Genomic DNA, 56,863 nt, shown 5'->3' on the forward strand with positions numbered 1-56,863 from the left:
AGATACTCATTTGAGTATCTTTTTTGTTTCTCTAGGAAATTATAAACGAAACGGAGCCAGAGGATAGCTAAAGCAATTTGGTCTGCATCTAGCTTCATTGCCTAGCCCTTGTGAAAAATAACCCTTGCCTCTAAAAGTAAAAAGCACTTTTTGAGTCAAATGAACATTTTTCTTCAGGGCTGATCAAGGCACTTCCGCTTTTGTTCCTTCATCTTTCCTAATAGATAAAATTTTTATAATCCTCTCGTAAATAACCTTCCTTGTCACAAAATAGCCATAATAAAATAAAAAGTGATTTGAATACGGATAAACAAAGTATTTTTCATAAGAATATAATGCTCCATTCTTTGTATTTTTTAGAGAAAAAGAAATAAAGAAAGAATATGATATTCATCTTACTTGAAAATATAGAAAAATCAGACTATATTAAAGGTAACTTTATCTTAAAAATCCCCCTGAAAGTGAAGAAAATTAGGATAGAGGTTTGGGATATAATTAATATGGGAAAATTAATAAAACGTCAACGTTGCGGTTAATAAGTAGTTTCATGTATAATTATAGTCAAATATAGTCAAAGTCAGAAGGGGGAGGCTTGGTGAGAAATATTTCGGATATAATTGAAAACTACTTAAAAGAAGTACTAGAAATGAGCGAGAAGTCATTAGTCGAAATAAAAAGAAGTGAAGTAGCTGATAAGTTTGCTTGTGTTCCCTCACAAATTAATTATGTCATTAATACGAGGTTTACAATAGAAAAAGGTTATATTGTAGAAAGCAAACGAGGCGGCGGCGGTTTTATTCGAATAATGAAAGTTCAATCCTATGATTACGCTCATTTAATTGACCAATTACTATCCCTTATACAAAGTCGTATACCTCAAAGTAGTGCAGAGGATGTTATTTATCGTCTTGTGGAAGAAAAAGTTATTAACAATAGAGAAGCTAAAATTATGCTTAGTGTAATTGACCGATCTGTTTTGTATCTTGAATTGCCATATAGAGACGAATTACGTGCAAGAATATTAAAAGCAATGATAACTACATTAAAATATAAATAAAACTCAGTAGTGTGAGGTGAAAATATGATTTGTTCAGAGTGTAATAAAAGACCTGCAACACTTCATTTTTCCAAAAGCATTAATGGAACAAAAACAGAATCACATCTTTGTGAGCAGTGTGCATCTGAAAAAGGTGAATTATTTATGATTAATGGTTCATCAGGTTTATCGATTAATAGCTTATTATCCAATTTATTAAATATTGAACCTAGCTTTCAGCAAATTAGACAAAATCCTTATAAAAAGGAGGAAGTATTACAATGTCAAAGATGTTCGATGACATTTCCTCAGTTTATAAAAATAGGCAGATTCGGCTGCCCGAATTGTTATGAAACATTTAAAGAGCAATTGCAGCCTGTTTTAAAAAGACTGCATGGTGGAAATATTGAACATAAAGGGAAAGTACCTGAAAGAATAGGCGGCCATATTTTAATAAAAAAAGACATTGGAAAATTAAAAGAAGAGCTGCAAGAATTGATTGATAAGGAAGAGTTTGAAAAGGCAGCAGAAATACGTGATGAAATTAGATATAAAAAAGAACAATTATCGGCGTTTAATGAGGGAGGAGAATAGGGATGTCTTTGGAGAAATTTATCAATAAGGCAAGAACATCCTGGATGTGTTCAGAAGGTCCTGATTCTGACATTGTATTAACCTCTCGTATTCGTTTAGCTAGAAATATAAAAAAAATAAAATTTCCAATATTGTTTTCTAATGAGGAAGCTGCTGAAGTCATCCAGACAATAAGGACGCAATTACATGATCAGGAATCATTATGTATAGGTGATTTAGAATTACTTCCCATGGATGATCTTCAAGCTCTGGAGAAAAGGGTGCTGGTTGAAAAGCATTTGATCAGTCCCCAGCTTGCAGAAGAAGCAGCACATGGTGCATGTGTACTTTCAGATAACGAAGAAATAAGTATTATGCTAAATGAAGAAGATCATATTCGCATTCAGTGCATCAAGCCAGGATTACAGCTGTTTGAAGCATTAGCAATGGCAGATAAGATTGATGATTGGTTAGAACAACAAATTGATTATGCCTATCATCTAGAAATGGGTTATTTAACAAGTTGTCCTACGAATATAGGAACAGGGTTAAGAGCTTCTGTTATGTTACATCTGCCAGGAATGGTACTAACTCAGCAAATGAAACGTATTATTCCTGCTATTAATCATTTAGGTTTAGTAGTGAGAGGAATTTATGGGGAAGGCAGCGAAGCACAAGGAAATATCTTTCAAATTTCGAATCAAGTTACATTAGGAAAATCAGAAAAAGATATTGTGGAAGAATTAAAAAGTGTTGTGCATCAGCTGATTGAACAGGAAAAGCAAGCAAGAGAGGCATTAGCTGAAACTTCCAACATACAATTAGAAGACAGAGTATATCGATCATATGGAACACTTTGTCATAGTCGAATCATCGAGACAAAAGAAGCTGCAAAATGTCTATCCGATGTTCGTTTAGGAATAGATATGGGCTATATAAAGAATATTTCTAAAAATATTTTAAATGAGCTTTTAATATTAACACAACCTGGATTTTTACAGTTATATGCTGGTGGTCAAATGAATCCTAATGATCGTGACATTCGTCGCGCATCTTTAATAAGGGAAAGACTAATGATGGAATCAAAATAATGAGTATAGGGAGGATGAAAGCATGATGTTTGGACGTTTTACTGAAAGAGCCCAAAAGGTATTAGCACTTTCACAAGAAGAGGCAATTCGTTTAGGTCATAATAATATTGGAACAGAACATATTCTACTTGGATTAGTACGTGAAGGTGAAGGAATAGCAGCAAAAGCCCTACAGGCATTAGGGTTAGGACCAGAAAAAATACAAGAAGAAGTAGAAAATCTGATAGGTCGTGGACAGGATGCTTCTCAAACTATTCACTATACACCACGAGCAAAAAAAGTAATTGAATTATCGATGGACGAAGCTAGAAAGTTAGGACATTCATACGTAGGGACAGAACATATATTATTAGGCCTTATCCGAGAAGGAGAAGGCGTAGCAGCAAGGGTATTAAACAATCTTGGTGTCAGCCTTAACAAAGCCCGTCAACAAGTATTACAGCTTTTAGGAAGCAGTGAATCCAGCAATCATCAAGGTGGTTCTGCAGCAAGTGCAAACACGCCAACATTAGATAGTTTAGCAAGAGATTTAACCGCAATTGCTAGAGAAGGAAGTCTTGATCCAGTGATTGGCAGAAGCAAAGAAATCCAACGTGTCATTGAAGTTTTAAGCAGACGAACAAAAAATAACCCTGTCTTAATTGGGGAGCCTGGTGTTGGTAAAACAGCTATTGCAGAGGGGTTAGCTCAACAAATTGTTCAAAATGAAGTACCTGAAATCTTACGAGATAAAAGAGTAATGACACTGGATATGGGAACGGTTGTTGCAGGAACAAAATATCGAGGTGAATTTGAAGATCGTCTGAAAAAAGTAATGGATGAAATTCGCCAAGCTGGCAACATTATTCTGTTTATTGATGAGCTGCATACTTTAATTGGTGCAGGTGGTGCTGAAGGAGCAATTGATGCTTCTAATATATTAAAACCATCTCTAGCAAGAGGAGAACTTCAATGTATTGGAGCGACAACTTTGGATGAGTATCGTAAATATATTGAAAAAGATGCTGCGTTGGAAAGACGTTTTCAGCCAATTACAGTAGATGAACCAACTGCTGATGAATCAGTTCAAATATTAAAAGGGCTGCGGGATCGATATGAAGCACATCACCGTGTATCGATTACAGATGAAGCAATAGATGCAGCAGTAAAATTATCCGATCGTTATATATCTGATCGATTTTTACCAGATAAAGCAATTGATTTAATTGATGAAGCTGGTTCAAAAGTACGTTTACGATCATATACTACTCCGCCAAACTTAAAAGAATTAGAAGTGAAGCTGGAAGGAGTTCGGAAAGAAAAAGATGCCTCTGTGCAAAGTCAAGAATTTGAAAAGGCAGCATCATTACGTGATACAGAGCAAAGATTACGAGAACAATTAGAAGAAACGAAGAAGAATTGGAAAGAAAAGCAAGGCCAAGAAAATACAGAAGTAACAGTTGAAGATATTGCAAGTGTTGTATCTAGCTGGACAGGAATCCCTGTTTCTAAATTAGCTCAAACAGAAACAGATAAATTGCTTAATATGGAAGGTATCCTTCATAATCGAGTAATTGGGCAGGAAGAAGCAGTAAAAGCTATTTCAAAAGCAGTTAGACGTGCGAGAGCAGGTTTAAAAGATCCGAAACGACCAATTGGCTCCTTTATTTTCTTAGGTCCTACAGGGGTAGGTAAAACAGAGCTTGCTCGTGCCCTAGCTGAGTCGATGTTCGGCGATGAAGATGCAATGATTCGTATTGATATGTCCGAGTATATGGAGAAGCATTCAACTTCTCGACTTGTTGGTTCTCCTCCGGGATATGTAGGCTATGAGGAAGGCGGTCAGCTTACTGAGAAAGTTAGAAGAAAACCATATTCGGTTGTATTATTAGATGAAATTGAAAAAGCGCATCCTGATGTTTTTAATATTTTATTACAAGTTTTAGAGGATGGTCGATTAACAGATTCTAAAGGAAGAACCGTTGACTTCCGCAATACTGTTTTAATTATGACATCCAATGTTGGAGCATCTGCTCTAAAACGCAATAAATATGTTGGATTTAATATTCAAGATGGAGATCAAGATTATAAAGATATGAAAGGCAAAGTAATGGATGAGCTGAAAAGAGCATTTCGTCCGGAATTTTTAAACCGCATTGATGAAATTATTGTATTCCATTCACTTGAGAAAAAACATTTACAAGAAATAGTGTCTTTAATGGCAGACCAATTAGTAAAAAGATTACAAGAACAAGATATATATTTAACGATAACAGAGGCAGCAAAAGAAAAAATTGCAGATGAAGGCTACGATCCTGAGTACGGCGCTAGACCACTGCGTCGAGCAATCCAAAAACATATTGAAGACCGCTTATCAGAAGAATTGTTAAAAGGAACAGTTTTAACAGGTCAACATATTGATTTGGATGTACAAAATGGTGAATTTACCGTAAAAGTAAAAGAAACAAACTCAACTCCAAATTTACAAAAGTAGTTGTATGTTAGACTAAGCGGCACACGTATATTTTTAAATGCGTGTGCTATTTTTCTGTTTTTTTGATGGTGGAAACGAGGGGTGAGTCTTCTTGTAGGTTTGTATGAGAAACAAAGAAAAAAATAACATGATAAGATAGAAATAAAACATATATTAACGTGCAATAATGAACGCTTAAGGTAGGGAGGAAATGAAGTATGGCAAAACGTAAAACAAAATTTCTTTGCCAGGAATGTGGATATGAATCTGCGAAATGGATGGGGAGATGTCCAGGTTGTGGAAATTGGAATACAATGGTGGAAGAAGTAGAAAAAAGCACTCCTCAACGAAAAGGAGCTTTTGCTCATTCACAAGGGAGTACGCTAGCGGCAAAGCCCATTCCGATTACAAATATTGAAACAGTTAATGAACCAAGAACATTAACTGATTTGGCAGAGCTCAACCGTGTATTAGGTGGAGGTATAGTACAGGGTTCTCTTGTGCTTATTGGAGGCGACCCTGGTATAGGGAAATCCACCCTTCTTTTACAAGTGTCATCTCAACTAGCAAAAAATAAACATAACGTATTATATGTGTCAGGAGAGGAATCTCAAAAACAGACTAAATTAAGGGCAGATAGGTTAGGAGTAACAACAGAGCACCTCCTTGTATATTCGGAGACAAATCTGGAGGAGATAAGCAGAACGATAGAAAATTCAAATGTTCAATTTGTTGTTATTGACTCCATTCAAACCATTTACCACCCAGAAGTAACATCGGCCCCTGGCAGTGTATCACAAGTAAGGGAATGTACTGCAGAACTAATGCGAATCGGAAAAACAAAGGGGATTGCTATCTTTATCGTTGGACATGTTACAAAAGAAGGGTCTATTGCAGGGCCAAGACTGTTAGAACATATGGTAGATACAGTTTTATACTTTGAGGGAGAACGACATCATACTTACCGAATTCTGCGGGCAGTTAAAAACCGTTTTGGTTCTACGAATGAAATGGGAATCTTTGAAATGAAGGAATTCGGATTAGAAGAAGTGGAAAATCCTTCGGAAATATTTTTGGAAGAGCGTTCACAAGGTGCAGCTGGCTCAACAGTAGTTGCATCGATGGAAGGTACTCGCCCTGTTTTAGTGGAGATACAAGCGCTAATCTCGCCAACTAGCTTTGGAAATCCTCGGAGAATGGCCACAGGGATTGATCATAATAGGGTACCACTATTAATGGCTGTTTTAGAAAAAAGAGTCGGCATGCTATTGCAGAACCAAGATGCTTATTTAAAAGTAGCAGGAGGGGTGAAATTAGATGAGCCGGCAATTGACTTAGCTATTGCGGTAAGCATCGCTTCGAGTTTTAGAGATAAACCTACAAGGGCTACGGATTGTATTATTGGTGAAGTTGGCTTAACAGGGGAAGTTAGAAGAGTGTCAAGAATTGAACAAAGGGTACAAGAAGCAGCTAAATTAGGGTTCGAGCGGGTAATTCTTCCGGCTAATAATGTAAGTGGGTTAAAGGCTCCTAGAGGCGTAGAAATAATAGGAGTAGCTTCTGTCAGTGAAGCATTAAAAGCTGCATTAGACTAAAAATAAGGTGTTTTTCACTATTTTTCTAAAAATACATTCATACAGTTTTATAAAAAGACTGTATTCGTATAGAATGTTGCTTTTAAACTCGCAGCCAGAATACACTTCGTCCGTTTAGCGAGCGTCGAGCCTCCTCGTCGCATACGCTCCTGTGGCGCCAGAGTCTTTCTCGCATTCCCACAGGAGTCTACGTGTATTCAGTCTGCTCAGTACTTCTTCTCCCATTTTTTTACGTATAAAACAACTAACTTTGAGAAAACAGTCTATAAACATCAAAAGGTGGATTTCCAAAAAAATCAATTGATGTTAAGGGAATGGTGTGATAAAATGTACTGTTTAATTATTTGACATTTTATAACTATTAGTGCTACTCTTAACATATTCTTTAAGAAGAATAGGGTAAAAATTCAAGAATATAACTTTTTCATTACAAATAAGAAATTCTCAGTAATTTAAGGTTTTAAATCTGAGAATTTGTTTATAATGTGAAGGAGGAGGTGAAAGTATTGTTAAAGCGCATTATACAAGCTTGTTTCTTAATTATTGGAGGGACGCTTGGAATCATTTTTATTCCAGACTTATTAGATGTAATGACCATTGATTCTCATTTAATAAATAATCCGTATGTTTCTGCAATACTTGGTGCCATTATTTTTTATTTTATTACTTTTTGGGCGGTTGATTATGTAATTAATTTTGTAAAAATAGTGGAGGAAGCTCTTGTAAAGGCTCCAATCACAGATATTATATTTGGAAGTGTAGGATTAGCCTTTGGTTTAACATTAGCTTTTTTAATAGGCTATGCATTAACAGCGATAAAGGTACCAATTATTAATACGATAGCTCCTATACTCTTAACATTACTTTTTGGATATTTAGGATTTCAAGTCGGTTTTAAAAAGCGAGATGAATTATTGACTCTGTTTACTGCTAAAAGGAAAAAGGCAAGTGAAGAGGAAGTTGTTAATCAGGAAAAAGGCAATCTGAAAATACTTGATACAAGTGTTATTATTGATGGAAGAATAGCTGATATATGCCAAACAGGCTTCTTAGAAGGTACGATTGTAATACCTCAATTTGTTTTAGGAGAATTACAGCATATTGCTGATTCCTCCGATGCTTTAAAACGAAACAGAGGAAGAAGAGGCCTCGACATACTTAATAGAATTCAAAAGGAATTAGCAATTAAAGTAGAAATATATGAAGGTGATTTTGAAGAAATTGTAGAAGTCGATAGTAAGCTTGTTAAACTTGCTAAATTAACAAATGGTGTTGTGGTGACAAACGATTTTAATTTAAATAAAGTTTGTGAGTTGCAAAAAGTCTCCGTATTAAACATTAATGATTTAGCAAACGCTGTTAAACCGGTAGTACTTCCGGGAGAAGAAATGAAAATCCAAATCATTAAAGATGGAAAAGAGCACAATCAAGGTATTGCCTATTTAGATGATGGAACGATGATAGTAGTAGAAGAGGGGCGAAACTACATTGGGAAACATATCGATGTGTTGGTTACCAGTGTATTGCAAACCTCTGCAGGCAGAATGATATTTGCAAAACCGAAGTTATTAGAAAAAGCACTGTAATAGAATAGGAGTTTTTTTATGACTTATGAAGTCATTATACCAGCAGCTGGACAAGGAAAAAGAATGGGAGCAGGAAAAAATAAACTGTTTCTTGAAGTGGATGGTAAACCGATATTTATCCATACATTAAACGTTTTTGAAAAGGATGCTGACTGTAAAGGAATACGGCTAGTAACAAATCCTCAAGATAAAACAGAGATGAAGGAATTAATAAAAAAAAATAACATAACAAAAGTTTCTGCTTTTATTGACGGTGGAAAAGAAAGGCAGTACAGCATTTATAACGCAGTAAAAGATTTAATTAATGATAGCGTTATACTTGTCCATGATGCTGCAAGACCTTTTATTAATAGGAGTCAAATAAAGAAGTTGACAGAAGTTGCAAAAGAAAGCGGTGCAGCTGTTTTAGCAGTCCCTATTAAAGACACCATTAAGAAAGTGAATGGTGATGTAGTGACAGAAACAGTCGAGCGTTCTAGCTTGTGGGCTATTCAAACCCCACAAGCTTTTCGTATTTCTTTACTAAAGGAAGCTTATGAAAAAGCGTTGCAAGACGACTTTTTAGGGACAGACGATGCAAGTTTAGTAGAGCGTATCGGGAAAGAAGTGAAAATTGTTCGGGGTAATTATGACAATATAAAATTGACAACCCCAGAAGATTTATATTTTGCAGAAGCGATCATAAAGAAAATAAAATCTAATAGGGAAAAGGAGCCAAATAGATGTTTCGAATAGGTCAAGGATTTGATGTACACCAACTTGTAGAGGGAAGGCCTCTTATCATTGGAGGAATTACAATACCATATGAAAAAGGATTGTTAGGTCATTCAGATGCAGATGTGCTTTTACATACGATAGCAGATGCTTGTCTTGGCGCAGTAGGTGAAGGGGATATCGGCAAACATTTTCCAGACACAGATGAAGCGTTTAAAGACGCAGATTCTGCTAAGCTTCTTCAATATGTTTGGGAGATTGTAAAGTCAAAAGGATATGAGCTGGTTAATGCAGATTGTACCATTATTGCCCAAAAGCCGAAGATGGCACCTTATATCCTTGCCATGCAGGAAAGAATAGCAAGTTTGGTAGAAACGGAAGTAAGCAATATAAATGTAAAGGCAACAACAACAGAAAAGTTAGGTTTTACAGGCAGGGGAGAAGGAGTTGCTTCTCAAGTAGTAGTTCTCTTGAAAAGAAAGTAATGATCGCTCTTTTAAAGAAAAAAATGAAATGATAGAATAAATAAGAAAAATTCAATGAATGACAATCAAGGAGGCAACAGTATGACTAACGAAATCCGTGTTCGTTATGCCCCTAGTCCAACAGGACATTTACATATAGGGAATGCACGTACTGCATTATTTAATTATTTATTTGCAAGAAATACAGGCGGGAAATTTATTATCCGTATTGAAGATACAGATAAAAAGAGAAATATAGAAGGCGGAGAGCAAAGCCAGTTAAAGTACTTGAAATGGCTAGGAATCGATTGGGATGAAAGCATCGATGTAGGCGGTGTTTATGGTCCGTACCGTCAATCGGAAAGAAACGATATTTATGAAAAATACTATACAGAACTGCTAGAAAAAGGATTAGCATATAAATGCTATTGCACGGAAGAAGAAATTGAAGCAGAACGTGAAGAGCAGTTAAAAAATAATGAAACACCAAAATATTCTGGGAAATGCCGTCACTTAACACAGGAAGAACAAGCAAAGCTGGAAGCAGAAGGCAGACAGCCAAGTATCCGCATTCGTGTTCCTGAAAATGTCGTTTATGAATTTGAAGATATGGTAAAGGGACAAGTTTCATTTGAATCGGAAGCAATTGGCGACTATGTTATAGTTAAAAAAGACGGGACTCCTACTTACAATTTCGCAGTAGCAATCGATGATCATTTAATGGAAATCACCCATGTATTAAGAGGCGATGATCATATTACTAATACTCCTAAACAATTAATGGTATACGATGCATTAGGCTGGGAAAGACCGATTTTTGGTCATATGACATTGATTGTAAACGAAAGCAGAAAGAAATTGAGCAAAAGAGACGAGTCTATCATACAGTTTATTGAACAATATGAAGATTTAGGTTATTTACCAACTGCGTTATTTAACTTTATTGCTTTATTAGGATGGTCACCAGAGGGAGAAGAGGAACTTTTTTCAAAAGAAGAATTTATCCAAATTTTTGACGCTGCTCGCCTTTCGAAATCACCGGCGTTATTTGATCAACAAAAATTGGCTTGGATGAATAACCAATATATTAAAAAGGCAGAATTAAGTAAAGTCGCAGAATTAGCAATTCCACACTTAATAAAAGCAGGCCTGATTGGCGAGAATCGTTCAGAAGAGGAAGAGGCTTGGGTTCAAAATTTAATTCATCTTTATCAAGACCAAATGAGTTTTGGAGCAGAAATTGTGGAACTTTCCTCTTTGTTTTTCAGTGATGAAATTAGCTATGATGAAGAAGCAAAAGAAGTGTTGGCAGGAGAACAAGTCCCTGTTGTGTTAAATTCTTTTAGAGAAGAATTAAACAATATGAGTGAATGGAGTCCTGAAAACATTAAAGCAGCTGTTAAAAGTGTTCAAAAGGCTACTGGTCAAAAAGGGAAAAATTTATTTATGCCTATCCGTGTTGCGGCAACAGGACAAACGCATGGTCCAGACTTGCCAAAAGCAATTGCATTATTAGGACAGGCAAAAATTGAAAAGCGATTATTGTCATTAAATAGTTAACATATTATGCAAAATGTAATATAGTAAAAGAAAAAGAATGAATGTAAAACGTAGATGAGGAAGAGTAAAAAAAGGAAGCTTTCAAGAGAGAATCACCATTGGCTGAAAGTGATTTATGCAAATCCTTTTTTGAAGTGCCCCTCAGAGTCCTATATCGAACAGTTTTCTTTAAAGGCGCATGTGCTTTTCATTGTCTAGCTCGAGCGCCTAGTCCCTGTGAAAGATAACCTCTTGTCTCTAAAAGTAAAAAACACTTTTTGAGACAAGAGAACATTTTTCTTCGGGGCTGACAAGGCGCATGCGCTTTTCTTAGTAGATAGAGGCGGAACCTGTCCGTTAACAAGGAGGAGTGGAGATTATTGCTTTGGCATTAATCTAAACAGAGTGGAACCGCGCAAAAAAGCGTCTCTGTCTTTTTGACAGAGGCGCTTTTTTTAATAGAAAAAGTCAGTTTTTTTTCTCCTAAATGTGGAAATTGGACTTTTTATAATCTTTATTTTAAATAAATATTAATTCATGAACAAAACAACGGTTTTCTTATAAAGCATTAAAAAAGTAAATGTTGTTTTTGGTTGGGAGGGATAAAATGTTTCAGCGTATAAAAGAGGATATTACAGTAGTATTTGAACAAGATCCAGCGGCAAGAAGTTATTTAGAAGTTATCTTAACGTATTCCGGTTTGCATGCTATTTGGTATCACCGAATAGCACACTGTTTCTATAAACGCAACTTTTTTTTCTTAGCACGAGTCATTTCACAATTCAGCCGGTTTATGACAGGCATTGAAATTCACCCTGGAGCAACAATCGGAAAACGATTATTTATTGATCATGGCATGGGAGTAGTTATTGGGGAGACTTGTGAAATAGGAGATAATGTCACGATATATCAAGGTGTAACGCTAGGTGGGACTGGGAAAGAAAAGGGGAAACGACACCCGACAGTTAAAGATAATGCATTAATTGCAACAGGTGCTAAAGTATTAGGATCTATTATAATTGGCGAAAATGCTAAAATAGGTGCAGGATCTGTCGTGTTAAGAGATGTACCTTCCAATTCGACCGTTGTTGGCATTCCAGGAAGAGTGAAGGTTCAAGATGGAAGGAAAATAAATAAAGATTTAAATCACTGCGATTTGCCGGATCCATTTGCGGAGCGATTAAAAGAAATGGAAACAGAAATTTTGCAATTAAAACGACAATTACGGGAAATGCAAGAAGAAAGGAGTTATAAATAATGGCCATTCAAATTTATAATACGTTAACTAGAATAAAGGAAGAGTTTATTCCATTAGAAGATGGAAAGGTTAAAATGTATGTATGTGGTCCTACCGTTTACAACTATATTCATATAGGAAATGCAAGACCTGCTATTGTATTTGATACAGTTAGACGCTATTTAGAGTATCGAGGGTACGATGTTCAATATGTTTCTAATTTTACAGATGTAGATGATAAATTAATTAAAGCCGCGAATGAGTTGGGAGAAGATGTGCCAACCATTGCAGAACGTTTTATAAATGCTTATTTTGATGATGTCACTGCACTAGGATGCAAAAAAGCGGATTCGCACCCTCGTGTAACAGAAAACATGGATATCATTATCGACTTTATTGCAGTATTAGTGGATAAAGGATTTGCTTATGAATCGGATGGGGATGTTTATTACCGTACTAGAAGTTTTGAAGCATATGGGAAATTGTCCCATCAATCAATTGATGAATTACGTTTAGGTGAAAGAATAGCGGTAGGCGAGAAGAAACAAGACTCGTTGGATTTTGCTTTATGGAAAAAGGCGAAAGATGGCGAGATAGCATGGGAGAGTCCGTGGGGGCAAGGTCGTCCGGGGTGGCATATAGAATGCTCCGCAATGGCTAAAAAGTATTTGGGCAATACGATTGATATACATGCTGGTGGTCAAGATTTAACTTTCCCGCATCATGAAAACGAAATTGCTCAATCAGAAGCTTTAACAGGAGAGACATTTGCACGATACTGGATGCATAACGGATATATTAATATTGATAACGAGAAAATGTCTAAATCACTAGGAAATTTTGTAACGGTGAATGATATTATTAAAATACATGATCCTCAAGTGTTGAGATTTTTTATGTTATCTGTTCATTATCGAAATCCTATTAATTATAGTGAAGAAGTGTTGGAGAATACACGTGCCGGCTTAGATAGATTACGAACATCATATGAAAATTTACAGCATCGTAAAGCAGCAAGCACAGATTTGACAGATACAAATAATGATTGGCTAGAGAAAATTAACGACTTGCACGAACAGTTTGTTAAAGAGATGGATGACGATTTTAATACGGCAAATGGTATTTCTGTATTATTCGAATTATCAAAACAGGCTAACTATTATTTATTAGAAAAAACAACTTCTGCCGTTGTTATCAATGCATTTATTAACGAATTTGAAGAACTGTTTGGCGTATTAGGAATGTCCTTAGCTAAACAGGAATTATTAGATAAAGATATTGAAGCGTTAATTGAAAAAAGAAATCAAGCTCGTAAAGCTCGAAATTTTCAATTAGCAGATGAAATTAGAGATCAGCTCAAATCAATGAATATCATTTTAGAAGATACAGCACAAGGTATACGATGGAAGAGAGGATAAAGCATGCTCCTCTATGATAAAAATATTGATGAAAAACAGTTGAACAGCCTAGCCCTAGCCTATATGGGTGATGCTGTTCTTGAAATATATGTTCGAAGACACTTGCTTTATATCGGAAAAGTGAAACCAAACCATCTTCACAGAGAAGCGACAAAGTATGTTTCTGCTAAAGGACAAGCAAAAGCAGTGCATCAGCTTCTCGAGGAAAGTTTTTTTACCGAAGAGGAGCTTACTGTGTTAAAACGAGGCAGAAATGCAAAATCTGGATCTATTCCAAAAAATACTGATGTGCAAACATATAGGTATAGTACTGGGTTTGAATCCGTTCTAGGTTATTTATATTTAGCAAGTAGAGAAGAACGGTTGGAGGAAATAATTAAAGCTACTTTTTCAATCATTGAAAATAGTTGGAGGAACAATACGTGAACAGCGATTATATTGTAGGAAAAAATGCGGTTATTGAAGCATTAAAATCAGAACGTGATGTAAATAAGATTCTTATTGCAGAAGGGTCACAAAAAGGACAGATGCAAACAGTCATTGCCTTAGCTAAACAAGCAAATGTGCTTGTCCAGTTTGTGCCAAAGAAGAAATTGGACAGTCTTATAGACGCTAATCATCAAGGAGTAGTAGCACAAGTTGCAGCATACCAATACCGTGAGATAGATGATTTATTTGCATTAGCAGAAAAGAAAAAGGAAGTTCCTTTCTTTTTGCTGCTAGATGAGATAGAAGATCCCCATAATTTAGGGTCCATTATGCGTACAGCGGATGCAGTTGGAGCGCATGGAATCATCATCCCTCGTAGAAGAGCGGTTGGATTAACAGCGACCGTTGCAAAAGCATCAACAGGAGCTATTGAACATGTCCCAGTTGTTAGAGTAACGAATATGGCTAGAACAATAGATGAATTAAAAGAGAGAGGAATTTGGATTGCAGGAACAGACGCAAAAGGAAGTGAAGATTATCGACATTTCGATGGAACCATGCCTTTAGGTTTAGTAATCGGAAGTGAAGGTAAAGGAATAGGGAGACTGATACGGGAAAAATGTGATTTTCTTATTCATTTACCAATGGCTGGATCTGTTACATCTCTAAATGCGTCTGTAGCAGCTGCACTTTTAATGTATGAGGTATATCGTAAACGCTATCCAATTGAGGGATAAAAATGGATATACTAATTGTCGATGGTTACAACATTATTGGTGCATGGCCTTACTTAAATAAACTTAAATCGAATGATTTAGCTGCAGCAAGAGACAAGCTTGTTGAAAAAATGGCAGAATACCAAGCTTACTCTGGGTATCATGTCATTATTGTTTTTGATGCTTATTACGTAAGAGGAACAGAAAAGAAATATAAAAATTATAAAGTGGACGTAATTTTTACAAGAGAAAACGAAACAGCAGACGAAAGAATTGAAAAACTGGCAAAAGAATTAAGCAATAGAAAAACACAAATTCATGTAGCGACATCTGATTTTACAGAACAGTGGGCCATATTTGGCCAAGGAGCCTTAAGGAAATCGGCGCGAGAGTTGTTTATTGAAATGGATGGAATCGAGCGAAATATTGGAAAAAAAGTAAAAAAAATAAAAGAAAAGAAGCCTGTTACCAAAATTCAATTGACAAAAGAAATCGAAGAAATATTCGAAAAATGGCGCCGTGGAGAGAAATGAGCAGTTGACGCTAAAAATTACGCTACTGTATAATGGTTTTATCCATGAATGCACGGTCGGGGGGATCTGAATGAGTGCTGACAACGGGACAAAAAGTAACGAAATTGTTGAGAAATATGTTGACCTTGAAGATGAAGCAATAGTGGAACTAGTGCATAAAGGTGAAAGTGATGCATTAGACTATCTTATTCAAAAATATCGAAACTTTGTACGTGCCAAAGCCAGATCCTATTTCCTTATTGGTGCAGATAAAGAAGATATTGTACAAGAAGGCATGATTGGTTTGTATAAAGCAATCCGTGATTTTAAAGGGGACAAACTGTCATCATTTAAAGCATTTGCTGAATTGTGTATTACAAGACAAATTATTACAGCAATAAAAACGGCAACTAGACAGAAGCATATTCCTTTAAATTCATACGTGTCTCTTGATAAACCCATTTATGATGAAGAATCAGATCGAACTTTAATGGATGTTATATCTGGTGCAAAAGTATTAGATCCAGAAGAGTTAATCATTAATCAAGAAGAGTTTGATCATATTGAAATAAAGATGTCAGAGTTGTTAAGTGATTTAGAACGAAAAGTGTTGGCCTTGTATTTAGATGGACAATCTTATCAAGAAATATCAGAAGAGCTTAATAGACATGTGAAATCAATCGATAACGCTCTTCAAAGAGTAAAAAGAAAATTGGAAAGATATTTAGAAATTAGAGAGTTTTCTCTCTGAAAAAACATTATTCTAGAAAAGTATGTTCTCTTGACTGACATTTGACATTGATATATGACCATGATACAGTTTGGTAATGTATAAAGAACGTAGAAGGTGTCAAAAATGAGGAAAAAGCTTGTTTTAGCATGCGGAAATTGTGGTTCGAGAAATTATTCTACAATGGGTAACAAAGAGGCTGAACGATTAGAAATAAAAAAGTTTTGCCAAAAATGTAATGCCCACACTGTTCATAAAGAAACAAAATAATTGTTTCAGGGTGAAGACAAAGTGATTTTAGCAGAAACTTCAGGCTGATCGAAAACAAAAACATCTGTCGACAGCCTGAAACAAAATAATCGTTTTCATCGCTTTAAGATAAGCTACCCGCTTTAAATATGGAGGTAACGAAATGCAACGCACTGTTAACTTTTTTCGTGAGGTAGGCAGAGAGTTAAAAAAGGTAAGTTGGCCCAATAGGAAGGAATTAACCAACTATACCATTATTGTTATTGCGACAGTAACGTTCTTTGCTGTATTCTTCGCGCTTGTTGATATGGGAATTTCTGAACTAATTCGATTAATACTTGAATAACAGTTGTCTACTCATGGTATAATGGTAAAACATAAGAAACATTTACAAAGCCCGGTAACGGGTTTTTTCATTGCTTTAATAGAACAAAAGCGGTCAGCCCTGAGGCTGAACATAGACATATATAGGTTCCGTTTGAACAACTATATCGCGTTTATAGAGACCGAACCCTTTGATCAGCTAAAGAGTTTGTTGAGACAAAGAAATTAACAATAAAACTGCAAAAATTAAGTGCGGGGAGGGAAGGACGAAATAGTCCTCTACTATGGAAAAAAATTGGTATGTAGTGCATACGTACTCTGGATATGAAAATAAAGTGAAAGCAAACTTAGAAAAGCGAGTAGAAACAATGGCAATGCAAGATAAAATATTTCGCGTTGTTGTACCTGAAGAAGAAGAAACGGATATTAGAAACGGAAAGAAAAAAGTAGTAAAAAGGAAGGTTTTTCCAGGTTATGTGTTGGTTGAAATTGTAATGACGGATGATTCTTGGTATGTTGTCCGCAATACACCAGGAGTAACTGGGTTTGTAGGGTCTGCTGGATCCGGTTCAAAACCAACCCCGCTTCTTCCTGAAGAAGTTCAAGTTATTTTGAAGAGAATGGGCGTTGATGAACAACGTATTGAAATTGAATTTGAGTTAGGGGAAACAGTAAAAGTGAACGAAGGTCCATTTGCTAATTTCACAGGTTCTGTGGAAGAAATTGACACCGATAAAGCAAAGGTAAAAGTTTTAGTTAATATGTTCGGCCGTGATACCCCTGTAGAACTTGATTTTACACAAATTGAAAAATTTTAATCTGAAAAACTTGAAATGCACTTAAAAAAGTGATAATATTTCAAAGGTCAGTATGTCTCACAAAAAGAGATAAGATATTGTCAGATTTCTTTATTCATATAAAGACGATAAGTTGAGTGGGAGGGGTATACCCTATTACCACATCACGGACTTTAAGGAGGTGTGTCTCGTGGCTAAAAAAGTAATTAAGGTTGTTAAATTGCAAATTCCAGCAGCTAAAGCAAATCCGGCACCACCAGTTGGTCCTGCACTAGGTCAAGCAGGTGTGAATATCATGGGATTCTGTAAAGAGTTTAATGCTCGTACAGCTGAACAAGCTGGTTTAATTATTCCTGTTGAAATTACGGTGTTTGAAGACCGTTCATTTACATTTATTACAAAAACTCCACCTGCTGCTGTTTTACTTAAAAAAGCGGCTGGTATTGAGTCAGGTTCTGGTGAACCTAACCGTAATAAAGTAGCAACTGTTAAGCGTGATAAAGTACGCGAGATTGCTGAAACGAAAATGCCTGATCTAAATGCAGCTAGCGTTGAAGCAGCTATGCGCATGGTAGAAGGTACTGCCCGCAGCATGGGTATTGTTATTGAAGACTAAACCATTTAAATGGTTCTGTTGATTAAGGTTGCGACACTGATAATGGTTAAGTCGCAACCTTTATTCGTGGGAGGTAATTCCGCTAAAACCACAATTCAAGGAGGAAATATTATTATGGCTAAAAAAGGTAAGAAGTATTTAGAAGCTATCAAACTTGTTGATCGTACTAAAGCTTACCCAATTCAAGAAGCAGTTGAACTTGTTAAAAAAACAAGTACTACAAAATTTGATGCATCTGTTGAGGTTGCTTTCCGTCTAGGCGTTGATCCTAAGAAAGCGGACCAACAAATCCGTGGAGCAGTTGTTCTTCCACATGGAACTGGTAAAACTCAACGTGTATTAGTTTTCGCTAAAGGCGAAAAAATTAAAGAAGCAGAAGCTGCAGGTGCAGATTATGTTGGAGATGCTGAATTCATCAACAAAATCCAACAAGGTTGGTTCGAATTTGATGTAATCGTTGCAACTCCAGATATGATGGGTGAAGTTGGTAAACTTGGTCGTGTATTAGGACCTAAAGGTTTAATGCCAAACCCTAAAACTGGTACAGTAACTTTTGATGTAACAAAAGCAGTTAACGAAATCAAAGCAGGTAAAGTAGAATACCGTGTTGATAAAGCTGGAAACATTCATGTTCCAATCGGTAAAGTTTCTTTCGAAGAAACAAAACTTGTTGAAAACTTCCAAACTATTTTTGATACAATGTTAAAAGTTAAACCAGCAGCAGCAAAAGGAACTTATATGAAGAACGTATCTGTTACTTCAACAATGGGTCCTGGAGTTAAAGTAGATCCTTCTGCAGTTTAATATAAAATATATTTGACAAAACAAGATTAATGGCATATACTACATCTTGTTGTGAAAAATTAAATAACATTTGTACCGTAGACAGTAGGTGCTCATAAGAGCTTAATTTCCTGCCGAGGTAATACGATAGATTTTTAATCAGTTGTGTAAACGACTATTGTATACTCCTCCATGTCTATATTGATGTGGAGGTTTTTTACTTTCCGGTATAAATGTAAATTCTACAGGAGGTGTAAAGATGAGCAGCGTAATTGAACAAAAGAAACAAATAGTAGAAGATATTGCTGAAAAATTCAAAGCAAGTAAATCAACGATTGTTGTTGATTACCGCGGTCTAACTGTTTCTGAAGTAACAGAACTTCGTAAACAACTTCGTGAAGCTGGTATCGAGTTCAAAGTTTTCAAAAACACATTAACACGCCGTGCTGCTGAAGCTGCAGGTTTAGCAGGTATTAACGAAGCTTTAACTGGTCCTAACGCAATTGCATTCAGTAATGAAGATGTTGTTGCACCAGCGAAAATTCTTAATGACTTTGCTAAAAAGAATGAAGCGCTTGAAATTAAAGCGGGTATTATTGAAGGAAATGTTGCTTCAGTTGAAGATGTTAAAGCTCTTGCTGAACTTCCATCACGCGAAGGACTACTTTCTATGTTACTCAGCGTGCTTCAAGCACCAATCCGCAACTTCGCTCTTGCTACAAAAGCAGTTGCAGAACAAAAAGAAGAACAAGGCGCGTAAGAATTTACGTTACTTTCAAGTATCATAATAAATGGATAAAAAACAAGGAGGAACAATATAATGTCTAAAGAACAAATCTTAGAAGCAGTAAAAGCAATGACTGTTTTAGAATTAAACGACTTAGTAAAAGCTATTGAAGAAGAATTTGGTGTAACTGCTGCAGCTCCTGTAGCTGTTGCTGGTGCTGCTGGCGGAGAAGCTGCAGCTGAAAAAACTGAGTTTGATGTAGTTCTTGCATCTGCTGGAGATCAAAAAATCAAAGTTATCAAAGTTGTACGTGAAATCACAGGTCTTGGTCTTAAAGAAGCAAAAGAACTTGTTGACAACACTCCAAAAGCTGTTAAAGAAGGAGCTTCTAAAGAAGAAGCTGAAGAAATCAAAGCTAAACTTGAAGAAGTTGGAGCTAACGTTGAAGTTAAGTAATGTTAGTTAAAAAAAGCTCGCTATATAAGCGGGCTTTTTTTCCCTTAAAGTGTGTGTTCAAAAAGGTTGGGAATCAACGAAGAGATTCGCAAGTTTGTGTTCCCGAACTTTTTGAACAACCTCTTATAGGAATTACTTCAAAAAAGTAAAATCCTCAATGGTTCTTCCGATATAATGCTCCCGTGGAGGTGGTCAGTTGTGACAGAACATTATTATTCCCGTACACAAAATGTAAGCAGTGATCCGAATTATTGGGATTACATGTTAAAAGGCAATAAATTTCGCTTTAAAACAGATAATGGCGTTTTTTCTAAAAAAGAAGTTGATTTTGGTTCGAAGCTATTAATCGAAACATATGAATATTCAACCGTTGCAGGAGATATATTGGATGTTGGATGTGGATATGGACCGATAGGACTTTCTATAGCCAAAAATGCTGAAAATAAAATGGTTCATATGGTGGATGTTAATGTAAGAGCGATACAGCTTGCAACGGAAAATGCTTCTGCTAATCATATAAAAAATGTTAAAATTTATGAAAGTGATAGACTTTTGCAAGTGGAAAGCAAAATGTTTGCATCTATATTAACGAACCCGCCGATACGTGCAGGAAAAAAAGTTGTTCATGATATTTTCGAACAAAGTTATGAACATTTGGTTGATGGTGGAGACCTTTGGGTAGTGATTCAGAAAAAGCAGGGAGCTCCTTCTGCGATAGCAAAGTTAGAGCAATTATTTCATGATGTAGAAATCGTTGAAAAGAAAAAAGGTTATTTTATAATAAGAGCAAAAAAGATTGACTAGTCCGAATCGTTGTGATAGCATTGTATAATGCCAATATATTATTTTTTCTGATTGGTATCATTTTATACAACTAGTGTATAAAATTGGATTATTTCGGAAAAGCTAACAAAATAATACTAGAAATATGAAAAATGTGGTTTTTTGGATTGGAAAACCCTTTTTCTTTTTGTCTTATAAAAAGTAATAAACTGCTTTTATAAGATGTAAATAGATGTACTATAACGTTTGATTTGAGGGGTGAATCAGTTGACAGGTCAACTTGTTCAGTATGGACGACACCGCCAGCGAAGAAGCTATGCACGAATTAGTGAAGTTTTAGAATTACCAAATCTTATAGAAATCCAAACCTCTTCCTATCAATGGTTTCTAGATGAGGGATTGCGTGAGATGTTTCAGGATATTTCACCAATCGAAGACTTTACTGGCAACTTATCGCTTGAGTTTATTGATTACAGCTTAGGGGATCCAAAATATTCAGTAGAAGAATCAAAAGAACGAGATGTTACATACTCCGCGCCATTACGAGTTAAGGTTCGTCTTGTAAACAAAGAAACAGGAGAAGTAAAAGACCAAGATGTTTTCATGGGTGATTTCCCGCTTATGACTGAAACTGGTACATTTGTTATTAACGGAGCTGAACGTGTTATCGTTTCTCAGTTAGTACGTTCTCCAAGTGTGTACTATAATGGGAAATTAGATAAAAACGGGAAAAAAGGATTTACAGCGACTGTGATTCCAAACCGTGGAGCTTGGTTAGAATATGAAACCGATGCAAAGGATGTTGTTTACGTACGTATCGATCGTACTCGTAAACTGCCGGTAACGGTTCTTTTACGTGCTTTAGGATTTGGATCTGATCAAGAGATATTAGACTTGATTGGTGACAATGAGTATTTACGCAATACTTTAGAAAAAGATAATACAGAAGGAACGGAAAAGGCTCTATTAGAAATATATGAGCGTTTACGTCCTGGTGAGCCACCTACTGTCGAAAATGCAAAAAGCTTATTAGTTTCAAGATTTTTTGATCCTAAAAGATATGATCTTGCAAATGTAGGACGCTATAAAATTAATAAAAAACTTCATATAAAAAATAGATTGTTTGGTCAACGTCTAGCAGAGACGCTTGTAGATCCAGAAACAGGCGAAATAATTGCGGAAAAAGGTACGCTTTTAGATCGTCGTGCATTGGATCGCATCATACCGAACCTTGAAAATAACATCGGATTTAAAACATTAAGCCCATATGGCGGAGTATTAGAAGACGACGTTATTGTGCAATCTGTTAAAATTTATGCTCCTAATGATGAAGGGGAAAAAGAAATTAACGTAATTAGCAATGCATATGTAGAAGAAGCAGTGAAAAATATTTCTCCTGCAGATATTATTGCATCGATTAGTTATTTCTTTAACCTGTTACATGGTGTTGGTTTAACAGATGACATTGACCACTTAGGTAACAGACGTTTGCGTTCTGTTGGTGAATTACTGCAAAATCAGTTCCGTATTGGATTATCCAGAATGGAGCGTGTAGTTCGTGAAAGAATGTCTATCCAAGATACAAACACGATTACACCGCAGCAGTTAATTAACATCAGACCGGTTATCGCGTCAATTAAAGAGTTTTTCGGAAGCTCACAGTTATCTCAATTTATGGACCAGACAAATCCGCTTGCTGAGTTAACGCATAAGCGCCGTTTATCTGCATTAGGACCTGGTGGTTTAACAAGAGAACGTGCAGGGATGGAAGTTCGTGACGTTCACTACTCACATTACGGTCGTATGTGTCCTATTGAAACGCCAGAGGGACCAAACATCGGTTTGATTAACTCGTTATCATCTTTTGCAAAAGTAAATCGCTTTGGTTTTATTGAAACGCCATACCGCCGCGTAGATCCGGAAACAGGATTAGTTTCAAGCCGTATTGATTACTTGACTGCAGATGAGGAAGATAACTACGTAGTAGCACAAGCAAACGTACGTTTAGGTGATGATGGCGCTTTCCTTGATGAGGAAGTTGTTGCTCGTTTTAGAGGGGAAAATACTGTTGTCCGCCGTGATCGTGTAGACTATATGGATGTATCACCGAAGCAAGTAGTATCTGCTGCAACAGCATGTATTCCTTTCTTAGAAAACGATGACTCAAACCGTGCGTTAATGGGTGCGAACATGCAACGTCAAGCAGTACCGTTGATGCAGCCTGAAGCTCCAAGAGTAGGAACAGGAATGGAATATGTTTCTGGTAAAGACTCTGGTGCTGCTGTTATTTGTAAACATGATGGAATCGTTGAACATGTAGAAGCTCGTGAAGTTTGGGTTAGAAGAGTACAAGTGATTGATGGTCAAGAAGTTAAAGGCAACCTAGATAAATATAGAATGCTTAAGTTTATCCGTTCTAACCAAGGTACATGCTACAATCAACGTCCGATTGTTGCTGTTGGAAACAAAGTAACAAAAGGAGAAATCCTTGCTGACGGTCCATCTATGGAATTAGGTGAACTAGCTTTAGGAAGAAACGTGCTAGTAGCCTTTATGACATGGGATGGGTACAATTATGAAGATGCCATCATTATGAGTGAGCGTCTAGTAAAAGATGATGTTTATACATCTATTCATATTGAAGAATATGAATCAGAATCTCGCGATACAAAGCTTGGACCAGAAGAAATCACACGCGATATTCCAAATGTTGGGGAAGATGCTTTGCGTAACCTTGACGATCGAGGAATTATCCGTATTGGAGCAGAAGTAAAAGACGGAGACCTTCTTGTAGGAAAAGTAACGCCAAAAGGTGTAACAGAATTAACTGCAGAAGAACGTTTATTACATGCTATTTTCGGGGAAAAAGCACGTGAAGTTCGTGATACTAGTTTACGTGTTCCTCATGGCGGAGGCGGTATCGTTCATGATGTGAAAGTATTTAATCGTGAAGACGGAGACGAACTGCCACCAGGGGTGAATCAACTTGTGCGTGTGTACATTGTACAAAAGCGTAAAATTCACGAAGGCGATAAGATGGCTGGACGACATGGTAATAAAGGGGTAATTTCTCGTATTTTACCAGAAGAAGATATGCCGTATCTTCCAGATGGAACACCTGTAGATATCATGTTAAATCCTTTAGGGGTACCATCTCGTATGAATATCGGACAGGTGCTGGAGCTGCACCTTGGAATGGCTGCAAGAAGCTTAAATATCCATGTTGCTTCTCCTGTATTTGATGGAGCTAGGGAAGAAGATGTTTGGGAAACAATCAGAGAAGCTGGCATGGCACAAGATGCTAAAACAGTACTTTATGATGGACGTACAGGAGAGCCGTTTGATAACCGTGTATCTGTTGGTGTCATGTATATGATTAAACTGGCGCACATGGTTGATGATAAACTTCATGCTCGTTCTACTGGACCTTACTCTTTAGTAACACAACAGCCACTTGGCGGAAAAGCTCAGTTCGGTGGACAACGTTTTGGAGAGATGGAAGTTTGGGCTCTTGAAGCGTATGGAGCAGCATATACATTACAAGAAATTCTTACTGTTAAATCAGATGACGTTGTAGGTCGTGTGAAAACGTATGAAGCAATTGTAAAAGGTGAAAATGTTCCAGAGCCGGGAGTACCAGAATCATTCCGCGTACTGATGAAAGAACTTCAAAGCTTAGGATTAGATGTTAAAATTCTATCCAGCAACGAAGAAGAAATAGAAATGAGAGATACAGATGATGATGATGATATTCAACAAGCTGAATCTCTTACAATAGCACCTGATACACAAGAGCCTGAGTCAGAAAAAGTAGGCATTCAAGAGTAATTTCAAGTAACTAGATGAAGGCTGACACTAATGAAAAGGGTCAGCCTTCATAAGATATAAGTACTTATTCTTATTAAGTGGCAAGTATGGAATAGCCCGAAGATCAAAAGGGAGGTAGGACCCTTGTTGGATGTAAACAATTTTGAATTTATGAAAATAGGTCTTGCTTCACCAGATAAGATTCGCTCATGGTCATATGGTGAAGTAAAAAAACCAGAAACAATTAATTATCGAACATTAAAACCGGAAAAAGACGGCTTATTCTGCGAGCGTATTTTTGGTCCTACAAAAGACTGGGAATGTCATTGTGGAAAGTATAAACGTGTTCGTTACAAAGGTGTAGTTTGTGATCGATGTGGTGTAGAGGTGACGCGTGCAAAAGTACGTCGTGAACGCATGGGGCACATTGAACTAGCAGCACCTGTATCGCATATATGGTATTTTAAAGGAATTCCTAGCCGTATGGGGCTTGTTCTTGATATGTCTCCGCGTGCTTTAGAAGAAGTTATTTATTTTGCTTCTTATGTTGTAACCGATCCTGGTGATACAGCATTAGAAAAGAAACAACTTCTTTCAGAAAAAGAATACAGAGCATATCGTGATAAATATGGGATGAAATTCCAAGCTTCTATGGGAGCGGAATCAATTAAGAAATTACTTTCTGATATTGATTTAAATAAAGATGTAGAAGCGTTAAAAGAAGAGTTGAAAACAGCTCAAGGACAACGTCGTACTCGAGCAATTAAACGATTAGAAGTGTTAGAAGCATTCCGTGGTTCTGGCAATGAGCCGTCATGGATGATTTTAGATGTACTTCCCGTTATTCCACCAGAACTTCGTCCGATGGTTCAATTAGATGGTGGACGTTTTGCAACATCAGATTTGAATGATCTATACCGCCGTGTTATTAACCGTAATAACCGTTTAAAAAGATTGTTGGATCTAGGAGCTCCAAGCATTATCGTTCAAAACGAAAAACGCATGCTTCAAGAAGCAGTAGATGCGTTAATTGATAATGGTCGTCGTGGGCGTCCGGTTACAGGACCAGGTAATAGACCATTAAAATCCCTTTCCCATATGTTAAAAGGAAAACAAGGTCGTTTCCGTCAAAACTTACTAGGAAAACGTGTTGACTACTCTGGCCGTTCGGTTATCGTTGTAGGACCGAATTTAAAGATGTATCAATGTGGTTTACCAAGAGAAATGGCATTAGAGCTTTTTAAACCTTTCGTTATGAAAGAATTAGTGGAAAAAGGATTAGCACACAATATTAAGTCTGCTAAACGTAAAATTGAGCGAGTTCAACCTGAAGTTTGGGATGTATTAGAAGAGGTAATCAGAGAACACCCTGTATTGCTTAACCGTGCACCAACACTTCACAGATTAGGAATCCAGGCATTTGAGCCAACATTAGTAGAAGGTCGTGCAATTCGTCTTCATCCACTAGTGTGTACTGCTTATAATGCGGACTTTGATGGAGACCAAATGGCTGTTCACGTTCCGTTATCATCTGAAGCGCAGGCAGAAGCAAGATTATTAATGCTAGCTGCTCAAAATATCTTGAATCCTAAAGATGGAAAACCAGTTGTTACACCTTCACAGGATATGGTGTTAGGTAACTATTACCTAACTTTAGAAAGAGAAGGTGCTGTGGGAGAAGGTATGATCTTTAACGATACAAGTGAGGCAGTGTTGGCATATCAAAATGGTTATGTTCATTTACACACTCGTGTTGCTGTTCGTGCAAGTTCTTTAAATAACGAAACATTTACGGAAGAGCAAAACAACCAACTTTTATTAACAACAGTTGGAAAGTTAATATTTAATGAAATATTACCTAAATCTTTCCCGTACATTAATGAACCTACAAAGGCAAACCTTGAAGAGAAGACTCCGGAAAGATTCTTTGTTAAACAAGGAACAGATGTGCCTGCGATTATTAGGGAAATGCCAATTATTGACCCATTTAAAAAGAAAATTCTTGGGAATATCATTGCGGAAGTATTTAAACGATTCAAAATTACCGAAACATCTAAAATGCTTGATAGAATGAAAGATCTAGGATTTAGACATTCAACAAAAGCAGGTATTACTGTAGGGGTTGCAGATATCGTCGTTTTAGGTGAAAAACAAGAAATTATCGACGAAGCTCAAGGTAAAGTTGATAATGTATTAAAACAATTTAGACGTGGATTAATTACAGAAGAAGAGCGTTATGATAGAGTTATCTCTATTTGGAGTGCTGCTAAAGATGTAATTCAGGCTAAACTGATGAAATCACTTGATAAACGAAATCCAATCTTTATGATGAGTGACTCTGGTGCCCGTGGTAACGCATCTAACTTCACGCAGCTTGCGGGTATGCGTGGACTGATGGCCAACCCGGCTGGTAGAATTATTGAGTTGCCAATTATCTCAAGTTTCCGTGAAGGATTAACAGTATTAGAGTACTTTATCTCTACACATGGTGCCCGTAAAGGTCTTGCCGATACAGCACTTAAAACGGCTGACTCTGGATATCTGACTCGTCGACTAGTTGATGTTGCTCAAGATGTAATTGTCCGTGAAGATGATTGTGGAACAGATAGAGGTTTATTAGTAGCTGCTCTTAAAGAAGGAACTGAAATAATTGAACCGTTAGAAGAGCGTTTAATTGGTCGTTATGCAAGAAGAGCAATTAAGCATCCAGAAACGAATACAGTGATTGTTCCGGAAAATGGTCTAATTACAGAAGACCTTGCTGTAGAAGTAGTGGAAGCTAATATTGAAGAAGTATGGATTCGTTCTGCCTTTACATGTAACACTCGCCATGGTGTATGTAAAAAATGTTACGGTAGAAACTTAGCAACTGGTCAAGAGGTAGAAGTGGGAGAAGCAGTAGGTATTATTGCGGCACAATCTATCGGAGAACCAGGTACACAGTTAACGATGCGTACATTCCATACTGGTGGGGTTGCTGGAGACGATATTACACAAGGTTTACCTCGTATCCAAGAAATTTTCGAAGCTCGTAATCCAAAAGGGCAGGCGGTTATATCCGAGATTGCCGGTGTAGTAGTCGGAATTAACGAAGGCAGAGACCGTCAACATGAGATTACTATTCAAGGTGAACTAGAAACGAAAACATATACTGCACCGTACACAGGAAGATTAAAAGTTAAGCTTGACGATGTAGTAGAACAAGGTCAAGAACTAACAGAAGGTTCTATTGATCCTAAAGAATTGATTAAAGTGAAAAACGTAACTGCTGTTCAAGAGTATCTACTACGTGAAGTGCAGAAGGTATACCGCATGCAAGGGGTTGAAATCGGCGATAAACACGTTGAAGTAATGGTTCGTCAAATGCTTCGTAAAATACGTGTCGTAGATGCTGGGGAAACAGATGTATTACCTGGTACACTACTTGATATCCACCAATTTACAGATGCGAATGCTAAAGCGTTAAAAGCAGGAAAATTACCAGCGACAGGAAGACCTGTATTGTTAGGTATTACAAAAGCATCACTTGAAACAGATTCCTTCTTATCTGCAGCATCGTTCCAAGAAACTACAAGAGTTTTAACAGATGCAGCAATTAAAGGAAAACGTGATGAATTATTAGGATTAAAAGAAAATGTTATTATTGGTAAGCTAGTACCTGCGGGAACTGGTATGCCAAGATATCGACATGCAGAACCTATTACAGCAGAAGAGTCTTCGGAAGAGTCTGTTACTGTAGAGTAAATAATTGAATAAGGTCAAACCCCGCTGTCCAAACAAAGTAATAGACTTGAATAGCAGGGTTCTGACCTTTGCTTATCATTTCAGAAAAGCAATTAATTTTTTTCGTAAATTAATTGACATGAAGTTTTCTAGGTGTTAATATATCAGAGGTGCTCCTATTCACCTGTTGCTTTGGAGGATATGATATGTCTTATGATAAAGTATTACAGGCTAATAAATATGTAGTAGGAACAAAGCAAACGGTTAAAGCGTTAAAAGCAGGAAATGTAACGGAAGTTTTAGTTGCAAAAGATGCTGATCCAATTCTAATTGGAAAAGTAACAGATACAGCTAAACAAGTTCATGTTCCTATAATACTTGTTGATTCCATGATGAAGTTAGGCAAATCATGTGGTATAGAAGTAGGCGCAGCGACTGTAGCCATAATTAATTAAACTGTTTTTATGGAATTAACCATGAAAACTTTGTTTTTGCCCTAATATGAACCACCTGGATGTGTGGGCTTTAAACATAAAAGAAGGGAGGAAAAAGAAATGCCAACTATTAACCAATTAGTACGCAAGCCTCGTCAATCTGCACAAGAGAAGTCGAAGTCACCTGCGTTAAACAAAGGTTACAACAGTTTCAAAAAAACACAAACAAACGTATCTTCACCTCAAAAACGTGGTGTATGTACTCGTGTTGGTACAATGACACCAAAAAAACCGAACTCAGCGTTACGTAAATATGCTCGTGTACGTTTGACTAACGGTATTGAGGTAACAGCATACATTCCTGGTATCGGTCACAACCTACAAGAACATAGTGTTGTACTTATCCGTGGAGGACGTGTAAAAGACTTACCAGGGGTACGTTATCACATTGTTCGTGGTGCGCTTGATACAGCTGGTGTTAATAACCGTATGCAAGGACGTTCTAAATACGGAACAAAAAAACCAAAAGCAGCAAAAAAATAAATAAATCTTAAAACAGCATGATCGAAAGGAGGAAATCAAATGCCACGTAAAGGTCCTGTAGCAAAAAGAGACGTGTTACCAGATCCAATTTACAATTCAAAACTTGTATCTAAATTAATCAATAAAATGATGATCGATGGTAAGAGAGGTAAATCTCAAGCTATCCTATATTCAGCTTTTGAAATCGTAGCAGAACGTACTGGAAAAGATGCAATCGAAGTATTCGATCAAGCATTAAAGAACATTATGCCAGTACTTGAAGTTAAAGCCCGCCGTGTTGGTGGTTCAAACTATCAAGTTCCAGTGGAGGTTCGTCCAGATAGACGTACTACACTAGGTCTTCGCTGGTTAGTTAACTATTCTCGTCTTCGTGGAGAAAAAACGATGGAAGAAAGATTAGCTAACGAAATTTTAGATGCAGCTAACAATACTGGAGCATCTGTTAAAAAGCGTGAAGATACACACAAAATGGCTGAAGCAAACAAAGCGTTTGCTCACTATCGTTGGTAAGATAATCAATTTAAAAAAATACTTTCTTAATGGAAGGAGAAATACCAAATGGCTAGAGAGTTCTCCTTAGAAAACACTCGTAATATTGGTATCATGGCGCATATTGATGCTGGTAAAACGACAACAACTGAGCGTGTACTTTATTATACTGGTCGTATCCATAAAATTGGTGAAACTCATGAAGGTGCATCGCAAATGGACTGGATGGAGCAAGAACAAGAACGTGGTATCACGATTACATCTGCTGCAACAACAGCACAATGGGAAGGTCATCGTGTAAATATCATCGATACACCAGGACACGTAGACTTCACAGTTGAAGTTGAACGTTCTCTTCGTGTACTTGATGGTGCGGTTGCAGTTCTTGATGCTCAATCTGGTGTTGAACCTCAAACAGAAACTGTTTGGCGACAAGCAACAACTTATGGAGTTCCTCGTGTAGTTTTTGTTAATAAAATGGATAAAATAGGAGCAGACTTCCTATATTCATTAGGAACATTACACGATCGCTTACAAGCGAATGCACATGCAATTCAATTGCCAATCGGTGCTGAAGATCAATTCGAAGGCATTATTGACTTGGTAGAAATGAAAGCAACTTTCTATGGCAACGACTTAGGAACAGATATCCAAGAACGTGAAATTCCTGAAGAGTATAAAGAACTTGCTGAAGAATACCACGAGAAATTAGTGGAAGCTGTAGCAGAACTTGACGAAGACTTAATGGAAAAATATCTTGGTGGAGAAGAAATCACTACTGATGAATTAAAAGCTGCTATCCGTAAAGGTACAGTAAACGTTGAATTCTATCCAGTTATCTGTGGTTCTGCTTTCAAAAACAAAGGTGTTCAAAAAATGCTTGATGCAGTTATCGACTACTTACCATCTCCATTAGATGTACCATCAATCAAAGGTACTGTTCCTGATTCAGATGAAGTAATTGAAAAACATTCAAGTGATGAAGAACCATTTGCGGCACTTGCATTTAAGGTTATGACAGACCCATTCGTAGGTAAATTAACATTCTTCCGTGTATACTCTGGTACTTTGAGCTCTGGTTCATATGTACAAAACTCTACTAAAGGCAAACGTGAGCGCGTAGGTCGTATTCTACAAATGCACGCAAACAGCCGTCAAGAGATTTCAGAAGTACATGCTGGAGACATTGCAGCAGCGGTTGGATTAAAAGATACTACAACTGGAGATACTCTATGTGATGATAAGAACTTAGTAATCTTAGAATCAATGGAATTCCCAGAGCCGGTTATTGAGTTGTCAATTGAACCTAAATCAAAAGCTGACCAAGATAAAATGACTACAGCTCTACAAAAATTACAAGAAGAAGATCCAACATTCCGTGCGCATACTAACCAAGAAACTGGTCAAGTAATTATCGCTGGTATGGGTGAGCTTCACTTAGATATTCTTGTAGATCGTATGCGTCGTGAATTTAAGGTTGAAGCAAACGTTGGTGCACCACAGGTTGCATATCGTGAAACTTTCCGTGGTTCTGCAGCGGTAGAAGGTAAGTTCTCACGTCAATCTGGTGGACGAGGACAATATGGTCACGTTTGGATTGAATTCTCTCCAAACGAAGAAGGTAAAGGCTTCGAGTTCGAAAACGCAATCGTTGGTGGGGTTGTTCCACGTGAATATATCGCTCCAGTTCAAGCTGGTCTTGAAGATGCGTTAGAAAGAGGAGTACTTGCAGGCTACCCAATGGTAGACGTTAAAGCTAAATTATTTGATGGATCTTACCATGATGTTGACTCATCTGAAATGGCGTTTAAAATTGCCGCTTCAATGGCACTTAAAAACGCTGCTTCAAAATGTAACCCTGTAATTCTTGAACCTGTCATGAAGGTTGAAGTAATCATCCCAGAAGAGTACATGGGTGATATTATGGGTAATATTACTTCTCGTCGTGGACGTGTTGAAGGAATGGAAGCGCGCGGTAACGCTCAAGTAGTACGTGCTATGGTTCCACTTTCAGAAATGTTTGGTTACGCTACAAACTTACGTTCAAGCACACAAGGTCGCGGAGTATTCTCTATGACTTTTGACCACTACGAAGAAGTGCCAAAATCAATCTCTGAAGAGATCATCAAAAAAAATAAAGGGTAATTGTTGATTTTACCTTTTTAATCAAGTATAACTACTATGTAAGCAATAAAGCTGTGATGAAAATTCACAGCTCCAATACTTAATTTTCACAATTAAAAGGAGGATTTTCCTAATGGCAAAAGCTAAATACGATCGTTCAAAGCCACACGTAAATATCGGAACAATTGGTCACGTTGACCATGGTAAAACAACTTTAACAGCTGCTATCACAACTGTACTTTCTAAAGTAGGTGGAGGAGAAGCACGCGGTTATGATCAAATCGATGCTGCTCCAGAAGAGCGTGAGCGCGGTATCACAATTTCAACTGCACACGTTGAGTATGAAACAGCTACTCGTCACTATGCACACGTTGACTGCCCAGGACATGCTGACTATGTTAAAAACATGATCACTGGTGCTGCTCAAATGGACGGCGGTATCCTAGTTGTATCTGCAACTGATGGTCCAATGCCACAAACTCGTGAGCACATCCTATTATCTCGTCAGGTTGGTGTACCTCACTTAGTAGTATTCTTAAACAAATGTGATATGGTTGATGACGAAGAGTTATTAGAATTAGTAGAAATGGAAGTTCGTGACCTTCTTTCTGAATATGAGTTCCCTGGTGACGATATTCCAGTTGTTAAAGGTTCTGCTCTTAAAGCACTTGAAGGTGAAGCAGAATGGGAAGAAAAAATCAACGAGCTTATGGCTGCTGTAGATGAGTATATCCCAACTCCTGCACGTGATACTGAAAAACCATTCATGATGCCTGTTGAGGATGTATTCTCAATCACAGGACGTGGAACAGTTGCTACAGGACGTGTTGAGCGCGGACAAGTTAAAGTTGGTGACGTTGTTGACATCATCGGTTTAGCTGAAGAGAAAAAATCAACTACTGTAACAGGTGTTGAAATGTTCCGTAAATTACTTGATTATGCTGAAGCTGGAGATAACATTGGTGCACTTCTTCGTGGTGTTGCACGTGAAGATATCCAACGTGGTCAAGTATTAGCAAAACCAGGTACTATCACTCCTCACGTAAAGTTCAAAGCTGAAGTTTACGTATTATCAAAAGAAGAAGGTGGACGTCATACTCCATTCTTCACAAACTACCGTCCACAGTTCTACTTCCGTACAACTGATGTAACTGGTATTTGTAACTTACCTGAAGGCGTAGAAATGGTTATGCCTGGTGACAACATCGAAATGGATGTTGAACTAATTTCTTCTATCGCTATCGAAGAAGGTACTAAATTCTCTATCCGTGAGGGTGGACGTACTGTAGGTGCTGGCGTAGTTGCTACAATCGTTGAGTAATTAACTAGTTAATTTAAAAAAGCAAGCCAGTTGATCTGGCTTGCTTTTTTTCGTATAGGTGCAGTATATTCTCTCATAATTTGATATAAAAGATAAGGCTGTTTTCTCAAAGTTTGTTGTTTTTTACGTAAAAAATGGGAGAAGAAGTACTCAGCAGTCTGCATACACGTAGACTTCTGTGGGAATGCGAGAAAGACGAGACCCCGCAGGAGTGTATGCGACGAGGAGGCTCGACGCTCGCTAAACGGACGAAGTGTATTCAGGCTGCGAGTTTAAAAGCAACATTCTATATGAAAACACCCATAGATAAAAAAAGATCCACTCTCCTTTTAGGAGAAGTAGACAAAACACTGTAAGACTACCTTATACAAACTATTAAAAAACTCTTTCACCCACCACGAAAATTATTATAAGGAAAGCAACCTTATCATTAGTGTTCTAATTTTTCGACAATTCGCCAAAACCTTGAAAAATCTACTTTAACTATGTATAATAGTCTGAGTGTACAAAAACAAAAGAAAAATAATTTATACTATTGCTTTTCTTATTTAGTTTCTGTATAATAGACAATGTTGGTCTTTGACTGCGATGATGCAGAAGGTTGCTGACACACCCGGCCGCTTTGCCATGGCGAGTGTGTGGGAAATTTCTGCGGAGAATGTCTATTTTAAAATAGGCGAAAAGGAGGGAAAATAATGGCAAAACAAAAAATTCGTATCCGTTTAAAAGCGTATGATCATAAAATTTTAGATCAATCTGCTGAGAAAATCGTTGAAACTGCAAAACGTTCTGGTGCGGCTGTTTCTGGTCCGATTCCGTTACCGACAGAAAAGTCTGTATACACTATCTTACGTGCGGTTCATAAATATAAAGATTCTCGTGAGCAATTTGAAATGCGTACGCATAAACGTCTAATCGACATTGTTAATCCAACTCCACAAACAGTTGATTCCTTAATGCGTTTAGACTTACCATCAGGTGTAGATATAGAAATTAAATTATAATAACAATAAATATTAAGATTATCAGGAGGTGTGACTGAAATGACCAAAGGAATCTTAGGAAGAAAAATTGGTATGACTCAAGTATTTGCTGAGAACGGCAATCTTATCCCTGTAACAGTAGTGGAAGCTGCTCAAAACGTAGTGCTTCAAAAGAAAACTGTTGAAACAGACGGTTACGAATCTGTTCAGATCGGTTTTGAAGATAAACGTGAAAAGTTGGCTAACAAACCTGAAAAGGGTCATGTTGCGAAAGCAAACACTGCTCCTAAGCGCTTCGTTCGTGAATTGAGAGAAGTAAACTTAGATGAGTATGAAGTTGGTCAAGAAGTCAAAGTAGATGTATTCGCTGAAGGCGATGTTGTAGATGTAACAGGGATCTCTAAAGGGAAAGGTTTCCAAGGCTCTATTAAACGTCATGGACAATCACGTGGCCCAATGGCTCACGGTTCTCGTTATCATCGTCGCCCAGGTTCAATGGGACCTGTAGCACCAAACCGCGTATTTAAAGGTAAAGCATTACCAGGACGTATGGGTGGAGAACAAGTTACTGTTCAAAACTTAGAAATCGTAAAAGTAGATGTTGAACGCAACCTTCTATTAATTAAAGGAAATGTTCCAGGATCTAAAAAAGCTTTATTAAAAATTAAAACGGCGGTAAAAGCTAAGTAATTAAACCAGAAAGGAGGAAATAAGAATGCCTAAAGTTGCATTATTTAACCAAGACGGTACTCAAGCTGGAGATATCGAATTAAAAGATACAGTATTCGGTATCGAGCCTAACAACCATGTTTTATTCGAAGCAGTTGTTATGCAAAGAGCTTCTTTACGTCAAGGAACTCATAAAACTAAAATTCGTTCTGAGGTTGCTGGTGGTGGACGTAAACCATGGCGCCAAAAAGGTACAGGACGTGCTCGTCAAGGATCTATCAGATCTCCACAATGGCGTGGTGGTGGAACAGTTTTCGGACCAGTTCCTCGCAGCTATAGCTACAAACTTCCTAAAAAAGTTCGTAGATTAGCAATCAAATCTGCATTATCTACTAAAGTATTAGAAGAAAATATTTTAGTATTACAAAGCCTTGCTTTCGAAACACCAAAAACTAAAGATTTCAAAGGATTCCTAGGCAATCTTTCTGTTGATAAAAAAGCATTAATTGTTACAGCTGACCTAGATGAAAACGTAGCATTATCTGCACGCAACATCCAAGGTGTAACAGTAGTTACTGCTTCTGATATTACAGTTTTAGATGTTTTAAACCATGATAAATTAATCATAACTAAGCAAGCGGTTGAAAAAGTAGAGGAGGTGCTTGCATAATGGATGCACGCGAAACGATTAAGCGCCCCGTTATCACTGAACGTTCTACTGACTTAATGGCTGACAAAAAATATACGTTTGAAGTTGATGTAAGAGCTAACAAAACTCAAGTTAAAGATGCTGTAGAAGAAATCTTTGGCGTAGAAGTTGAAAAAGTTAACATCATGAACTACAAAGGTAAGTTCAAGCGTATGGGACGTTTCGGAGGATACACAAACAAACGTCGTAAAGCAATTGTGAAATTAACAGCAGACAGCAAAGAAATCGAATTCTTTGAAGCTTAAAATATAATAAAGAAGAGGAGGGAACACAATGGCGATTAAGAAGTATAAACCTACCTCTAATGGTCGACGCAACATGACATCTTCTGACTTTAGTGAAATCACTACAAGTACACCAGAAAAATCATTGCTTGCTCCTTTAACAAGAAAAGGCGGCCGTAATAACCAAGGTAAGTTAACAGTTCGTCATCAAGGTGGAGGTCATAAGCGTCAATATCGTATCATCGATTTTAAACGTGACAAAGATGGCATTCCAGGACGCGTTGCTACAATCGAGTACGATCCAAACAGATCTGCAAACATCGCGTTAATTAATTATGTAGACGGAGAAAAACGCTACATTCTTGCACCAAAAAATTTAGAAGTTGGAATAGAAGTAATGTCAGGACCTGAAGCAGATATTAAACCAGGTAATGCATTGCCACTAGCTAACATTCCAGTGGGTACAGTTATCCACAATATCGAATTAAAACCAGGAAAAGGCGGACAATTAGTTCGTTCAGCAGGTACTTCTGCACAAGTTCTTGGTAAAGAAGGTAAATACGTACTAGTACGTTTGAATTCTGGTGAAGTTCGTTTAATTCTTGCAACTTGCCGTGCATCAATCGGTCAAGTAGGTAATGAACAACACGAATTAATCAAAATCGGTAAAGCTGGTCGTTCTCGTTGGTTAGGCAAGCGCCCAACTGTTCGTGGATCTGTAATGAACCCTAATGACCATCCACACGGTGGTGGTGAAGGTCGTGCTCCAATCGGACGCAAATCACCTATGTCTCCATGGGGTAAACCAACTCTTGGATACAAAACTCGTAAGAAGAATAAGAAATCAGATAAATTTATTGTACGTAGCCGTAAAAAATAACGGGGTTGAACTACGGTTCATTGATAGAACCGTAGAACAATCACGAAGGGAGGTTCAATTATGGGTCGCAGCTTAAAAAAAGGACCTTTTGTTGATGATCATTTACTAACAAAGATCGAAAAGTTAAACGAAAGTGAAAAGAAACAAGTTATCAAAACTTGGTCTCGTCGTTCTACGATCTTCCCACAATTCATCGGTCAAACAATTGCTGTTTATGATGGTCGTAAACATGTACCAGTTTATGTTACTGAAGACATGGTAGGTCATAAACTTGGAGAATTCGCTCCGAGTCGTACTTACAAAGGTCATGCAAGTGACGATAAGAAAACAAGACGTTAATGAGAGGAGGGCATTCAAATGCAAGCTAAAGCTGTTGCAAATACAGTTCGTATTGCTCCTCGTAAAGCTCGTTTAGTCGTAGATTTAATTCGAGGAAAGCAAATAGGTGAAGCAGTATCAATATTAAAGCTAACTCCAAAGGCTGCTTCTCCAATCGTAGAAAAAGTATTAAAATCTGCTATCGCTAACGCAGAGCATAATTACGAAATGGATATCAATAATTTAGTGGTTGAGCAAGCGTATGTTAACGAAGGACCAACACTTAAACGTTTCCGTCCTCGTGCGATGGGTCGTGCAAGCCAAATTAACAAACGTACTAGCCACATCACTATCGTTTTATCAGAAAAGAAGGAGGGGTAATCAGTGGGTCAAAAAGTAAATCCAGTCGGTTTACGTGTCGGAATCATTCGTGATTGGGAATCAAAATGGTTCGCAGGTAAAGACTATGCTGAACTTTTACACGAAGACCTTAAAGTTCGTGAGTATATCACTAAACGCTTAAACGATGCATCTGTTTCTAAAGTTGAAATCGAACGTGCAGCGAACCGTTTAAACGTTACTGTTCACACTGCTAAACCAGGAATGGTAATTGGTAAAGGTGGTACAGAAGTGGAAGCTTTACGCAAAGCTTTAAACTCACTTACTGGTAAACGTGTACACATCAATATTCTTGAAATTAAAAAAGCAGACATGGATGCAAAATTAGTTGCTGAGAACATTGCTCGTCAATTAGAAAACCGTGTATCTTTCCGTCGTGCTCAAAAACAAGCAATCCAACGTTCAATGCGTTCTGGAGCTAAAGGTATTAAAACAATGGTATCAGGCCGTCTTGGCGGAGCAGATATCGCTCGTTCTGAGTCTTACAGTGAAGGTACTGTGCCTCTACACACTTTACGTGCAGATATCGATTACGCTACTGCTGAAGCAGATACTACTTATGGTAAATTAGGCGTAAAAGTTTGGATCTATCGTGGAGAGATCCTTCCAACGAAGAAGAAAACTGAGGAAGGAGGCAAATAATATGTTACTACCTAAACGTGTAAAATATCGTCGTGTGCACCGTGGTAAAATGCGCGGTCAAGCAAAAGGCGGTACAGAAGTAACTTTTGGTGAATATGGTTTACAATCTACTGAAGCTTCATGGATTACAAACCGTCAAATCGAATCCGCTCGTATTGCGATGACTCGTTATATGAAACGTGGCGGTAAAGTTTGGATTAAAATATTCCCACATAAGCCATACACTGCAAAGCCTCTAGAAGTCCGCATGGGTTCCGGTAAGGGTGCTCCAGAAGGTTGGGTAGCAGTTGTTAAGCCAGGTAAAGTAATGTTCGAGGTTGCTGGTGTATCTGAAGAGATTGCACGTGAAGCACTTCGTCTTGCAGCGCACAAACTTCCAGTTAAATGTAAGTTTGTAAAACGTGAAGAAATTGGTGGTGAAACTAATGAAAGCTAATGAAATTCGTGACCTTACCACTGCAGAAATAGAGCAAAAAGTTAAATCTTTAAAAGAAGAGCTATTCAACCTTCGCTTTCAATTAGCGACTGGACAACTTGAAAATACAGCTCGCATTCGTGAAGTACGCAAAGCGATTGCTCGCATGAAAACTGTTATTCGTGAAAGAGAAATCGGCGTCAATAATCGATAACGTGAGAGGAGGTTCGTAAAATGAGCGAACGCAATCAACGCAAAGTCTATACTGGACGTGTTGTTTCAGACAAAATGGATAAGACAATTACTGTTGTTGTTGAAACATATAAAAAACATCCATTATACGGCAAACGCGTGAAATACTCTAAGAAGTATAAAGCTCACGATGAGCAAAATACAGCAAAAATTGGCGATATCGTCCGTGTTATGGAAACTCGTCCATTATCAGCTACAAAACGTTTCCGTCTTGTAGAAGTAGTAGAAAAAGCAGTTATTATTTAATTGTTCGGAATTAAGCTTCATCCCGAAGGGAGGTTACACACATGATTCAACAAGAATCACGTTTGAAAGTTGCTGACAACTCTGGTGCTCGTGAAGTACTAACTATTAAAGTTCTTGGTGGTTCAGGACGTAAAACTGCAAACATCGGTGATATTATCGTTGTTACTGTGAAACAAGCAACACCAGGTGGCGTTGTTAAAAAAGGTGACGTAGTGAAAGCAGTAGTCGTAAGAACAAAAAGTGGTGTTCGTCGTGCAGACGGTACTTACATTCGTTTCGATGAAAACGCATGTGTAATTATCCGTGATGATAAAAGTCCACGTGGAACACGTATCTTTGGACCAGTTGCTCGTGAACTTCGCGACAGCAACTTTATGAAAATTGTATCATTAGCTCCAGAAGTACTATAATATAAATTTAATTGCCTTTAAGGAGGTGCGAAAAGATGCATGTAAAAAAAGGTGACAAAGTAATGGTCATCTCTGGTAAGGATAAAGGCAAAACAGGTGTTGTTCTTGCAGCGTTTCCTAAGAAAAGCCGTGTGGTTGTTGAAGGGATTAACATTGTAAAGAAACACTCTAAGCCATCCCAGTTGAATCCACAAGGTGGAATCAATGACCAGGAAGCAGCTATTCATGTATCCAACGTTATGCCTATCGACCCTAAAACTGGTACGCCTACTCGTGTAGGTACGAAAACGGTTGATGGTAAAAAAGTACGCGTAGCGAAAAAATCCGGTGAAATTCTAGATAAATAGTTCAATGAAGAAGGGAGGTACAATGAATGAACCGCCTAAAAGAAAAATTTGTTAAAGAAACTACTCCTGCTCTAATGAGCAAGTTTAATTATAAATCTGTAATGCAAGTACCAAAACTTGAAAAAATCGTTATCAACATGGGTGTTGGTGATGCTGTTGCAAACGCTAAAGCATTAGACGTTGCAGTTGAAGAATTAACATTAATCACTGGTCAAAAACCAGTAATCACTCGTGCAAAAAAATCTATTGCAGGATTCCGTCTGCGTGAAGGAATGCCAATCGGTGCAAAAGTTACTCTTCGTGGAGAACGCATGTATGAATTTTTTGATAAATTAGTAGCTGTATCTCTTCCACGTGTACGTGACTTCCGTGGTATTTCTAAGAAATCATTTGACGGTCGCGGTAACTACACATTAGGTGTAAAAGAACAATTAATCTTCCCTGAAATTGATTACGATAAAGTAAACAAAGTTAGAGGAATGGATATTGTTATCGTTACTACTGCAAATACTGATGAAGAAGCTCGTGAACTTTTAACTCAATTTGGAATGCCGTTCCAAAAGTAATCTCTAATTAGAGGGAGGCGAAAATGTGGCTAAGAAGTCAATGATTGCGAAACAAAAACGCACGCCTAAATACAAAGTACAAGAATATACACGTTGCGAACGTTGTGGACGTCCACATTCTGTGTACCGTAAATTTAAGCTTTGCCGTATTTGTTTCCGTGAATTAGCATATAAGGGACAAATTCCTGGTGTGAAAAAAGCTAGCTGGTAAAACCCCATTTCGGGAAGGAGGTAAAAACAATGGTTATGACAGATCCAATTGCAGATTTGCTTACAAGAATCCGTAACGCGAATATGGTTCGTCACGAGAAGTTAGAAGTACCTGCTTCTAACATCAAAAAGGAAATCGCTGAAATTTTAAAGCGTGAAGGTTTCGTACGTGATGTTGAATTTATTGAAGATAACAAACAAGGATTTATCCGCATTTTCCTTAAGTACGGTTCTAGCAACGAGCGTGTTATTACTGGACTTAAACGTATTAGTAAACCTGGTCTTCGTGTATATGCAAAAGCTACAGATGTACCACGTGTATTAAACGGTCTTGGAATCGCACTAGTTTCTACTTCTCAAGGAGTACTTACTGATAAAGAAGCTCGCGCTAAACAAGTTGGCGGAGAAGTTTTAGCATACGTTTGGTAATAAGTTTTAATTGAATGGAGGTGCAACTAAATGTCTCGCGTAGGTAAAAAACCAATTGAAGTACCAGCAGGCGTTACAGTTACTATTGATAACAGTACTGTAACGGTTAAAGGTCCTAAAGGTGAATTAACTCGTGCTTTTAATACTGATATTACAATCAAATTAGAAGAGAACGTGATTAATATTTCTCGTCCATCTGATGCGAAAGAGCACCGTGCTTTACATGGCACAACTCGTGCTTTAATCGCAAATATGGTGGAGGGTGTTTCTAAAGGTTTCGAAAGAGGTCTTGAACTAATCGGGGTTGGTTATCGTGCTCAAAAACAAGGATCTAAACTTGTTTTGAACGTAGGTTACTCTCACCCAGTTGAAATCGAACCAGAAGCAGGTCTTGAAATTGAAGTTCCATCTGCAACTAAAGTAGTTGTTAAAGGTACAAATAAAGAACGTGTTGGAGCACTTGCTGCTAACATCCGTGATGTTCGTCCACCAGAACCTTATAAAGGGAAAGGTATCCGTTATGAAGGCGAATATGTACGTAGAAAAGAAGGTAAAACTGGTAAGTAATGCCGCATAGGTAAACGAAAGGAGTGACCTAAATGATTACGAAGGCTGATAAAAATCAAGTTCGTAAGAAAAGACACGCACGCGTGCGTTCTAAACTTAGCGGAACTGAAGCTCGTCCTCGTTTAAATGTGTTCCGTTCAAACAAACACATTTACGCTCAGCTTATTGATGATGTAAAAGGTGTTACTATCGTTAACGCTTCTACATTAGATAAAGAATTAAACTTAGATTCTGCAAGCAACGTAGATGCTGCTGTTAAGATCGGTGAACTAGTTGCTAAACGTGCAGTTGAAAAAGGAATTAAATCAGTTGTTTTCGATCGCGGAGGATATTTATACCATGGTCGCGTAAAAGCTTTAGCTGATGCTGCTCGTGAGAACGGCCTAGAATTTTAATAGACAAAGGAGGGACATAAAAAGATGCGTCGTATTGATCCAAACAAACTTGAACTAGAAGAACGCGTAGTTACAGTTAACCGTGTAGCGAAAGTTGTTAAAGGTGGACGTCGTTTTCGTTTCTCTGCTCTAGTAGTAGTTGGGGACAAAAATGGTAACGTTGGTTTCGGTACTGGTAAAGCACAAGAAGTACCTGATGCAATTCGTAAAGCGGTTGAAGATGCGAAGAAAAATCTTATTGAAGTGCCTATGGTTAGCACTACAATACCACACCAAGTAATCGGACATTTTGGTGCTGGTGAAATTTTATTAAAACCTGCTTCTGAAGGTACTGGAGTTATCGCTGGTGGTCCAGTGCGTGCGGTACTTGAGTTAGCTGGTGTAGCTGATATTCTATCTAAATCTTTAGGTTCTAACACACCAATTAACATGGTTCGTGCAACTTTAGACGGTTTAAAACAATTAAAACGTGCTGAAGACGTAGCTAAGTTACGTGGTAAATCAGTAGAAGAACTGTTAGGATAAGGAGGGAAATTAAATGGCAAACAAACTGGAAATTACCCTCACAAAAAGCGTAATTGGTCGTCCGCAAGACCAACGCGAAACAGTTAAAGCATTAGGATTACGTAAAGTAAACCAAACAGTTGAACAACAAGATAATGCTGCTATCCGCGGTATGATCAATAAAGTATCACATCTTGTTTCTGTGAAAGAAAACTAAAATTCATTCTTCTTCAATAAGGAGGTGCCAATATGAAACTTCATGAATTAAAACCTGCAGAAGGTGCAAGACAAGAACGCAAACGCAAAGGACGCGGTATCGGTTCAGGTAACGGTAAAACTGCTGGTAAAGGTCATAAAGGTCAAAACGCTCGTTCAGGCGGTGGTGTAAGACCTGGATTTGAAGGTGGTCAAACTCCTTTATTCCGTCGTTTACCTAAACGTGGTTTTACAAACATCAACCGCAAAGAATATGCAATTGTTAATCTTGATGTACTAAATCGTTTTGAAGATGGAGCAGAAGTTACTCCAGAACTTCTTATCGAAACAGGTATTGTAAGTAATGAAAAAGCAGGAATCAAAATTCTTGCTAAAGGCAAAGTTGAGAAAAAGCTTACAGTAAAAGCACATAAATTCTCCTCTGCTGCAAAAGAAGCTATTGAAGCTGCAGGCGGTCAAACTGAGGTGATTTAATGTTTCAGACAATCTCCAATTTTATGCGCGTGGGTGAAATAAGACGTAAAATCATATTCACCCTATTAATGTTGATTATTTTCCGTATCGGTACATTTATACCTGTACCGTACGTAAATGCTGATTTCTTACAAGCGCAAGATACATTCAGCGCCTTTGGTGTTTTGAATACTTTTGGCGGGGGAGCGTTAAAGAACTTTTCGATACTTGCAATGGGAATTATGCCATATATCACCGCTTCCATTATTGTGAGTTTATTACAGATGGATGTCGTTCCAAAGTTTACTGAATGGTCTAAACAAGGGGAAGTAGGACGACGTAAATTAACTCAATTTACACGTTACTTTACTATTGTGTTAGGGTTCATTCAAGCCTTTGGGATGTCGTATGGTTTTAATAACCTTGCAGGGGGCTCCTTGATTACCAATCCTGGATTTGGAACCTATTTTGTAATTGCTGTTGTATTAACGGCTGGTACTGCCTTTTTAATGTGGTTAGGTGAACTAATTACATCTAATGGGGTAGGAAACGGTATTTCGATTATCATCTTTGCCGGAATTGCTTCTGGAATACCATCGATTGCCAACCAGATTTATGCACAGAAGTTTGAAAATACGGGTGATCAACTTTTCATGAACATCGCAACAATACTATTAATTTTAGTTGCAATTGTTGCAATTGTTGTTGGAGTTATCTTCATACAACAGGCTCTTAGAAAAATACCTATTCAATATGCTAAAAGAATGGTTAATGGAAATAATACGAGCGGTGGTCAATCAACACATTTACCGTTGAAAGTGAACTCAGCTGGTGTTATTCCTGTTATTTTTGCTGTATCATTTTTGGTAACACCAAGAACGGTCGCAGGATTCTTTGAGCAAAACGATGTTACAAATTGGATCATAAGAGTATTTGATTATTCTCATCCAGTTGGAATGACATTATATACAGTTTTAATTCTTGCCTTTACCTACTTTTATGCATTTATTCAAGTAAATCCAGAACAACTGGCAGAAAACTTGAAGAAGCAAGGTGGATATATTCCAGGTATTAGACCAGGTAAAAACACGCAAGAGTATTTAACACGTGTTCTATACCGTTTAACATTAGTTGGTGCGCTATTTTTAGCTGCGATTGCGATTCTACCTGTAGTTTTCATCAAAATTGCTCATTTACCAGAATCGGCTCAAATTGGTGGAACAAGTATCCTAATCGTAGTTGGGGTTGCTTTAGAAACAATGAAGCAATTAGAGTCACAACTTGTTAAACGTCACTATAAAGGGTTTATTAAATAGCATAATTTAGGGGACATATGTCCCTTGAATTATATGTTAAAGACTTTAGGGGGAATACGCATGAATTTAGTCTTAATGGGACTCCCTGGCGCAGGTAAAGGTACACAAGCTGAGAAGATTGTCGAAAAGTATGGCATCCCTCATATCTCAACTGGTGATATGTTTCGTGCTGCAATGAAAGATGAAACAGAGCTTGGGCTAAAGGCAAAATCTTTTATGGATAAAGGCGAATTAGTACCAGATGAAGTTACAATTGGTATTGTTCGTGAAAGACTTAGCAAGGATGATTGCAAGAAGGGTTTTCTTCTTGATGGTTTTCCTCGTACTGTTCCGCAAGCAGATGCTTTAGAAGGTATTTTGGTTGATTTAGAAAAGAAACTTGATTACGTGATAAACGTTCAAGTTGATCAAGAAATATTAATGGAACGTTTAACAGGCCGCCGCATTTGTAAAAGTTGTGGAGCTACTTATCACTTAGTGTTTAATCCACCAGCTAAGTTGGATGTTTGTGACCGTTGTGGTGGCGAATTATATCAACGTGCTGATGATAATGAAGCAACTGTTAAAAATCGTTTAGAGGTTAATATTAAACAATCACAACCATTACTTGATTTTTATGAATCAAAAGGCTATCTACGCAATATTGATGGTCAACAAGATATACAAAAAGTATTCTTAGATCTTGATGAACTGCTAAGTAATTTAAAATAAGCACTTTTTCCATACTTTTGCTTAGACTAATCTGAATCTAGCATGGACTTAAATCAGAGTTAACAATAGAAGAATTGGGATGAAATGGCTAAGGAGTTTATTCCTAAACATGATGCATTTCCTTTTTTCAAAAGGTATAATAATTTTTATGGTTATATCTGTAACAAAAAAAGTATAATCATGTTTTAGACATGTTTATCTTCGTTAAAAGATTAATCAATTTAGATAATTGGTGCAGAGTATTTTGGATTTCATGGTAACTCCGCTTGATTTGCTTTTTTATCTAGTAGTGAAGAAGGTAACTATTATTCTTTCTATTATGGACATAAGGTATTGTACTAGGTGTGCGTTATCGAAAACTCTTTTCCATTTTAGATGCGGAATCTAAGTGACTTTTCAAGTAAAAGAGAGTATGTGTTTATAAAAATAGGGATAGACTCTAGAAGAATATTTTTTCTTAAACAGTTCATTTCTATCTGCACATCAAGATTCGATACGATCATACATTAGCTAATGTTAGAGTACTGTTTTTAAAGCATCTAACAAAAGCCTGTGGTTTGGTGGTTGCAAAGGTTAAAATTAGTTTGATGTTCGTAAACTTCTACAAATTTATTGTAATTATTGCGGACGAGATGCTTCATTGTATGTTATAATTATTTGGTTGCAGTCAACTGATAATGTAGTATATTATATGAACAGTTCAGACTAGTTTGATGTACACCGATCGTGTTACAAACGAAAAGTTACACTTTACTATAGTAAGTTAAAGGTGATTTCGTATTTTACAATGAAGGGAGACAAATTCGATGGCTAAAGACGATGTAATCGAAATTGAAGGCACAATAACTGAAACTTTGCCGAACGCCATGTTTAAAGTAGAATTAGAAAATGGTCATACTGTATTGGCTCACGTTTCTGGTAAAATCCGCATGCATTTTATTCGTATTTTACCTGGTGATAAAGTAACGGTTGAGTTATCTCCATATGACTTAACTCGCGGAAGAATCACTTACCGCTTTAAATAATCTGATTGCACTCCGTACTATCAAGGAGGTTAGGATAATGAAAGTTAGACCATCAGTAAAACCAATCTGCGAAAAATGTAAAGTTATCCGCAGACGTGGGAAAGTTATGGTTATCTGTGAAAACCCTAAACATAAACAAAAACAAGGTTAATAACAAGGAGGTGCGCATATAGATGGCACGTATTGCTGGTGTGGATATTCCACGTGAAAAGCGTGTAGTAATATCGTTAACATACATTTATGGTATTGGAAAAAATACTGCACAAAAAGTATTAGCAGAAGCAGGTGTTTCTGAAGATACTCGTGTACGTGATTTAACGGAAGATGAGTTAAACAAAATCCGTGATATCATTGATAAATTAAAAGTTGAAGGTGACCTTCGTCGAGAAATCTCTCTTAACATCAAACGTTTAATGGAGATTGGATGTTATCGTGGTCTTCGTCACCGCCGTGGTTTACCGGTTCGTGGACAAAATACGAAGAACAACGCTCGTACACGCAAAGGTCCTCGTAAGACTGTAGCTAACAAGAAAAAATAATCGGTAAAGGAGGTACTATAAATGGCACGTAAAACTAATACACGTAAACGTCGTGTTAAAAAGAATATAGAAGCAGGTATTGCTCACATTCGTTCAACATTCAATAATACAATCGTTACAATTACTGACGTTCATGGAAATGCGCTTTCTTGGTCAAGTGCAGGGGCTCTTGGATTTAGAGGTTCTCGTAAATCTACTCCATTTGCTGCTCAAATGGCTGCAGAAACAGCTGCAAAAACATCTATGGAACATGGTATGAAAACTCTAGAAGTAACAGTAAAAGGACCAGGTGCTGGTCGTGAAGCTGCTATCCGTGCACTTCAAGCTGCAGGTCTAGAAGTTACTGCAATCAGAGACGTAACTCCAGTTCCTCATAATGGCTGCCGACCACCTAAACGTCGCCGAGTTTAATTTTTCTGTATAAATTTTATATCCTTGTCTATAATGGGATATGAATAAAAATTTTAAAACCCGTACAGAAAATTTATTCCAGTTGTTGTGCACAAACGGGAACGTAAACATGGGGAATTTCGGTTACACCTATAACCGGGGTTTCGACGTTTTGAAGGAGGGTATATTTTGATGATCGAAATAGAAAAACCAAAAATCGAAACGGTTGAGATCAACGATGAGGCCAAATACGGAAAATTCGTCGTAGAGCCACTTGAGCGTGGATATGGTACTACTTTGGGTAACTCCTTACGTCGTATTCTATTATCCTCACTCCCTGGTGCCGCTATCACATCCATTCAAATTGATGGGGTACTTCATGAGTTCTCAACAATTGAAGGCGTCGTAGAAGATGTAACATCTATCATATTAAACATCAAAAAACTAGCACTGAAAATCTACTCTGATGATGAAAAAACATTAGAGATTGATATTCAAGGTGAAGGTGTCGTTACAGCAGCAGAGATTACACACGATAGTGATGTTGAGATTTTAAATCCAAATCTTCATATCGCAACATTAGGTTCAAATGGAAATCTTCGTATGCGTTTAACTGCTAAACGTGGACGCGGATATACTCCAGCTGAGCAAAATAAGCGTGAAGATCAACCTATTGGCGTAATTCCTATTGACTCTATCTATACACCTGTATCTAGAGTATCTTATCAAGTTGAGAATACTCGTGTTGGTCAATTGACTAATTATGATAAATTAACTTTTGACGTTTGGACTGACGGTAGTACAGGTCCTCAAGATGCTATTGCACTTGGTGCAAAGATTTTAACAGAGCATTTAAATATCTTCGTTGGTTTAACAGACGAAGCACAAAATGCAGAGATTATGGTAGAAAAAGAAGAAGATCAAAAAGAAAAAGTTCTTGAGATGACGATTGAAGAATTAGATCTATCTGTTCGCTCTTATAACTGTTTAAAACGTGCTGGTATTAATACGGTACAAGAACTTGCTAATAAGACAGAAGAAGATATGATGAAAGTTCGAAATCTTGGTAGAAAATCTCTTGAAGAAGTTAAGCATAAGTTAGAAGAACTTGGCTTAGGTTTAAGAAAAGATGACTGATTAGTTTATCTATCACTAGCTAAAAGCTAAGAAGGAATTTCAACAAAAGGAGGGAATCTCACATGGGTTACAGAAAGTTAGGACGCACTAGCGCACAGCGTAAAGCTATGTTACGTGACTTAACAACAGACTTAATCATCAATGAGCGAATTGAAACAACTGAAGCTCGTGCAAAGGAACTTCGTTCTGTTGTGGAAAAAATGATTACACTTGGTAAACGTGGAGATCTTCATGCACGTCGTCAAGCTGCAGCATATGTACGTCATGAAGTAGCTAACGCTGAAACAAACCAAGATGCAGTACAAAAACTATTTAGTGATGTTGCTGCACGTTATAGTGAACGCCAAGGCGGTTACACTCGTATCATGAAAATGGGACCTCGTCGTGGAGACGGTGCACCAATGGTAATTATCGAGTTAGTTTAATAAACCACTTACAAGACAACAAGGGTGCGGGACAGTTTATATGAATGAAACTTGTTCAAGTACCCTTTTGCTTTAAAAGGAATTTAAGTGTTTATTAATAGATACTAACAAGCCACTAAAAGAGTGTTACGATGAGCGTTAAGGTAATTGAATAGTATTTTGTTAATGACTCGTCTAGCTCATGCACCTCGTTTATAATGGTTATAAACAGAGGTGCGGGCTTTTTTCATGTTACAGATAAGACAGTAATGGGTGCTAAGAAAAGGTATACCATAAGATTTATATCGAAATAGCCATATAGAAAAGAAACCTGTTGAAGCAGGGAATGGAAAGATTATAAATTGATAATCTTATGTTAAACCAATTCAAAGCTCGCCCAATTGGCGAGTTTCTTTTTTTATGGATGAATGTCTAGCTTTGACGTACAGGATATACTATTGCCGATATCGCCACAGAATCGCAGGATGCAAGTCAATCGACGTTGCCATAGGACCTTGCGCTTTTCTAGTAAATGGGAGGGAATGTATGAACCAAAAAGTGTTGGTAGCTGTAGATAATGTATCTTTCCGTTATGAAGAACAATCAGATAAGGCTTTGGATGGTGTTTCCTTTCAAGTAAAAGAAGGAGAATGGATAGCAATTGTTGGTCATAATGGGTCAGGGAAGTCCACTCTTGCAAAGTTATTAAACGGTTTGTATTTTCCAAATGAAGGATCTATCAAACTGCATGATATGGTGATTACTGAAGATACAGTATGGGAAGCACGCAAAAAGATTGGTATGGTCTTTCAAAACCCTGATAATCAGTTTGTAGGTACAACTGTAAAGGATGATGTGGCTTTTGGTTTAGAAAACAATGCAGTCCCAAGAGAAGAAATGGTCCAAAGAGTGAAGCGTTCTTTAGAAAAAGTAAAGATGTTATCTTTTCTTGATCAAGAGCCACATCATCTATCTGGGGGACAGAAACAAAGGGTAGCCATTGCAGGGGTTATTGCTTTACAACCAGCTGTTATTGTTTTAGATGAAGCAACTTCCATGCTTGATCCTCAAGGGAGAGAAGAAGTCTTACAACTGATAAAAGAATTGCGAGAACAAAAAAAGATGACCATTATCTCTATTACCCATGACTTAGAAGAAGCAGCCAAAGCAGATCGAATCATTATCATGAATAAAGGGAAAGTGTACCGAGAAGGAACACCAGAACAAATTTTTCAATTAGATAAAGAATTGGTCTCTATTGGTTTAGATATTCCGTTCTCCGTTAAATTAAGCAGTGAGCTTTATCATAAAGGAATTTTGCTTGAAAAAATATTTTTGACAGAAGAAGAGTTGGTGACAGAATTATGGACATCTCACTTCAAAAAGTAGATTATCGATATCAAGAAAATACTCCATTTGAACGATTGGCGATTCAAGATGTGAATATAAACATACCTAAAGGTGTTTATATGGCCATTATTGGTCATACTGGTTCTGGAAAGTCAACTGTACTCCAACATTTAAACGCGTTATTAATCCCTTCAAGGGGAAAAGTAGTGATTGGTGACAGAGTGTTGGAAGCAGGAAAGAAGCATAAACAGCTCCGTAGTATTCGTAAAAAAGTTGGCATTGTGTTTCAATTTCCTGAACAGCAGTTATTTGAGGAAACGGTGGAAAAAGACATTTGCTTTGGACCGCTCAATTTTGGCATAAAGGAAAATGAGGCTAAGCTAAGAGCAAAAAAAGCGTTGGCAGAGGTCGGGCTCTCGGAAGATTTTCTGCAAAGATCCCCTTTTGATTTGTCTGGTGGCCAAATGAGAAGAGTCGCGATTGCAGGTGTATTAGCAATGGAACCAGATGTGCTTGTATTGGATGAACCAACAGCAGGGTTGGATCCACGGGGCAGAAAAGAAATCATGGATATGTTTTATACACTTCATCAAAAGCGAAATTTATCTACCATATTAGTGACGCATAGTATGGAAGATGCTGCATTATATGCGGATGAAATTGTGATTATGAATAAAGGCAAAGTATATCAAAACGGAACTCCTGAAGAGATTTTTTCTTTAACAGATGAGTTATTGGAAATAGGACTAGATGTTCCGGAAGTAGTAAGATTTCAGCGGAAAATAGAAGATAAGTTTGGGATGAAGATGAAGAAAGTACATTTAAATATGGAGAGTTTTATGACCGAGTTCATTTCTTATTTAAAAAGGGGAGAAAAAGGCTTATGATGGGAAAGATGTTAATTGGCCGTTTTGTTCCGATGGACTCTACTTTACATCGAATGGATCCCCGTTCCAAGCTATTGTTAATTTTTTTCTTTATTTGTGTTGTCTTTTTAGCAAATAATTATTGGACATATATCACGTTAATTGCTTATGTGCTATTGATGGTTCTTTTATCAAAAGTGCCGATAAAATTTATTTATAATGGCTTAAAACCAGTTTTATGGCTTATTATTTTCACCTTAGTACTCCATCTCTTTTTTACAAGAGAAGGGGATTTAGTATTTCAATATGGTTGGATAAAGATATATGAGGAAGGAATGAGAATGGGAGTTCTTATTTCAATACGATTCTTTTTGCTTATTATTATGACCTCTCTTCTCACTTTGACGACAACACCGATTGAGCTGACAGATGCGATAGAAACATTATTAGGACCGTTAAAGAAGTTTAAATTTCCTGTACATGAACTAGCCTTAATGATGTCTATTTCGCTGCGTTTTATTCCGACATTAATGGATGAGACAGAAAAAATAATGAAGGCGCAAATTGCCAGAGGAGTAGAGTTCTCAAGCGGTCCAATAAAAAATCGTATAAAAGCAATTGTTCCTTTATTAATTCCTTTATTCGTCAACTCCTTTAAGCGGGCAGAAGAGCTGGCGATCGCAATGGAAGCGAGAGGATATCAAGGCGGAGAAGGAAGAACAAAATATCGTCAGTTAATCTGGAAACCAGTAGATACGGTAATGCTTATAATATTACTGATGATGACATGTATCCTTCTATTACTAAGATCATAATGGAGAAAAAGATGCAAAGATATAAATGTACAATTAGCTACGATGGTTCCGCTTATTGCGGGTTTCAAATTCAGCCAAAGGATCGTACGGTGCAGGGTGAAATAGAGCGGGCCTTAAAAAAGCTGCATAAAGGTACAGAAGTGAAGATACAAGCTTCTGGACGAACAGATGCTGGTGTTCATGCAAAAGGACAAGTTATTCATTTTGATTCTGTATTAAACATTCCAATCGGAAAATGGGAATTGGCGCTGAATACTTTGCTGCCGCATGATATTGTTGTTTCCACTGTAGAAGCAGCCAGCAATGATTTTCATGCACGATATGATGTGAAAGGCAAAGAGTATCGCTATTTTATTCACTTGGCAGAGCGGCGAGATCCTTTTAAACGCCATTATGCTTATTACTATCCGTACTCCTTAAATGTCGAGGCTATCCGAGAAGCGATGGACCATTTTATTGGTGAATATGATTTTACAAGTTTTTGCTCAGCGAAAACAGATAAAGAAGATAAAGTAAGAGAAATCACGGCAGTGAAATTAATTCAGGAAGAAGATATGCTGATATTCAGCTTTGCAGGAAATGGATTTTTGTATAATATGGTTCGGATCATGATTGGCACCCTGTTAGATGTAGGGAGAGGAAAAAAAGATCCCCAATCTATTCCCGCTATTATTGAAAAAAAAGACAGAAAAGCAGCTGGAAAAACAGCATCAGCCAATGGACTGTATTTGTGGAAAGTGTTCTATTAAAGCTGTTTTCTCAAAGTTTGTTGTTTTTTACGAAAAAAAATGGGATAAGAAGTATTCAGGCTGCGCGTTTAAAAGCAACAATCTATACGAAAACAGCCTTTATTAAAGCTTGTTTTTCTACTAAGTTAAAAAAAAGTTCATAACAACTAAACCTGGTGTAACATTTCCTTGACATATACTATTCTAGGATATATCATAATATGGTATGTATTTTAATCCCACATTAAGCCCCGGAACTTAATTGTGTGAACATATAGACGTAACAGAACTTACAAAAATTCAACTAAAAAAATTTCAAATTCAGGAGGGAAACTCATGCGTACAACGTTTATGGCTAATTCAAACACTGTTGATCGTAAATGGTACGTTATTGATGCTGAAGGCAAAACTTTAGGTCGTCTTGCTAGTGAAGTAGCATCAATACTACGTGGTAAACATAAACCAACTTTCACACCACATGTGGATACTGGTGATCATGTTATTCTTTTAAATGCTTCAAAAATCGAATTGACTGGTAAAAAATTAACTGACAAAATTTACTACCGTCATACAATGCACCCAGGTGGATTAAAAACAAGAACAGCATTAGAAATGCGCACAAACTACGCTGAAAGAATGTTAGAACTTGCTATTAAAGGCATGCTTCCAAAAAATTCTCTTGGTCGTCAAATGTTTAAAAAATTACATGTATACGCTGGTAGCGAGCATCCGCACCAAGCACAACAACCAGAAGTTTACGAACTTCGTGGATAATTAATAAAGGGAGGTAAATCAAATGGCTCAGGTTCAATATATCGGTACTGGTCGTCGTAAAAGTTCCGTTGCACGTGTACGTTTAGTACCAGGCGAAGGTAAAATCATTATCAATGGTCGTGAAATCGAAACTTATATCCCGTTTGCAGCTTTACGTGAAGTTGTTAAACAACCATTAGTAGCTACTGAAACAACTGGAAGCTACGATATTCTAGTAAATGTTAACGGTGGAGGTTATACTGGTCAAGCTGGCGCTATCCGTCATGGTATCGCTCGTGCTTTACTTCAAGCAGATCCTGAATACCGTCCAACATTAAAACGTGCTGGATTATTAACTCGTGACGCTCGTATGAAAGAACGTAAAAAATACGGTCTTAAAGGCGCTCGTCGTGCACCTCAGTTCTCAAAACGTTAATTTTATACGTTTCAGAAGGCTCTTTTCACTTATGTGGAAGGGGTCTTTTTTTATGCAAAATTTTCATTATAGAAAGTATAAAATAAGCTGAATGTTCGGGATATTGTTGCTGATAATATAAAGTTATTTTATCATTTTAAGAACAGGACAAAGGTGTTTTTCTTTTTATATGTAAACTTTCAAGACTCTTGAACCATTTGGTTTGGGGTCTTTTTTTGAAATAAATCAAAAAATGGAAACTTAATAACTAACCCATCCGTAGTAGTAATCATAAAGTAAGGAGTGAGAATGTTTATGTATTCAACCATCCCAGTGCCAACTAAAAGAATAGCTGCTGATGCGATAAAAGTTTGGCGTGTAACAGAATTTATTACAACTATTGTGATTCTGCTTGTCCTAGGTGTTTTATATTATTTAGGTGTTTATTTTTCATGGGAAAATTGGATTGGCTGGATTATTATAGCCCTTATTATTTTAACGATTTTATCTTCTATTTGGGGTATCCTTGTAGAACCAGCCTTAAAACAAAAATATTGGCGGTATGATGTTAGCGAGGAGTTTATTCAGTTAAAGTCAGGTGTTTGGAATGAAAAACATCAATTGATTCCTATGACAAAGGTACAATCCGTTGAATTAAATCAAGGTCCGTTTTTGAGAAAGTATCAATTATATTCCATTAGTATTGGAACTATGGGATCTTCTCATGAAATACCTGCCGTTTCAAAAGAAGAAGCTTATCAATTGAGAGATCAAATAGCCTATTATGCGAAGATTAAGGAAGTGGAGTAATGGAAGGGAGAACAAAAAGATTACATCCACTGAAAATGCTGTTAGACGTTTTTCGTTTAATTAAAAATAATGTTGTCTTTGCTATCATCCTTTTTGTCCTTAACTTTGGGACAGAGAAACTATATATGAAAGTATTGCAAATAGTGTTTCTAATAGCTATCGTTTGGAGTCTTATTTCCATCGTCATAAAATGGACAAAATATCGATATACGATAATAGAAAGATCGATTCATCTTTCATCCGGTTTATTTACTAAATCCTACCGAACGATATCACTAAATAAAATTCAAAACATGCAAAGGCATACTTCCGTTTTGCATAAAATATTTGGAATAACATCCTTAACTTTTGAAACTGGCGAATCTGGTGATCAAAGTTCCATCTCCTTTTCTGCCATCTCTAAAAAGGAAGCCGAATGGTTGGAGCATAGTATAAACGAAAAACATACTTTATTAAAAGAGGAACAGACTGGAGATAATCATAACAATATAAGTAAGGTTAGTCACTTTAAAGCAACAAGAAAGGAAGTCATAAAGGCATCGTTTACGTCTTTGAGTTTTCTTGCCCTTATACCACTGCTGGTTTCTATCTATAAGAATGTGGATGATTTTTTTAACTTAGATGGTATGACAGCGGAAATATGGAAGACCACTTTACATCATTGGTGGTTATTTGGGCTTATTTTCATCGTATTGACGATAGCTGCTATAGCATTTGGCATTGTTTCAACTTTTTGGAAATATGGGAATTATGAAATCTTATCCGATCAGGGAGAAATTTATATAAAAAAAGGGGTAGTAGAAGAGATTTCTTTTTCCATTCAAAAAGAAAAAGTCCAAGCAATAGAAATAATCCAGTCACCTGTAAAAAGATTGTTTAAGCTAGCAGAAGTGAAACTAATAAGTACAGGAGATACGGGAGAAGAAGAGTTGAAAACCAATTCTTTATATCCCTTTTTACCGATAAATAAAGCTTATGAGATGATACATCAACTATTGCCAGAATACAAAGTAGAACAATCAATGGAAAAGCTCTCGAAAAAGGCTTTTCTTGCACGTATGTTAGAGCCGAGTTTTATTTGGATATTTGGGACTGCAGCTGTTTTTTACTTTAAGCCTTCATTATGGTATGTATCAATCCTTTTATTCTGCATCATCTACGCACTTCGGGTATTTGATTATCGTAATAGCAGATATCTTATCCATAATGAATTTGTGCAAATGAAATCGGGCAGCTTAAAGACATCTTTGTTTATCACAAAACGGAGTAAAGTGATGGAGATTGAAGTGAAACGGACGAAATGGCAGAAAAAATTTGGTCTTGCTACCATTAAAATGATAAATCGTTCCAAACCATTAGTACATACAAAAATGATGGATGTTCCATTAGAAAAAGCAGATGTATTTTACATTTGGTATACAAAGAGAATTTTGGAAATAGAAATGAAATAAGATCTTCCAAAATTAGCAACATCCTTATTAATTGGTTATCGAAAGTAATATCCAGATAGTATTGCTCCTTAAGTTTAGTTAAAAACTAATTTTAAGGGGTGAGAAATAAAGTGACAGTTATAACAACCTTTGATACGAAAAAAAGACAAAAACAAATGAAATACGAAAGATCTGTATTAAGGGAGATTTCGATAAAAGACTTAAAAGAAAGAGTAGCCCGTTATTTTGGGTCTTCTCATTTAACGTCAAGTATGATCATGGATACAGGAATTGAAGAGGCATGCTATGATGTAGCGATTGAAGCATTTCTGCTGGGTGCAAATTTTAGTAAATTCAGCGAATACGGAGAAACTTTGGAATCGATTAAAAATAGATGTTTTGATGAAGATAAGCACTTAAAGGATACGCTGTTTCATTTTCTTCTATATTGGGGAAGTGAAGAAAGCAGCAAAGATGAATCCTTGCTCTACTTATGTGAACAATTTGTTGATGAATGGTGGAACGAAGGATTTGAAAAAGCAAAAAAGAGACGAAAACTAAGACTTCATTAAAGGTAGTTCCACCCGAAGTTTGTCAAAATGGTTTTGTAGTTCTAAGTTCTAAACGATCCCCTTGTCCCATATAGTAAAAGTAAGGACGGGCAGGGGGGATTGACTAGAACAGTGAATAAAAAATTAAAGATAAGCATATTTACAATCGGATTAATACTCCTGTTTTTTATTTTACAATATGATTTTTCAAATAATGATTCATGGGATGCGTGGAACCTGCCGTTAACTGGAAAGGTTATTGTGATCGATCCAGGACATGGAGGCCCTGATGGCGGAGCAGGAGATAACGATGTGTTAGAGAAAGATATTGCTTTAAAAGTATCACTTAAAATTAGGGATTATTTGCAAGAGCAAGGAGCGCTCGTCATTATGACAAGAGAAGAAGATAAGGACTTGGCGGGTGAGAATATAAAAGGTTATCGCAATCGAAAAGTAGAAGATTTAAAAGAAAGATTAAAGATCATAAATGACTCAGATGCTGATTTCTTTTTAAGTGTGCA

Annotated in this window: 69 protein-coding genes and 1 other annotated feature (1 of these 70 cut by a window edge); all 69 genes read left to right on the forward strand. The window is 37.1% G+C overall.

The window, feature by feature from the left end; genetic code table 11:
• Positions 1–595 precede the first annotated feature (595 nt).
• Complete coding sequence (locus tag ACTYA4_RS19110; RefSeq protein WP_443483135.1) at positions 596–1,057, forward strand: CtsR family transcriptional regulator; 462 nt, start codon at positions 596–598, stop codon at positions 1,055–1,057.
• A 24-nt stretch (positions 1,058–1,081) separates the two neighbouring features.
• Positions 1,082–1,630, forward strand: coding sequence for a protein-arginine kinase activator protein McsA (mcsA, locus tag ACTYA4_RS19115; protein ID WP_443483136.1), 549 nt, complete (start codon positions 1,082–1,084; stop codon positions 1,628–1,630).
• 2 nt (positions 1,631–1,632) lie between these two features.
• Positions 1,633–2,700 carry a protein-arginine kinase McsB gene (gene mcsB, locus ACTYA4_RS19120; RefSeq protein WP_443483137.1) on the forward strand — a complete coding sequence of 356 codons (1,068 nt, stop codon included), beginning with the start codon at positions 1,633–1,635 and terminating at the stop codon, positions 2,698–2,700.
• Between the two features lie 22 nt (positions 2,701–2,722).
• The gene (gene clpC, locus ACTYA4_RS19125) at positions 2,723–5,173 is read left to right on the forward strand and encodes an ATP-dependent protease ATP-binding subunit ClpC (protein WP_443483138.1); all 2,451 of its coding nucleotides are present in this window, start codon (positions 2,723–2,725) and stop codon (positions 5,171–5,173) included.
• Positions 5,174–5,370: 197 nt separating this feature from the next.
• Positions 5,371–6,747, forward strand: coding sequence for a DNA repair protein RadA (gene radA / locus ACTYA4_RS19130; protein ID WP_443483139.1), 1,377 nt, complete (start codon positions 5,371–5,373; stop codon positions 6,745–6,747).
• Between the two features lie 506 nt (positions 6,748–7,253).
• Positions 7,254–8,333, forward strand: a complete 1,080-nt coding sequence (locus ACTYA4_RS19135; protein ID WP_443483140.1) for a PIN/TRAM domain-containing protein — start codon at positions 7,254–7,256, stop codon at positions 8,331–8,333.
• 18 nt (positions 8,334–8,351) lie between these two features.
• On the forward strand, positions 8,352–9,068 hold the full coding sequence (gene ispD / locus ACTYA4_RS19140; protein ID WP_443483141.1) for a 2-C-methyl-D-erythritol 4-phosphate cytidylyltransferase: 717 nt from the start codon (positions 8,352–8,354) through the stop codon (positions 9,066–9,068).
• Positions 9,056–9,532 (forward strand): 2-C-methyl-D-erythritol 2,4-cyclodiphosphate synthase, encoded by a 477-nt coding sequence (ispF, locus tag ACTYA4_RS19145; protein ID WP_443483142.1) that lies wholly within the window; start codon positions 9,056–9,058, stop codon positions 9,530–9,532. Before ispD ends, ispF begins: the two co-directional genes overlap by 13 nt.
• 81 nt (positions 9,533–9,613) lie before the next feature.
• The gene (gltX, locus tag ACTYA4_RS19150) at positions 9,614–11,071 is read left to right on the forward strand and encodes a glutamate--tRNA ligase (RefSeq protein WP_443483143.1); all 1,458 of its coding nucleotides are present in this window, start codon (positions 9,614–9,616) and stop codon (positions 11,069–11,071) included.
• A 586-nt stretch (positions 11,072–11,657) separates the two neighbouring features.
• Positions 11,658–12,308: a serine O-acetyltransferase gene (gene cysE / locus ACTYA4_RS19155; protein ID WP_443483144.1), complete on the forward strand. Its 651-nt coding sequence runs from the start codon at positions 11,658–11,660 to the stop codon at positions 12,306–12,308.
• Positions 12,308–13,705, forward strand: coding sequence for a cysteine--tRNA ligase (gene cysS, locus ACTYA4_RS19160; RefSeq protein WP_443483145.1), 1,398 nt, complete (start codon positions 12,308–12,310; stop codon positions 13,703–13,705). The genes cysE and cysS overlap by 1 nt, the downstream gene beginning before the upstream one ends.
• A 3-nt stretch (positions 13,706–13,708) precedes the next feature.
• Positions 13,709–14,131 (forward strand): Mini-ribonuclease 3, encoded by a 423-nt coding sequence (locus tag ACTYA4_RS19165; RefSeq protein ID WP_443483146.1) that lies wholly within the window; start codon positions 13,709–13,711, stop codon positions 14,129–14,131.
• On the forward strand, positions 14,128–14,871 hold the full coding sequence (gene rlmB / locus ACTYA4_RS19170) for a 23S rRNA (guanosine(2251)-2'-O)-methyltransferase RlmB (protein WP_443483147.1): 744 nt from the start codon (positions 14,128–14,130) through the stop codon (positions 14,869–14,871). Before ACTYA4_RS19165 ends, rlmB begins: the two co-directional genes overlap by 4 nt.
• A 2-nt stretch (positions 14,872–14,873) precedes the next feature.
• Positions 14,874–15,383 (forward strand): NYN domain-containing protein, encoded by a 510-nt coding sequence (locus ACTYA4_RS19175; RefSeq protein ID WP_443483148.1) that lies wholly within the window; start codon positions 14,874–14,876, stop codon positions 15,381–15,383.
• 70 nt (positions 15,384–15,453) lie between these two features.
• Entirely contained in the window at positions 15,454–16,113 is a 660-nt protein-coding gene (gene sigH, locus ACTYA4_RS19180; RefSeq protein WP_443483149.1) for an RNA polymerase sporulation sigma factor SigH, read from the forward strand.
• A gap of 105 nt (positions 16,114–16,218) precedes the next feature.
• Positions 16,219–16,362, forward strand: coding sequence for a 50S ribosomal protein L33 (rpmG, locus tag ACTYA4_RS19185; RefSeq protein WP_443483150.1), 144 nt, complete (start codon positions 16,219–16,221; stop codon positions 16,360–16,362).
• A gap of 142 nt (positions 16,363–16,504) precedes the next feature.
• Positions 16,505–16,687, forward strand: coding sequence for a preprotein translocase subunit SecE (gene secE / locus ACTYA4_RS19190; RefSeq protein WP_443483151.1), 183 nt, complete (start codon positions 16,505–16,507; stop codon positions 16,685–16,687).
• Positions 16,688–16,949: 262 nt separating this feature from the next.
• The gene (gene nusG / locus ACTYA4_RS19195; protein WP_443483152.1) at positions 16,950–17,483 is read left to right on the forward strand and encodes a transcription termination/antitermination protein NusG; all 534 of its coding nucleotides are present in this window, start codon (positions 16,950–16,952) and stop codon (positions 17,481–17,483) included.
• Positions 17,484–17,652: 169 nt separating this feature from the next.
• Positions 17,653–18,078, forward strand: a complete 426-nt coding sequence (rplK, locus tag ACTYA4_RS19200) for a 50S ribosomal protein L11 (protein ID WP_141434103.1) — start codon at positions 17,653–17,655, stop codon at positions 18,076–18,078.
• 114 nt (positions 18,079–18,192) lie between these two features.
• The gene (gene rplA, locus ACTYA4_RS19205) at positions 18,193–18,882 is read left to right on the forward strand and encodes a 50S ribosomal protein L1 (RefSeq protein ID WP_443483153.1); all 690 of its coding nucleotides are present in this window, start codon (positions 18,193–18,195) and stop codon (positions 18,880–18,882) included.
• A gap of 57 nt (positions 18,883–18,939) precedes the next feature.
• Positions 18,940–19,089, forward strand: a sequence feature (ribosomal protein L10 leader region).
• 31 nt (positions 19,090–19,120) lie between these two features.
• On the forward strand, positions 19,121–19,621 hold the full coding sequence (rplJ, locus tag ACTYA4_RS19210) for a 50S ribosomal protein L10 (RefSeq protein ID WP_443483154.1): 501 nt from the start codon (positions 19,121–19,123) through the stop codon (positions 19,619–19,621).
• A gap of 60 nt (positions 19,622–19,681) precedes the next feature.
• Positions 19,682–20,044, forward strand: coding sequence for a 50S ribosomal protein L7/L12 (rplL, locus tag ACTYA4_RS19215; RefSeq protein WP_443483155.1), 363 nt, complete (start codon positions 19,682–19,684; stop codon positions 20,042–20,044).
• A gap of 198 nt (positions 20,045–20,242) precedes the next feature.
• Positions 20,243–20,848 carry a class I SAM-dependent methyltransferase gene (locus tag ACTYA4_RS19220; RefSeq protein WP_443483156.1) on the forward strand — a complete coding sequence of 202 codons (606 nt, stop codon included), beginning with the start codon at positions 20,243–20,245 and terminating at the stop codon, positions 20,846–20,848.
• 246 nt (positions 20,849–21,094) lie between these two features.
• The gene (gene rpoB / locus ACTYA4_RS19225) at positions 21,095–24,655 is read left to right on the forward strand and encodes a DNA-directed RNA polymerase subunit beta (RefSeq protein ID WP_443483157.1); all 3,561 of its coding nucleotides are present in this window, start codon (positions 21,095–21,097) and stop codon (positions 24,653–24,655) included.
• Between the two features lie 123 nt (positions 24,656–24,778).
• Complete coding sequence (gene rpoC / locus ACTYA4_RS19230; RefSeq protein WP_443483158.1) at positions 24,779–28,378, forward strand: DNA-directed RNA polymerase subunit beta'; 3,600 nt, start codon at positions 24,779–24,781, stop codon at positions 28,376–28,378.
• A 185-nt stretch (positions 28,379–28,563) separates the two neighbouring features.
• The gene (locus ACTYA4_RS19235) at positions 28,564–28,812 is read left to right on the forward strand and encodes a 50S ribosomal protein L7ae-like protein (protein ID WP_443483159.1); all 249 of its coding nucleotides are present in this window, start codon (positions 28,564–28,566) and stop codon (positions 28,810–28,812) included.
• 99 nt (positions 28,813–28,911) lie between these two features.
• Positions 28,912–29,334 (forward strand): 30S ribosomal protein S12, encoded by a 423-nt coding sequence (rpsL, locus tag ACTYA4_RS19240; RefSeq protein ID WP_443483160.1) that lies wholly within the window; start codon positions 28,912–28,914, stop codon positions 29,332–29,334.
• 39 nt (positions 29,335–29,373) lie between these two features.
• Positions 29,374–29,844: a 30S ribosomal protein S7 gene (rpsG, locus tag ACTYA4_RS19245; protein ID WP_443483161.1), complete on the forward strand. Its 471-nt coding sequence runs from the start codon at positions 29,374–29,376 to the stop codon at positions 29,842–29,844.
• Positions 29,845–29,892: 48 nt separating this feature from the next.
• Positions 29,893–31,968 carry an elongation factor G gene (fusA, locus tag ACTYA4_RS19250; protein WP_443483162.1) on the forward strand — a complete coding sequence of 692 codons (2,076 nt, stop codon included), beginning with the start codon at positions 29,893–29,895 and terminating at the stop codon, positions 31,966–31,968.
• A gap of 112 nt (positions 31,969–32,080) precedes the next feature.
• Positions 32,081–33,268: an elongation factor Tu gene (gene tuf / locus ACTYA4_RS19255; RefSeq protein ID WP_443483163.1), complete on the forward strand. Its 1,188-nt coding sequence runs from the start codon at positions 32,081–32,083 to the stop codon at positions 33,266–33,268.
• 695 nt (positions 33,269–33,963) lie between these two features.
• Entirely contained in the window at positions 33,964–34,272 is a 309-nt protein-coding gene (rpsJ, locus tag ACTYA4_RS19260) for a 30S ribosomal protein S10 (RefSeq protein WP_443483164.1), read from the forward strand.
• A gap of 39 nt (positions 34,273–34,311) precedes the next feature.
• Positions 34,312–34,941 (forward strand): 50S ribosomal protein L3, encoded by a 630-nt coding sequence (gene rplC / locus ACTYA4_RS19265; RefSeq protein WP_443483165.1) that lies wholly within the window; start codon positions 34,312–34,314, stop codon positions 34,939–34,941.
• A 25-nt stretch (positions 34,942–34,966) separates the two neighbouring features.
• Entirely contained in the window at positions 34,967–35,590 is a 624-nt protein-coding gene (rplD, locus tag ACTYA4_RS19270; RefSeq protein WP_443483166.1) for a 50S ribosomal protein L4, read from the forward strand.
• A complete protein-coding gene (gene rplW, locus ACTYA4_RS19275; protein WP_443483167.1) occupies positions 35,590–35,874 on the forward strand; it encodes a 50S ribosomal protein L23 in 285 nt (94 codons plus the stop codon). The genes rplD and rplW overlap by 1 nt, the downstream gene beginning before the upstream one ends.
• A gap of 28 nt (positions 35,875–35,902) precedes the next feature.
• Positions 35,903–36,733: a 50S ribosomal protein L2 gene (rplB, locus tag ACTYA4_RS19280; RefSeq protein ID WP_443483168.1), complete on the forward strand. Its 831-nt coding sequence runs from the start codon at positions 35,903–35,905 to the stop codon at positions 36,731–36,733.
• Positions 36,734–36,793: 60 nt separating this feature from the next.
• Positions 36,794–37,072 carry a 30S ribosomal protein S19 gene (rpsS, locus tag ACTYA4_RS19285; RefSeq protein WP_443483169.1) on the forward strand — a complete coding sequence of 93 codons (279 nt, stop codon included), beginning with the start codon at positions 36,794–36,796 and terminating at the stop codon, positions 37,070–37,072.
• A gap of 18 nt (positions 37,073–37,090) precedes the next feature.
• Complete coding sequence (rplV, locus tag ACTYA4_RS19290) at positions 37,091–37,432, forward strand: 50S ribosomal protein L22 (protein ID WP_443483170.1); 342 nt, start codon at positions 37,091–37,093, stop codon at positions 37,430–37,432.
• A gap of 3 nt (positions 37,433–37,435) precedes the next feature.
• Positions 37,436–38,092 (forward strand): 30S ribosomal protein S3, encoded by a 657-nt coding sequence (gene rpsC, locus ACTYA4_RS19295; RefSeq protein WP_443483171.1) that lies wholly within the window; start codon positions 37,436–37,438, stop codon positions 38,090–38,092.
• Between the two features lies 1 nt (position 38,093).
• Positions 38,094–38,528, forward strand: coding sequence for a 50S ribosomal protein L16 (gene rplP, locus ACTYA4_RS19300; RefSeq protein ID WP_443483172.1), 435 nt, complete (start codon positions 38,094–38,096; stop codon positions 38,526–38,528).
• Positions 38,518–38,721, forward strand: coding sequence for a 50S ribosomal protein L29 (gene rpmC, locus ACTYA4_RS19305; RefSeq protein WP_003351417.1), 204 nt, complete (start codon positions 38,518–38,520; stop codon positions 38,719–38,721). The genes rplP and rpmC overlap by 11 nt, the downstream gene beginning before the upstream one ends.
• Positions 38,722–38,741: 20 nt before the next feature.
• Positions 38,742–39,005: a 30S ribosomal protein S17 gene (gene rpsQ / locus ACTYA4_RS19310; RefSeq protein ID WP_443483173.1), complete on the forward strand. Its 264-nt coding sequence runs from the start codon at positions 38,742–38,744 to the stop codon at positions 39,003–39,005.
• 41 nt (positions 39,006–39,046) lie between these two features.
• A complete protein-coding gene (rplN, locus tag ACTYA4_RS19315; protein ID WP_443483174.1) occupies positions 39,047–39,415 on the forward strand; it encodes a 50S ribosomal protein L14 in 369 nt (122 codons plus the stop codon).
• Positions 39,416–39,450: 35 nt separating this feature from the next.
• Complete coding sequence (gene rplX, locus ACTYA4_RS19320; RefSeq protein ID WP_443483175.1) at positions 39,451–39,762, forward strand: 50S ribosomal protein L24; 312 nt, start codon at positions 39,451–39,453, stop codon at positions 39,760–39,762.
• Positions 39,763–39,788: 26 nt separating this feature from the next.
• Complete coding sequence (gene rplE / locus ACTYA4_RS19325; protein WP_443483176.1) at positions 39,789–40,328, forward strand: 50S ribosomal protein L5; 540 nt, start codon at positions 39,789–39,791, stop codon at positions 40,326–40,328.
• Between the two features lie 25 nt (positions 40,329–40,353).
• Positions 40,354–40,539, forward strand: coding sequence for a 30S ribosomal protein S14 (gene rpsN / locus ACTYA4_RS19330; protein ID WP_009499044.1), 186 nt, complete (start codon positions 40,354–40,356; stop codon positions 40,537–40,539).
• 29 nt (positions 40,540–40,568) lie between these two features.
• Positions 40,569–40,967 (forward strand): 30S ribosomal protein S8, encoded by a 399-nt coding sequence (gene rpsH / locus ACTYA4_RS19335; protein ID WP_443483177.1) that lies wholly within the window; start codon positions 40,569–40,571, stop codon positions 40,965–40,967.
• 30 nt (positions 40,968–40,997) lie between these two features.
• Positions 40,998–41,534: a 50S ribosomal protein L6 gene (gene rplF / locus ACTYA4_RS19340; RefSeq protein ID WP_443483178.1), complete on the forward strand. Its 537-nt coding sequence runs from the start codon at positions 40,998–41,000 to the stop codon at positions 41,532–41,534.
• A 32-nt stretch (positions 41,535–41,566) separates the two neighbouring features.
• Positions 41,567–41,929, forward strand: a complete 363-nt coding sequence (gene rplR / locus ACTYA4_RS19345) for a 50S ribosomal protein L18 (protein WP_443483179.1) — start codon at positions 41,567–41,569, stop codon at positions 41,927–41,929.
• 24 nt (positions 41,930–41,953) lie between these two features.
• A complete protein-coding gene (rpsE, locus tag ACTYA4_RS19350; RefSeq protein WP_101176327.1) occupies positions 41,954–42,454 on the forward strand; it encodes a 30S ribosomal protein S5 in 501 nt (166 codons plus the stop codon).
• Positions 42,455–42,467: 13 nt separating this feature from the next.
• A complete protein-coding gene (gene rpmD, locus ACTYA4_RS19355; protein WP_101176328.1) occupies positions 42,468–42,650 on the forward strand; it encodes a 50S ribosomal protein L30 in 183 nt (60 codons plus the stop codon).
• 32 nt (positions 42,651–42,682) lie between these two features.
• Positions 42,683–43,123, forward strand: coding sequence for a 50S ribosomal protein L15 (gene rplO / locus ACTYA4_RS19360; protein WP_443483180.1), 441 nt, complete (start codon positions 42,683–42,685; stop codon positions 43,121–43,123).
• A complete protein-coding gene (secY, locus tag ACTYA4_RS19365) occupies positions 43,123–44,418 on the forward strand; it encodes a preprotein translocase subunit SecY (protein ID WP_443483181.1) in 1,296 nt (431 codons plus the stop codon). Before rplO ends, secY begins: the two co-directional genes overlap by 1 nt.
• A 60-nt stretch (positions 44,419–44,478) precedes the next feature.
• Complete coding sequence (locus ACTYA4_RS19370; protein ID WP_443483182.1) at positions 44,479–45,129, forward strand: adenylate kinase; 651 nt, start codon at positions 44,479–44,481, stop codon at positions 45,127–45,129.
• Positions 45,130–45,935: 806 nt separating this feature from the next.
• Positions 45,936–46,154 carry a translation initiation factor IF-1 gene (infA, locus tag ACTYA4_RS19375; protein ID WP_016204578.1) on the forward strand — a complete coding sequence of 73 codons (219 nt, stop codon included), beginning with the start codon at positions 45,936–45,938 and terminating at the stop codon, positions 46,152–46,154.
• 37 nt (positions 46,155–46,191) lie between these two features.
• Entirely contained in the window at positions 46,192–46,305 is a 114-nt protein-coding gene (gene rpmJ / locus ACTYA4_RS19380; RefSeq protein ID WP_000868344.1) for a 50S ribosomal protein L36, read from the forward strand.
• A gap of 22 nt (positions 46,306–46,327) precedes the next feature.
• Entirely contained in the window at positions 46,328–46,693 is a 366-nt protein-coding gene (rpsM, locus tag ACTYA4_RS19385) for a 30S ribosomal protein S13 (protein WP_026565543.1), read from the forward strand.
• Between the two features lie 21 nt (positions 46,694–46,714).
• The gene (gene rpsK, locus ACTYA4_RS19390; RefSeq protein WP_101176333.1) at positions 46,715–47,104 is read left to right on the forward strand and encodes a 30S ribosomal protein S11; all 390 of its coding nucleotides are present in this window, start codon (positions 46,715–46,717) and stop codon (positions 47,102–47,104) included.
• A 171-nt stretch (positions 47,105–47,275) separates the two neighbouring features.
• A complete protein-coding gene (locus ACTYA4_RS19395) occupies positions 47,276–48,220 on the forward strand; it encodes a DNA-directed RNA polymerase subunit alpha (RefSeq protein WP_443483198.1) in 945 nt (314 codons plus the stop codon).
• Between the two features lie 62 nt (positions 48,221–48,282).
• Positions 48,283–48,645, forward strand: a complete 363-nt coding sequence (gene rplQ, locus ACTYA4_RS19400) for a 50S ribosomal protein L17 (protein WP_443483183.1) — start codon at positions 48,283–48,285, stop codon at positions 48,643–48,645.
• 525 nt (positions 48,646–49,170) lie between these two features.
• Complete coding sequence (locus tag ACTYA4_RS19405; RefSeq protein ID WP_443483184.1) at positions 49,171–50,013, forward strand: energy-coupling factor ABC transporter ATP-binding protein; 843 nt, start codon at positions 49,171–49,173, stop codon at positions 50,011–50,013.
• On the forward strand, positions 49,989–50,861 hold the full coding sequence (locus ACTYA4_RS19410) for an energy-coupling factor ABC transporter ATP-binding protein (RefSeq protein WP_443483185.1): 873 nt from the start codon (positions 49,989–49,991) through the stop codon (positions 50,859–50,861). The genes ACTYA4_RS19405 and ACTYA4_RS19410 overlap by 25 nt, the downstream gene beginning before the upstream one ends.
• Positions 50,858–51,655 (forward strand): energy-coupling factor transporter transmembrane component T family protein, encoded by a 798-nt coding sequence (locus ACTYA4_RS19415; RefSeq protein WP_443483186.1) that lies wholly within the window; start codon positions 50,858–50,860, stop codon positions 51,653–51,655. Before ACTYA4_RS19410 ends, ACTYA4_RS19415 begins: the two co-directional genes overlap by 4 nt.
• 11 nt (positions 51,656–51,666) lie before the next feature.
• Positions 51,667–52,404 (forward strand): tRNA pseudouridine(38-40) synthase TruA, encoded by a 738-nt coding sequence (truA, locus tag ACTYA4_RS19420; RefSeq protein ID WP_443483187.1) that lies wholly within the window; start codon positions 51,667–51,669, stop codon positions 52,402–52,404.
• A gap of 315 nt (positions 52,405–52,719) precedes the next feature.
• Positions 52,720–53,157, forward strand: coding sequence for a 50S ribosomal protein L13 (rplM, locus tag ACTYA4_RS19425; RefSeq protein ID WP_443483188.1), 438 nt, complete (start codon positions 52,720–52,722; stop codon positions 53,155–53,157).
• A 22-nt stretch (positions 53,158–53,179) separates the two neighbouring features.
• Entirely contained in the window at positions 53,180–53,572 is a 393-nt protein-coding gene (rpsI, locus tag ACTYA4_RS19430; RefSeq protein WP_443483189.1) for a 30S ribosomal protein S9, read from the forward strand.
• A 294-nt stretch (positions 53,573–53,866) separates the two neighbouring features.
• Positions 53,867–54,361, forward strand: coding sequence for a PH domain-containing protein (locus ACTYA4_RS19435; protein ID WP_443483190.1), 495 nt, complete (start codon positions 53,867–53,869; stop codon positions 54,359–54,361).
• Positions 54,361–55,812, forward strand: coding sequence for a PH domain-containing protein (locus ACTYA4_RS19440; protein ID WP_443483191.1), 1,452 nt, complete (start codon positions 54,361–54,363; stop codon positions 55,810–55,812). Before ACTYA4_RS19435 ends, ACTYA4_RS19440 begins: the two co-directional genes overlap by 1 nt.
• A gap of 110 nt (positions 55,813–55,922) precedes the next feature.
• Entirely contained in the window at positions 55,923–56,363 is a 441-nt protein-coding gene (locus ACTYA4_RS19445; RefSeq protein WP_443483192.1) for a DUF2521 family protein, read from the forward strand.
• Between the two features lie 111 nt (positions 56,364–56,474).
• Positions 56,475–56,863 carry the 5' portion of an N-acetylmuramoyl-L-alanine amidase CwlD gene (gene cwlD / locus ACTYA4_RS19450; protein ID WP_443483193.1) on the forward strand. It continues 331 nt past the right edge of the window, so 389 of the gene's 720 nt are visible here — the first part of the coding sequence; the start codon lies at positions 56,475–56,477; the stop codon falls past the right edge of the window.

It is taken from the genome of Niallia yueguangensis (assembly GCF_052663115.1).

Excerpts from the sequence above, each read along its gene's own strand:
- rplD (WP_443483166.1), top strand. The coding sequence starts at position 34,967 with ATGCCTAAAGTTGCATTATTTAACCAAGACGGTACTCAAGCTGGAGAT.
- rpmC (WP_003351417.1), top strand. The coding sequence starts at position 38,518 with ATGAAAGCTAATGAAATTCGTGACCTTACCACTGCAGAAATAGAGCAA.
- rplX (WP_443483175.1), top strand. The coding sequence starts at position 39,451 with ATGCATGTAAAAAAAGGTGACAAAGTAATGGTCATCTCTGGTAAGGAT.
- rplA (WP_443483153.1), top strand. The coding sequence starts at position 18,193 with ATGGCTAAAAAAGGTAAGAAGTATTTAGAAGCTATCAAACTTGTTGAT.
- rplP (WP_443483172.1), top strand. The coding sequence starts at position 38,094 with ATGTTACTACCTAAACGTGTAAAATATCGTCGTGTGCACCGTGGTAAA.
- rplW (WP_443483167.1), top strand. The coding sequence starts at position 35,590 with ATGGATGCACGCGAAACGATTAAGCGCCCCGTTATCACTGAACGTTCT.
- clpC (WP_443483138.1), top strand. The coding sequence starts at position 2,723 with ATGATGTTTGGACGTTTTACTGAAAGAGCCCAAAAGGTATTAGCACTT.
- rpsS (WP_443483169.1), top strand. The coding sequence starts at position 36,794 with ATGGGTCGCAGCTTAAAAAAAGGACCTTTTGTTGATGATCATTTACTA.
- ACTYA4_RS19165 (WP_443483146.1), top strand. The coding sequence starts at position 13,709 with ATGCTCCTCTATGATAAAAATATTGATGAAAAACAGTTGAACAGCCTA.
- ACTYA4_RS19235 (WP_443483159.1), top strand. The coding sequence starts at position 28,564 with ATGTCTTATGATAAAGTATTACAGGCTAATAAATATGTAGTAGGAACA.
- rplF (WP_443483178.1), top strand. The coding sequence starts at position 40,998 with ATGTCTCGCGTAGGTAAAAAACCAATTGAAGTACCAGCAGGCGTTACA.
- secE (WP_443483151.1), top strand. The coding sequence starts at position 16,505 with ATGCAACGCACTGTTAACTTTTTTCGTGAGGTAGGCAGAGAGTTAAAA.
- ACTYA4_RS19175 (WP_443483148.1), top strand. The coding sequence starts at position 14,874 with ATGGATATACTAATTGTCGATGGTTACAACATTATTGGTGCATGGCCT.
- rplE (WP_443483176.1), top strand. The coding sequence starts at position 39,789 with ATGAACCGCCTAAAAGAAAAATTTGTTAAAGAAACTACTCCTGCTCTA.
- ACTYA4_RS19440 (WP_443483191.1), top strand. The coding sequence starts at position 54,361 with ATGGAAGGGAGAACAAAAAGATTACATCCACTGAAAATGCTGTTAGAC.
- ACTYA4_RS19415 (WP_443483186.1), top strand. The coding sequence starts at position 50,858 with ATGATGGGAAAGATGTTAATTGGCCGTTTTGTTCCGATGGACTCTACT.
- secY (WP_443483181.1), top strand. The coding sequence starts at position 43,123 with ATGTTTCAGACAATCTCCAATTTTATGCGCGTGGGTGAAATAAGACGT.
- rpsK (WP_101176333.1), top strand. The coding sequence starts at position 46,715 with ATGGCACGTAAAACTAATACACGTAAACGTCGTGTTAAAAAGAATATA.
- rplR (WP_443483179.1), top strand. The coding sequence starts at position 41,567 with ATGATTACGAAGGCTGATAAAAATCAAGTTCGTAAGAAAAGACACGCA.
- mcsB (WP_443483137.1), top strand. The coding sequence starts at position 1,633 with ATGTCTTTGGAGAAATTTATCAATAAGGCAAGAACATCCTGGATGTGT.
- rpsJ (WP_443483164.1), top strand. The coding sequence starts at position 33,964 with ATGGCAAAACAAAAAATTCGTATCCGTTTAAAAGCGTATGATCATAAA.
- mcsA (WP_443483136.1), top strand. The coding sequence starts at position 1,082 with ATGATTTGTTCAGAGTGTAATAAAAGACCTGCAACACTTCATTTTTCC.
- gltX (WP_443483143.1), top strand. The coding sequence starts at position 9,614 with ATGACTAACGAAATCCGTGTTCGTTATGCCCCTAGTCCAACAGGACAT.
- ACTYA4_RS19405 (WP_443483184.1), top strand. The coding sequence starts at position 49,171 with ATGAACCAAAAAGTGTTGGTAGCTGTAGATAATGTATCTTTCCGTTAT.
- rpsH (WP_443483177.1), top strand. The coding sequence starts at position 40,569 with ATGGTTATGACAGATCCAATTGCAGATTTGCTTACAAGAATCCGTAAC.
- ispF (WP_443483142.1), top strand. The coding sequence starts at position 9,056 with ATGTTTCGAATAGGTCAAGGATTTGATGTACACCAACTTGTAGAGGGA.
- rplQ (WP_443483183.1), top strand. The coding sequence starts at position 48,283 with ATGGGTTACAGAAAGTTAGGACGCACTAGCGCACAGCGTAAAGCTATG.
- rplV (WP_443483170.1), top strand. The coding sequence starts at position 37,091 with ATGCAAGCTAAAGCTGTTGCAAATACAGTTCGTATTGCTCCTCGTAAA.
- rpsG (WP_443483161.1), top strand. The coding sequence starts at position 29,374 with ATGCCACGTAAAGGTCCTGTAGCAAAAAGAGACGTGTTACCAGATCCA.
- infA (WP_016204578.1), top strand. The coding sequence starts at position 45,936 with ATGGCTAAAGACGATGTAATCGAAATTGAAGGCACAATAACTGAAACT.
- ACTYA4_RS19370 (WP_443483182.1), top strand. The coding sequence starts at position 44,479 with ATGAATTTAGTCTTAATGGGACTCCCTGGCGCAGGTAAAGGTACACAA.
- rplC (WP_443483165.1), top strand. The coding sequence starts at position 34,312 with ATGACCAAAGGAATCTTAGGAAGAAAAATTGGTATGACTCAAGTATTT.
- rplJ (WP_443483154.1), top strand. The coding sequence starts at position 19,121 with ATGAGCAGCGTAATTGAACAAAAGAAACAAATAGTAGAAGATATTGCT.
- rplN (WP_443483174.1), top strand. The coding sequence starts at position 39,047 with ATGATTCAACAAGAATCACGTTTGAAAGTTGCTGACAACTCTGGTGCT.
- tuf (WP_443483163.1), top strand. The coding sequence starts at position 32,081 with ATGGCAAAAGCTAAATACGATCGTTCAAAGCCACACGTAAATATCGGA.
- rpmD (WP_101176328.1), top strand. The coding sequence starts at position 42,468 with ATGGCAAACAAACTGGAAATTACCCTCACAAAAAGCGTAATTGGTCGT.
- rpsE (WP_101176327.1), top strand. The coding sequence starts at position 41,954 with ATGCGTCGTATTGATCCAAACAAACTTGAACTAGAAGAACGCGTAGTT.
- radA (WP_443483139.1), top strand. The coding sequence starts at position 5,371 with ATGGCAAAACGTAAAACAAAATTTCTTTGCCAGGAATGTGGATATGAA.
- ispD (WP_443483141.1), top strand. The coding sequence starts at position 8,352 with ATGACTTATGAAGTCATTATACCAGCAGCTGGACAAGGAAAAAGAATG.
- rpsI (WP_443483189.1), top strand. The coding sequence starts at position 53,180 with ATGGCTCAGGTTCAATATATCGGTACTGGTCGTCGTAAAAGTTCCGTT.
- rplO (WP_443483180.1), top strand. The coding sequence starts at position 42,683 with ATGAAACTTCATGAATTAAAACCTGCAGAAGGTGCAAGACAAGAACGC.
- rplB (WP_443483168.1), top strand. The coding sequence starts at position 35,903 with ATGGCGATTAAGAAGTATAAACCTACCTCTAATGGTCGACGCAACATG.
- cysE (WP_443483144.1), top strand. The coding sequence starts at position 11,658 with ATGTTTCAGCGTATAAAAGAGGATATTACAGTAGTATTTGAACAAGAT.
- rpmJ (WP_000868344.1), top strand. The coding sequence starts at position 46,192 with ATGAAAGTTAGACCATCAGTAAAACCAATCTGCGAAAAATGTAAAGTT.
- rpsQ (WP_443483173.1), top strand. The coding sequence starts at position 38,742 with ATGAGCGAACGCAATCAACGCAAAGTCTATACTGGACGTGTTGTTTCA.
- ACTYA4_RS19410 (WP_443483185.1), top strand. The coding sequence starts at position 49,989 with ATGGACATCTCACTTCAAAAAGTAGATTATCGATATCAAGAAAATACT.
- fusA (WP_443483162.1), top strand. The coding sequence starts at position 29,893 with ATGGCTAGAGAGTTCTCCTTAGAAAACACTCGTAATATTGGTATCATG.
- rpsL (WP_443483160.1), top strand. The coding sequence starts at position 28,912 with ATGCCAACTATTAACCAATTAGTACGCAAGCCTCGTCAATCTGCACAA.
- rpsM (WP_026565543.1), top strand. The coding sequence starts at position 46,328 with ATGGCACGTATTGCTGGTGTGGATATTCCACGTGAAAAGCGTGTAGTA.
- rplM (WP_443483188.1), top strand. The coding sequence starts at position 52,720 with ATGCGTACAACGTTTATGGCTAATTCAAACACTGTTGATCGTAAATGG.
- rpmG (WP_443483150.1), top strand. The coding sequence starts at position 16,219 with ATGAGGAAAAAGCTTGTTTTAGCATGCGGAAATTGTGGTTCGAGAAAT.
- truA (WP_443483187.1), top strand. The coding sequence starts at position 51,667 with ATGCAAAGATATAAATGTACAATTAGCTACGATGGTTCCGCTTATTGC.
- ACTYA4_RS19435 (WP_443483190.1), top strand. The coding sequence starts at position 53,867 with ATGTATTCAACCATCCCAGTGCCAACTAAAAGAATAGCTGCTGATGCG.
- sigH (WP_443483149.1), top strand. The coding sequence starts at position 15,454 with ATGAGTGCTGACAACGGGACAAAAAGTAACGAAATTGTTGAGAAATAT.
- ACTYA4_RS19395 (WP_443483198.1), top strand. The coding sequence starts at position 47,276 with ATGATCGAAATAGAAAAACCAAAAATCGAAACGGTTGAGATCAACGAT.
- rplL (WP_443483155.1), top strand. The coding sequence starts at position 19,682 with ATGTCTAAAGAACAAATCTTAGAAGCAGTAAAAGCAATGACTGTTTTA.
- cysS (WP_443483145.1), top strand. The coding sequence starts at position 12,308 with ATGGCCATTCAAATTTATAATACGTTAACTAGAATAAAGGAAGAGTTT.
- nusG (WP_443483152.1), top strand. The coding sequence starts at position 16,950 with ATGGAAAAAAATTGGTATGTAGTGCATACGTACTCTGGATATGAAAAT.